Origin of the sequence: Desulfobacca acetoxidans DSM 11109 (assembly GCF_000195295.1) — a bacterium.
Classification (GTDB): Bacteria; Desulfobacterota; Desulfobaccia; order Desulfobaccales; family Desulfobaccaceae; genus Desulfobacca; species Desulfobacca acetoxidans.
The window spans coordinates 3187672-3245342 of the sequence record NC_015388.1 but is presented as its reverse complement, the minus strand read 5'-3'; the positions used below and the strand labels follow the sequence as shown (position 1 = coordinate 3245342).

Genomic DNA, 57671 nt, shown 5'->3' with positions numbered 1-57671 from the left:
GCAAAAGCAGGACTCCGGAGAATTCGGCAATGGCTGGCATCTCCTCATACCTTATCGTCTCAAACCCGTCGGTGAAACCAAAACCAACTTTAAGAATCTCAAACTCCCTGAAAAAATGGCATTGGTAAATCTAGTCTCCGGCGATCAGGAAATTCTCACCTTTTCCGATACACGCTATGCCATAGCAGGTTATGTCCCTGATAAACTGGCAGATAGTCAGATAGTCGGCCTCTTTCTCATGACCGATACTTCCTACCGGCTGGCGGATAAATTAGGGAACGAATTTTGGTTTGATCAGGCCGGCTTTCTCACCGATATGATCTTCTCTCGAGAGCATCGCTTCCACCTGGATTATGTGCGTAATACTAAGGACCTGCTAAATTACGCAGCCTATGATTTAAAGCCGGAAGGTGCGGACAAAGTGGAAATAGCCAGCCTGTATCTGCCTCGGCGGCTGCGCATCACCGACCGGCACACCGGCGACAGCGACGTCTTTACCTTTAATGATGCCCTAGGCAGAGTGGGCTATTACCCCTCCCGACCTGAGGGCAGATATCGACTCTTGGCCCTGATGAATAACGCCACCTTCCGGTTGGAACTCCAGGATGAGACGCAGATTCCCTTCGACCGGGCCGGCAGATTTAACGGACAGCTAACCCTGCCGGAACACCCGCTGGTGAAAACGATTTCGTGGGGCAACCAGAAGATCATATTTGATTATACCTTTGGACTAGACGGTCAGGCCCTGATTGCCCGTGCTCTTCTAATGCAACCCGGTGATCAGGCCCAACCGGCCTGTCTGGCCCGATACAGCTATGATGAGGCCGGCCGGTTAGCCAAAGTCTCTAGTCCGGATACCTCACGAGCGGCAAGATTCCCAGCCGATAGCCGGATCCAGAGAATTGCCCTGAACCACTATTAATCTCGATATCATCAGAGCTTAAAAAAAGGCAGACGCTACCTATCAACCAGGGGTGCCTGTCTTTTTTTGTCCTTAATGCCAATGTCGGACTGTCCTGCAACCCATTATGACCATAACAATTTAATTCTACTAGTCGGGTTTATTCATGATATTTTGAAAAAGATAGCTAACTCATTTTAATGCCATGGATTAACAGGCTTACCTGAAATACAGACTGTTTTTTTGCACAGGCTGGAAAGCCTGTGCCACCGGGTATATGGGATTTTGGTGAATTATCCGGGCTAGATGTATTTGCCAGAAAACAGAAACCGGAAACGATGTTACAGGTTTTCCAAACAGAGTTGGAGGTAAATCTCTATCATCCGGCGGGAGCTTGGAAACAAGAGGTCTCTCGGCAATTTCCTTGCCGGTATTATTAGGCATTATACATTTTTATTTGCGGAAAAAATGCCGATAAGTTTTTTAGCTGGCGCCGGGAGTTTCCAGTCGGTCAGAAAGCAACCCTGGCGCCGGCTAGCAAGCCTAGGCTATCAGTTAATGATTTTCATAGTTTGAGGGTGATTTAAAAATAATAGGGTTTAATTAGGAGGCATAACCTTGAGCGTCAAGATTTATCGTCCAGGCGGACGTGTGGACTATAGCAATCTGCCGATAAAGGTGAGAATCGAATTTCTAGATGGTACCCATATGGTCGGAACGATCAATATTCACTCGAAATATATCGGCCAGGAGGGTGAGGCAGATGACTTTGAAGGGTTTGCAAGTATGAACAGTCCAAAATATAAATTCCGCCGCACCAGCGATTATTTAAGGGACTGTAATCAAAATGAAAGTATGCTCACGGTTTACAACGCCTCGTATGGTGGATGGGACAACAAGACCTGCTTTGTGTTCCTGCATAGTGTAAAATTTATCAGTGAGGAGAAGATGCCCGAGAAGAAGGTGGAGGAGACGGACCAATACCCGGAAAACGAATCATCCCAGGAGCGGAGAAGCTTTTCTTTGCGGGAAAAATTGAAAGATTTTAACGATTAGTACCCTGTTTAAGAGAATCTCCAGGTCTCTCAGCCGTTATTAGCGGATTATGATCCGGTGGTGTAGTTCCTGGGCGATCTGCTTTTCAAAGGGGCGCTGGTAATGGAGGATGATAGTGGTAGAACCGGTTTTGAGGGGTAGGAACTCAAACATCTCTCTCCCCGGAGCGCCTGGAAGAACCTTGTCCGGTTTCTGGTACCGATGGCTCTTCAATTGCAGAAAATCCTTATCATAAGAGGCAATTTTCCAACCGTAGCCGGTCGAGGGGTTGGATGGCAGGGTGACGCAGAACTCTTTCAACAGGATAACCGTCTGGCTTGTCTGAGTCGGTTGGGGTGATTTAGCCGCCTCCGGTTCCGAGGATGGTTGGCCTTCCTCAATAAGTTCGCCGTCTAGTAAACGGGGCCTGGGTTTGTCGGCATGAACCGATGAACTCCAGCAAGATAGAATAGTAATGATGATGATGAGGACGTAGAAACTGGACGCCATAAATTTAACCTCAAAAGGCCGTTCTTTGACCTGACCACTCGACAGTGGATACTTTCTCTGCAAGCTACCAATTCCCGGTTAGCCAATCTCCGGCCAGCAATAATTTTCATTGTTCAAGGGTGACCCGCGGGTAATGGCAATTACCGTGAATATCTCCCGACTGTCGGGGCATGGGTGACCTGGCCCTTATCAGACATGCCCCTCCCGCTCCATGGTTTTTTGCAACTGTCTCAAATTATGCCGGTTCAGGCACAATTGTCAAGGACCAGAGGCTGTTTCCGATAAATATGCTCCTAAATGACCGAAGAGAATTTTTTATTGCCAATATTCTTAATTGTATGATAAAAATATTTGTTTAAATACTCACGTCCTGGTAGGCCGGGCTAGTGCTTGCCTGGCAGGTGATTCCGGTGGCAGCCGGGGCGGCGGACAAACTAGCAAAGGAGTTTAGCATGTCTTCAGTTACTATGAAGGAATTATTGGAAGCGGGCGTCCATTTCGGGCATCAGACCCGACGTTGGAACCCCAAGATGAAGCCCTATATTTTCGGGGCGCGCAACGGCATCTATATTATCGACCTGCAAAAAACCGTCCAGCTCTTCAAAGTTGCCTTTGACTTCGTTACCGAAAGGGTTGCCAGCGGCGGCAAGATGTTGTTTGTCGGGACTAAAAAACAGGCGCAGGACGCCATTTTTGAGGAGGCCAACCGCTGCGGCATGTTTTTCGTCAACCATCGTTGGTTGGGTGGGATGCTCACCAACTTTCAGACCATTAAAAAGTCCATCGACCGCCTCAAAAATTTCGAGCAGATGAAGGAAGATGGCAGCATTAAGCGATTTCCCAAGAAAGAAATCTTAACCATGGAAAAAAAGGCCGCCAAGTTGGATAAGTCTCTGGGCGGTATTAAAAATATGAACGGGTTGCCTGATGCTGTTTTTGTGGTTGATCCTCACAAAGAAAATATCGCCGTTCAGGAAGCCCGTAAAATGCAGATTCCGGTGGTTGCCATTGTCGACAGCAACTGTGATCCTACAGAGATTGACTATGTCATTCCCGGCAACGACGACGCCATCCGCGCTATCCGCTTGATCACTTCCCGAATCGCCAATGCCTGTCTTGAAGGTCAAAAACTACGAGCCGAGCGTCTGCAGGCCGAAAGTGATAAAGAGGCGGCAGCAATGGCGGCCGAGGAAGAGCCGGAGCGGGTGGCGGTTGCGGTTGCCGCCGAGGAGTTGGAGTTGCCAGGTGAACTTGCTGCCGAAGAACCTGAGTCTGCTGAGGAAGAATATACGGCTTAGGGCGTTGCATTAAGCTAAAGGGTCGCATCGGGATTATGGAAAGACCCGCGCCTGGCCTGGAAGTATTAGAGGAGGAAAGTGTTTTGGAAATATCTGCAGCAAAAGTAAAGGAACTGCGCGACAAAACCAACGCCGGTATGATGGATTGCAAAAAAGCGTTGAAAGAGACCAATGGCGATCTGGAAAAAGCCATCGTCTATCTGCGGGAAAAAGGTCTGGCCGTGGCTCGCAAGCGAGCAGATCGGGTGGCCAGTGAAGGTGTTGTCCAGGCATATATCCACACCGGGGGCAAGTTGGGGGTGATGTTGGAAGTGAACTGCGAGACCGACTTTGTCGCCAAGACTCCGGAATTCAATGAATTTGCCAAGAATCTGGCTATGCAGGTTGCCGCTGCCAATCCTTTGGCGATCGGTCGGGAAGATCTTGACGCGGAGGTTATAGCAAAAGAGAAGGCCATTCTCCTGGCTCAGGCCCGGGAATCCGGCAAGCCGGAGAATATCCTCGAAAAAATGGTGGAAGGCCGTCTCAATAAATTTTATTCCGAAACCTGCCTGCTCGAACAGCCCTATGTGAAGAATCCGGACATCCAAGTACAAGATTATCTCAATGAAATGCGGGCCAAGACCGGCGAAAACGTGATTATCCGGCGTTTTATCCGCTATCAATTAGGAGCCGCTTAAAAACGGCTGGGCATCGGACGTGGAATCGGGATCACTAAAGTATCAACGCATCCTCCTGAAGCTGAGTGGCGAGGCCATGGCTGGAGAGCAGAAGTTCGGTCTCTGTCCGAAAACCGTGCGCGCCGTGGCTCGGGAAATCAAGGATGTCTGGGAACTGCAGATTCAGATCGGCGTGGTCATCGGCGGCGGCAATATCTTCCGAGGGGTAGCAGCCAGCGCCCAGGAGATGGATCGGGCCCAGGCCGATTATATGGGCATGTTGGCCACTGTCATCAACTCCCTGGCCTTGCAGGACGCCTTAGAGAAAGAAGGGGTGCCGGCTCGAGTTATGTCGGCTATTTCTATGCGTCAGGTAGCTGAACCTTATATCCGCCGCCGGGCTATCCGGCACATGGAGAAAGGGCGGGTAGCCATCTTTGCGGCCGGCACCGGCAACCCCTTCTTTACTACTGATACTGCTGCGGCCCTGCGGGCCACCGAAATCGGCGCTCAGGCATTGCTCAAAGGCACCAAAGTGGATGGAGTATATGACCGTGATCCTTTAATGGATCCTGAGGCAGAAAAATATGAGCGTCTGGAGTATCTGGACGTCGTCCAACGCGGCCTTAAGGTCATGGACACCACGGCGGTCACCATGGCGCTGGAGCAGCATCTGCCCATTATTGTCTTCAAGCTCATGGAGCCTGGGAATATGAAACGACTAGTCCAGGGCGAGAAAATCGGTACCGTGGTGGAAGGGAGCATTCATGAAAGCTGAAATAATCAAAGAAATGCAGAGAAAAATGGACCGAGCCCTGGAGGTGTTAAGACAGGATTTTTCCCGTATACGGACTGGCAGAGCCTCCGTGGCTCTCCTGGAAGGCATCAAAATGGAGGCCTACGGCGCCACCATGCCTATCAGTCAGGTAGCTTCGCTGGCGGCGCCGGAGCCCCGCCTGCTCACCATCCAACCCTGGGACTCCTCCTTGATGAGCGATCTGGAAAAGGCGTTGCTCAAATCTGATCTAGGCCTGACGCCCAGCAACGACGGCAAGATCATTCGCATCCCGATCCCGCCCTTGACCACCGAGCGACGGAAGGAGTTGGTGAAAACCACCAAAAAAATGACCGAAGAAAGCAAAGTGGCCCTGCGCAATCTCCGTCGGGAGGCCAACGAACTGCTGAAAGAACTCAAAAAAGAGAAGCAGATTTCTGAAGACGAGGTCTTCAAGGCCCAGGAAGAAGTACAAAAAGCTACCGATGATTATATTAAGAAGGCCGACGGCTTGGCCGCCGAAAAAGAAAAGGAGATTATGTCTTTTTAATGTTATAGATCGGTAGCGCAGACCTCCAGGTCTGCGTCATGAGGAAGCCATCATGAACCCGGATTTGGAGATTTATGCTTTTTGGTGCGAGCGATAAACCGATTTCATTGTTTGCTGCCGCTTTTGACAGAATGACAATCAGTTGCAAGTAGTATAAAAAAGATCGAGCAACCTGCTTGCCGTTAATATCATTTTCGCATTTTGGTCAGTGCTCTCTAAAACTAAAGACAAAAAACCGGAAACTGAAAACTCTCCTATGATATCGCAGCTTCGCCAGCAGTTGGATAAGGCGCGGCTTCCCCGCCATGTCGCCATTATTATGGATGGCAATGGCCGTTGGGCTCAGAAACGGGGTTTTAGTCGTGTGCGCGGCCATCAAGAGGGGGCCGAATCGGTCCGGGAAATAGTGCGGATCAGCCGGAATCTAGGATTAGGCTATCTGACTCTTTATGCCTTTTCAGAGGAAAACTGGCAGCGTCCGCCGAAGGAAGTTCAGGCTTTAATGCATCTGTTGACTCACTATCTGCAGCGGGAACTGGCGGAGCTGCGCGCCCAGAATATCGCCTTTCGGGCTATCGGCGATCTCTCCCAACTACCTTCAAAGGTTAGATCGCTGCTGGATACCGCCGCCAAAAGCACTATTCATCCGGCCATGACGCTGACCTTGGCCCTGAGTTATGGCGCCCGTAGCGAGATCGTCCAGGCGGCCCGGCGGCTGAGTGAGCAGGTGCGGCGGGGCGAGATGCAGCCGGCAGATATTAACGGCGAAGTATTTGCCAGATCTCTTTATACCGGCGACATGCCCGATCCGGATCTTCTGATCCGCACCAGCGGAGAATATCGCATCAGCAATTTCCTCCTCTGGCAGCTTGCCTATACCGAATTGTATTTTACTGAGACTCTCTGGCCGGACTTTCGAGAAGAGGAGTTCCTCCAGGCGCTTCTGGACTATCAGCAGCGCCTACGCCGTTTTGGCCTGACTCAGGAGCAGATTGAGGCTCAGGAGTTGCGTGTCCCTCATTATTAAGGAGGCGGTGCAGGTCTTCGGCCACTGATCGGGGCAGGTTAGGCATATTGATCAGCTCCGCTAATGGAGCCCGGTGCAGGGAGGCTATGTCAGGGAAACGTTGCATCAAGCGTTGACGGCGTTTGGGGCCTAATCCCGGAATTTGGTCCAGCACCGAGTGCAGGGCCTGTTCCCGGGCCTTTTTACGGTGGAAGCTGATGGCAAAACGGTGGGCTTCGTCCCTCAGGCGCATGAGTAGAAACAAGGCCGGGGAATTGGGTGGCAGAAATAATGGATTTTTCCGACCCGGCAGATAGATCCGATCCCGCACGGCTCGTCCATCAGCCAGAATGCCAGCCTTCGCTAAGCCGATGACCGGCAGTCGATCGGCAATTCCGATATCCTCCAAGGTCTTTCCCACCACCGACAACTGACCCAGGCCGCCGTCAATTACCAGCAGGTCCGGCAGGGCCGAATCGCCTGCGGTAAATTGGCGGCGAACGGTCTCTGCCAGCATCGCCGGATCATCCTGGCCAACAACGTCTCTGATGCGAAAGCGGCGATAGGCCGATTTGTCCGGTTGATTATCCCAGAAAACTACCATGGCTCCCACCGGTTGGCTGCCCTGCAGATGTGAGATGTCCAAACAGGCCAGCCTTCGTGGTGGCGCCCCTAACTTAAGGCGCTCCTGTAACTCCACCGCCGGATCAATCTGAGGGCCGAGGCTGAGTTGCCGTTTTAAGGCGGCCATGGCGTTATCCTGAGCCAGGTCCAGCAACTGCCGCCGCGGACCCTGCCGAGGGAAGAGCAGGCGGACGTTGGCGCCTTTTTGCTCTTTCAGGAGGTCCTCTAGAACCTCTTTATCTTCCAGATTCAGGGGAGAGAGGACCTCGTCCGGGACGAAACGGTCGGGACTATAGTATTGTTTCAAAAAGGCCTCGAGTAGATCGGCGTCGTCTTCCTGCACTTTTTTGAAAAAATAGGGCAGGCTCCCGGTGACCATGCCGCGGCGTACAAGGAGAACCACTACCATGACGGTTTCTTCTTCTCGAGCCAATCCGAGGACGTCTTGATCCTTCGTACTCGGATTTTGTACCACCTGTTGAGCCAGGGTGCGCTCCAGCAGTGCCAGCCGGTCCCGGAGACTGGCCGCCTCTTCGTAGCGCAGTTCTGCAGCCGCCTGATGCATTTTTACCGTCAGCTCCTGACGCAGTTTCCTGCCCTGGCCTTGGAGGAATAACAAGGCTTCCTGGGCCGCCTGGTGATAATCGGCCAGGGAGACCAAGCCACAGCATGGCGCCAGACATTGCCCCATTTGGTAGTTCAGACAGGGGCGGATCCGTTTAGGAATACCCCGATCCTTGCAACTGCGCAGGCGAAAAACCTTTTTCATAAATTTGAGCAGCTCGCGCACCGCTGCGCTGGAGGTATAGGGGCCGAAATAGCGGGCTCCATCCGGCGCAAAACGTCGCACTAGCCGCAATCTTGGGACCTCTTCTCTGATATCCAGACGTAGACAGAGAAAATTTTTATCATCTCGCAGGTTGATATTGTAGCGGGGGCGGTGCTGCTTGATCAGGTTGCGCTCGAGGATAAGGGCCTCGCGCTCAGTCGCCGTTACCAAAAAATCCACCAGGACGATATGCTCCAACAAGGCGGCGGTCTTAAGGCCCGGTTGGTCACGCAGATAGGACTGGAGGCGATTTTTCAGATTGACGGCTTTGCCCACATAGAGCACCTCTTCCCGAGCGCCTTTAAAGAGATATACGCCGCAACCGGAAGGTATATGCGGTAAGGCTGCAGCCAAGGCTGGACACAGGGGATGGTGATTGGGCATGGTTCAGTTTAAAAAGTTTCCAGTTTCCAGGTTAGTGAGCTTCATGCTTATTGAAAAGTCGGTCGGCGCTCCAGTTTACCGGTGCTTGCACCAAAGCCCCCTGACGATGCTGATAGAGCAGATAACCGCGATGCGCCCCGAATTCGAAGAGGCGGGCGGTCAGTTCGACATCCCGGCGGCAGTAGGCAACAAGTTCTTCCAGACGCCCTTCTTTGAATAATTTCAGAGCCAGGAGGCCATCACCGGATTTGGCGGCGCCTAACGTCTTTTCGGCCAAATGTCCCAAGGATAATCTGTGGCCTAGGAGTGTCTGCATCTCTTCGAAGATATCTAAAGTCGGCAGGCCGAAGAGATCGATATCGGTGTATGGCTGCAGCACCCGGTAGTCAAAGCGTTTGAGGTTAAAGCCTACCACCAGCTCTGCTTCCTGCAGACGTCGGCAGAGGTTATCCACCTGCGGTTCATAGAAAATTTCATACCTTTCCTGCGACAGATCAGCCAGCACCGCTACTGACAGGCGCATCCGCGAGCACCTGGACCAGCCGCCCACTTCCTCCGCCGACAATTGGGTTTCAATGTCCAACACGGCAATCCGGCGTGCCGCTCCCCAGGGCAGGGAACAGCTAGGGCCACCGGATTCTCTCATGGGTTGTATGACTATTTCTTCAGATGGAGGTTCCGGACCTTCTGGTCTTGATTGTAAACCTAACAGCAGTTCGGCTATCTGGACAGCCGCAGCTTTGTCCAGCGGTTTGTTGCCCGCACCGCATTTAGGCGAGTGGATGCAGGAGGGGCAGCCGTCTTCACACTGGCAGGAAGCGATCATCTCCCGGGTTTTGGCCAGGAGCGGTTCAGCCATTTCATAGGCCCGGGCCGCCAGGCCGACCCCTCCTGGATAGCCGTCGTAGATAAACACAGCCGCTTTTCCCAGTTGAACATGCAAGGGATGGGAGATGCCGCCGATGTCATAGCGATCGGCCAGGGCAAAGAGCGGAAACATACTGATGAGGGCGTGTTCCAGGGCATGAATGCCCCCCATAAAATGCCGGCCGGCATCGGCGACGGCGTTCTTAATCACGTCGGAAATCTCCAGCCACATGCCGACGGTCTCGAAAATCTGGGGCGGCAACTCCAGGGGGACGATGCCGAGCAACTCTTGCCCCACCAGGCGGCGTTTTTCATAGGCCAGAATTCTTTGGGTTACCTTGAGGCGGCCTAGATGGACGGTAAAGGCGGCTGAGGAGCGGCTGCCGAATTCCTCCAGGATCTCCGTCTCCTTTTCAGTCTGAATCCGGGTGAAGTACTGCGGCTCCACCGGTTTCACCCAAACGTTGCGCCGTTCCAGATCAAGCTTCTCTACCAGGTAGGAAGTGGCTTTGTGGAGGTAGATCGCCCCCGGGTGGCACTCCGTTAAAGCCCGATGGCCATCGATGGCGCCGATGGCGCGTCGGCTCCCCACCTTAAAGATCGCCAGGCTCTGGCCTATGCCCCGAATGTTTACCTCTTTCTGGGGAAAGCGGGCGCTGGCATACCAGGCTTCGCCGTCGGCGGCCCGCAGCAGCCGTCTTTCCTGCTCCAGGGTGGCAATCAGCTCCCCGGCGGCCGCCAGATCAAAAACGCTTTCGGTGGCCCGCTTAAGTGGCAGCTCCTGGGCGGCGCACGGGAGATGGGCCCTTACCACATATGGATTATGGGGATCTAGGACCGCAGCCTCGAAATGTCGGGAAAAAAATTCCGCCGGATGTACCATGAAATACTGATCCAGGGCGTCTGGTTGGGCCACCAGGAGCACCAGTGAGTCCTGTCCCCAGCGGCCTACCCGACCGCTGCGTTGCCAGGCGGTCACCATAGTGCCGGGGTAGCCCACCAGGATACAGACGTCCAGACCGCCGATATCAATGCCCATCTCGAGAGCGCTGGTGGAAATAACGCCCAACATCTTGCCATGAGCCAGACGTTGTTCGATTTCGCGGCGCTCCTCCGGGAGAAATCCCGCCCGGTAGGAACTGATCAATTTTTTTAAATCGGGCGCCTGCCGCAAGGCCCACAGATGCATGAGTTCGGTGATCTTCCGCGCCTGGGTAAAACAGATAGTGGCCAGACCCTGTCGCAGGGAATGCACAAAAAGCCGGGCGGCCAGGGCGGCGGAACTGCTGTCGGGATTGATAAATAAAAAATGCCTCCCAGACAAGGGCGCCCCGGATTCGCTGATTACCTCCACCTCCTGGCCGGTGAGTTTGACTGCCAGTTCTTCCGGGTTGGCAATGGTGGCGGAAGCCAGGATGTACTGCGGGTTGGAGCCGTAATAGCGGCAGATTCGAGCCAGCCGCCTGAGCACTTGGGCCATGTGGCTGCCTAAGATGCCCTTATAGGTATGGACTTCATCAATGATCACAAACTTCAGGCGAGAAAAGAAACCCCGCCAGGATTCATGATAGGGCAGCAGCGCCAGGTGCAGCATATCGGGGTTGCTGATCAAGATTTGCGGAGGGTTCAGACGCAGTTGCTTCCGAACTTCCGGCGGGGTATCGCCGTCATAAATGGCGGCCGTAAAGGCTGGGGCCGGAAGAGCGGCCTTAAATTCCTCCAGGGTCTTAAGCTGGTCCTGCTCCAGGGCCTTCAGAGGAAAAAGATAAAGGGCGCAACTGTTCGGTTTTTGTAACAGCGTTGCCACTACCGGAAGATTGTAGATCAACGTCTTGCCGCTGGCAGTGGGGGTGGCTACCAGGATATGTTTGCCGATCCGCAACCGGTCCAGGGCCACACTCTGATGGTGATAGAGCTGTTCGATTCCCTGGGCGGCTAATGCCGACCGGAGCTGAGGCGAGAGATTGACCGGCGGTTCTCCATACCTGGCTGCTTGGGCGGTTAAATGATGATAATGGCTGATAAGCGGCGAAACTTCGGGAGAGGAGCGCAGTTCAGCAATAAATGCCGCAAGCTTGGGGTTGTTGTTTGCCGCCATCGGGGAAGGAGATCTGATCAGTTTTTCGTTTCCGGTTTTTGACTGCCGATAGACAATTTTCCACCCTTATCGGTCGGTTCGTCCAGGTTTTAAGAAGTTGATGGCGTGTGTGCCACTACCGCACATAGTGCGCACAAAATAAATAAATCTGGGCGGCCAGGTGTAATTTTTCCTGGCCTCCGCAGAAGAGGTCATATTTTCGAGAAAGACCGGCTTAGTTTATTTCGTGCCGCAGTCGAAGTGGGGCCAATCCTTGGTGTTGTAAACATGGGTCCATTCCTGGGGGATACGATAGCCGGCCTGTTTGGCCGCTTGAAAAACCCAGGCCGGGAGGTTGCGGGCGTCCAGGCGGTGGAGGCCATCCCGGTTGTTCTGCCGCAGAGAGCCGCTGATGGGATTGGGTATCCCGTCTACCAGGCCTTTAAAATTGAAATCATTGATGTCTAGAGCGCAGCCAAGGCGGTGGTTGGAAAATTTGGCATGGCGGCCATGGTGGATGTCGGCCATGCTGTTATACGTCAGCCGGACAACCTTACCGTTCAGATCGGCCCCGTAGGTGTCGGGATAGGTCAGCCCCTCTACCGTCACCGGTCCCGTGAAGGCGCTGGCGGCATAGGTGTCTTCTCCACCTCGAACTACCAGTATCGGTATACGCTTGGCCGGCTCGTAGGCCCCTTCCCGATAGATATATTCCAGCAGGAGAGCCGCTAACGGCGCGTGCAGGCTGTTGACCTCAAAAGATATGCTTGCCGTGCGGTATCGGTCCTTGGCGTTGATATCTTTGAGATTGCCGGCAAACAGCACCTGTCCGGACGGGCGCGGCATCGTCTGGGCTATCTCCTGCCAGGTGCTGGCAAAACCGGCAAAGGTGGCCACCGACCGGGCCTGGCTGGGTGCCCACACCGGAACTAGGAGACTGACGCCGACGGGGGTGCCGTCCGGCCATTTCTGCCGCCGCAGATACTCCCAGGAAACCTCGCCGCCATTAGTGGCTATCAGATCCAGGCTGCGCTCCCGCATCTCTATCATTCGTATCAGGTTGAGGGCTTGACGGGCCTGGGCAACCTTTTCCCGGTAATCCTGGTCTCTCTCCTCTTGGGTCATATCAGGTTCATAACGTAAAGCGAGCGTTTGCAGGAGAGCGGCCAAGGCGGGCGCCTGGGCGGGATGAACCAGACGGGGCGATGGCCCCGGCGTGATGGGTGGCGGAGGGGGCAGATGCACCACCGGCGGCGGTGGCGCCACCCGGGGTTGACATCCCCAGAAGACCAGGCAAAGACCGACCATCCAGGCCAAGCGGAGGAAAATCAGAGGTACGGGAATCAAACGAAGCATGATCTCATTGTACGGGAAGGTTGGGGGGCTGTCAACGATGGGTTTATCTGCCAATTTAATTTTCCAGGAAGTAAATCTGGTCCCCCAAAAAAATCAGGCAGGATGTTTAAAGACCATCCTGCCTCAGAGAATGCTGACGCGCCATCCGGTGAATTACTCCAGGCCGAACTTTTCCCTCAGACGTTGGAAGACCACCGGGGGTACGATATCCTGAACGACGCCACCCAGACTGACGGCTTCTTTGAGTATGGAGGAACTCAGAAAGACCCACTTAAGGCTGGTCATGAGAAACACGGTTTCGATTTCCGGGGCCAGCCGGCGGTTCATGAGGGCAAGCTGAAATTCATAATCGAAATCGCTGACGGCCCTCAGACCTCGCAAAATGACGTTGGTTCCTTGCTGTCGGACGTAATCCACTAACAGACCGGTAAAATGATCGATCTTGACTCGGGGATGCTCATTGAGCACCTCTCGGATCAATTCTACCCGTTCTTCGATAGTAAACAGAGGTTGTTTAATCGGATTAACGGCGATAGCGACGATAATTTCGTCGAAGACTTTCAGACCCCGATTGATCAGGTCCAGATGACCATTCGTGATCGGATCAAAAGAACCGGGGTAAATGGCGATTTTCCCCATTCGTTAATTATCTCCTTGCTCCTCCGGAAGGTCGGAGGATTCATTAGACCGGGATGCATAGAAGGATATCAGCGTGCCGCCGTAGCGCCGTTGATCCATATATACTAAGGATCGGTAGGTTTCCTCCAGGTCCTCCTGCCGGCTGTGTTCAACAATCACCCGGCCTGTGGGAGCGACGATGCCGGTAGTTGCCAATTGCATGAGAGTGGCCGCAGCCATTCCCCGGCCGTAAGGGGGATCAAGGAAGACAAGGTCGAAACACCTACCTTGACCTGCCAATTTCGGTAAGGCCCTGGCCACCGACAGCGGCAGGACGCTACTTACTTGGTCCAGGCCGCAGAGTATCAGATTGCGGCGCAGGATTTGCAGCGAAATACGATGATTTTCCACAAAGACGGCATCTCCGGCACCCCGACTGAGGGCCTCGATCCCCAGAGCCCCGGCGCCGGCAAACAGATCCAATACCCGGGCTCCTAAAATTACCGGCCCGAGGATATTAAAAACCGCCTCTCGGACCCGATCAGCGGTGGGCCGCATCGGGCCTCTCACGCGGGCCAGCCGGCGGCCCTTGAGCCGTCCAGCGATAATCCGCACGTTTTATCCTATCCCGGCCTGGAAAAATGGAAAGCCAACATCCCTATCCGCCTCCATCCGGGAGCAGGAGCAACTCCGCCTCTTGCTGCCTTAGATAATAAGATTCTACATCGGAGAGTATTCTGTCGGCCGCCTTTAAGGCCTGCTGCGGCTGATAGGGGGCGATAGCAAGCAGCAGACGGCAAATCTTGGCGTGGGCCGTAATTCCGCCCCGCTTAGGCTGAGGCAGAGGCATCAGTTGCACCTAAATTATTCTTAGTACGGTTATTACAGCCGTTGGGCAAGCCCCTACAGGTATTTTTCTGCCAATATTTCGGCGATCTGTACGGCATTCGTGGCCGCACCCTTGCGGATATTGTCAGCTACGATCCATAAAACGATGCCGTTCTCTACGCTGGTGTCCTGGCGGATGCGGCCCACCAACGTGAGGTCTTGTCCGGCGGCGTCCAGGGGCATAGGGTAGAGCCGGTTGGCGGGATCATCCACCACCTTGACGCCGGGCGCCTGAGCCAACAGGGCGCGGACGTCATCAGGGCTAATCTTCCTTTCGGTTTCGATATTGACGGCTTCGGAATGGCCGTAGAAGACCGGTACCCGCGCTGTGGTGGCGCAGACCCGGATGGAGTCGTCCCCCATGATCTTTTTGGTCTCGTTCACCATCTTCATCTCTTCTTTGGTAAAGCCGTTTTCTAAAAAGACGTCGATGTGAGGGAAGACATTAAAGGCAATGCGGTAAGGATATACTTTTGCCTCGGCTTCCTGACCGCTCAACAGGGCCCTGACCTGGGCGGCCAGTTCCGTAACGGCCTTCTGGCCGGTGCCGGAAACCGCCTGGTAGGTGGAGACTACCACTCGTTTGAGGCGCGCCGCATCGTGGATGGGTTTCAAGGCCACCACCATTTGAATAGTGGAACAATTCGGGTTGGCGATGATGCCGCGGTTTTTATAGAGGGCGATATCGTCGGGGTTGACCTCCGGGACCACCAACGGGATGTCCGGCTCCATCCTGAAGGCGCTGGAATTATCTACCACCACGGCACCGGAGGCAGCGGCGATAGGGCCGTATTTCAGGCTGACCGACCCGCCGGCGGAGAAGAGGGCGATGTCGATGCCGACGAAAGAATTCTCGTTCAGGACCTCGACAGGTATTTCCTGGCCGTGGAAGGAAACGGATTTGCCCAGAGACCGCTCCGAGGCCAGGGGCCGGAGCAGTTCCACTGGAAAATTCCGTTCTTCCAAACACTGCACCATTTGTGTGCCTACAGCGCCGGTGGCACCGGCAACGGCGACGTTAAATTTTCGTGCCATAACTCTTCTGCTCCAAACTCTTCAGGTTGAGAAAAGACCTATTTCAGATTATCGATGGCGTATTGCGCCACCAGGTCGCCCACTTCGCTGGTGCTGTAGCCCATTTTTCCGGCCTGGAGGCTTTTCAGGTGCTTGGCACAGACGGTTTTGATGGCCTCCTCAATGGCGGCGGCGGCCTTAACTTCGCCTAAGTGGTCTAATAACATCTGGGCGGCGGCAATGGCGGCCAGGGGGTTGATGATATTTTTACCGGTGTATTTCGGGGCCGAACCGCCGATAGGTTCAAACATGGAAACACCCTCAGGGTTGATATTGCCGCCGGCGGCGATGCCCATGCCACCTTGAATCATGGCGCCCAGGTCGGTGATGATATCGCCAAACATATTGTCGGTAACCAAAACGTCGAACCACTCCGGATTTTTTACCATCCACATGCAGGTGGCGTCCACATGAGCATAATCGGTGGCTATATCCGGGTAGGATTGGGCCATGGCATGGAAGGCCCGTTCCCAGAGATCAAAGGCGAAGGTGAGGACATTGGTCTTGCCCACCAGGGTTAGTTTCTTGTTCTTGTTGCGTTTCCGGGTCAGTTCGAAGGCGTACTTCAGGCAGCGGTCAACGCCTTTGCGGGTGTTGATGGACTCCTGTACCGCCACCTCATCCGGGGTACCGTACTTCAGGACACCGCCGGCCCCGGCATACAAACCCTCGGTGTTCTCCCGCACTACCACAAAGTTGATGTCCTCCGGGCCCTTGTCCCGCAAAGGGGTATAGACGCCGGGATAGAGGATGACCGGACGTAAATTGATATATTGATCGAGTTCGAAACGCAGGCGCAACAGCAGACCTTTTTCCAGGATGCCAGGCTTGACGTCGGGGTGGCCGATGGCGCCCAGATAGATGGAGCGGAAGCCTCGCAGTTCCTTTAGCACACTGTCGGGCAGGATCTCGCCTGTGCGTTTGTAACGTTCGCCGCCAAGATCATAGTGGATGAATTCGAATTTCAGTCCGGCGGGGCCGGCAATAGCGTTGAGCACCTTGATGCCTTCGGCAACTACTTCCGGGCCGGTGCCGTCTCCCGGAAGTACGGCGATCTTATGAGTCATGAAGCACAACCTCTCTTGGGAAATTAAATTTTATGAGATTACCGCCATTCAGCCACAATTGGGTCGCCTATAAGACCTAACACGGCGCCGCGGCAGGGGGAAAAAACTATCTGGCGGAAAGTTCATTTTTTTAACTTTTTCATGATGTGCGAGATGAGACCGCCATCGGCAATAAGCTGCTGCATAAAGGGAGGCAACGGTTGGGATGGATAGGTCTTGCCGGTAGTCAGATCGGTGATGATGCCAGAATCCAGGTCAACGCTGACGTCATGGCCCGCCTGAATTTCCTGGGCCGCGGCGGCGGATTCAAAGATGGGCAGCCCCATATTAAAGGCATTGCGGTAAAAAATCCGGGCAAAGCTGCCGGCGATAACGCCGGAGAGACCGGCAGCCTTGAGGGCAATGGGAGCATGCTCGCGGGAAGAACCGCAGCCGAAATTCTTGCCGGCAATAATAAAATCCCCCACCTGCGCCTGCTTCACGAACTCGGGGTCGGCATCTTCCATGGCATGTTTGGCCAACTCCTGGGAATCCGAGGTGTTCAGATACCGGGCGGGGATGATGGCATCAGTGTCGATATCGTTCCCGAATTTATGAGCTTTTCCTCTTAAGTGCATACCATGAACCTCTAGTGCAAAAGAGTAACCGATAGCATATAATTTATTAAAATTAGTAAATTAACCTAAACTTTGGGCTATGTCAAATGGAAAACTCTTCATGCCAGGATGCTATAAAAGTCGGTCAAACGAGAATTTTACGGATTACTAAGTTGTTTGGGGCGAATCTTGTTTTTGCTCCAAGCAACTTATTTTCTGACAGAATATGGTTTCGTTTCAGTCACCTGAAGTGTTACCATTATATTGGCGGGAGCTTTTGAGTGGCGAGCTATGAATCCGAGGAGAATTAGTCAGTTTTCAAGAAATGAGTATAGGTCTGGCATTAGGCGCAGAAGGAACTTTATGCCGCAGCAATACCCAAAGGTTGCTCCACTATGATCCGCATCGGACCGGCGGGTTGGGATTACCAGGACTGGCAGGGGGTGGTCTACCCGCCCCGGGTGCAGGGAACGGATCGGCTCGCCTTCCTGATCCGGTTATTTCCAGTAATTGAGATCAATGTCACCTTTTACCGGCCTATTTCAGCTACCCTGGCCCGCCGTTGGGCCGAGACGGTGAGTGAGCGGCCGGACTTTCGGTTTACGGCCAAGCTCTTCCGGGGGTTTACCCATGAGCGCACCGCCGCTGCCTGGAGAGAGGAGGCCTCGGTAAAGGCAGGATTGGAGCATCTGCTGGCGGCGGGGAAGTTGGGAGCTCTTCTGGCCCAGTTTCCCTATTCGTTTCATCATACCGCCAATAATCTGGCCTACCTGGTGGCGTTGCGGGAGCGGTTCGGGGAATTTCCCCTGGCGGTAGAGGTGCGGCACCGGTCCTGGCAGCAGACGGCGGTGCGGCAGTTTCTGGCAGATCTGGGATTGGCCTTCTGTAATATCGATCAGCCCCAGGTATCATATGCCTTGGGTGAGACGGACTGGGTAAGCGGGGAGTTCGCCTACCTGCGGTTGCACGGCCGCAATCGCCAGGCCTGGTTCGCCCACATGGACGACCCGACGGCCCGGTATAATTATTACTACAGTGCCCATGAGATGGATGAAGTGGCGGAGCGGGCCCGCCGGTTGGCGGAGCAGGCTGCGGAGACCTATTTGATTTTTAATAATCATCCCCAGGGTCAGGGGGTAGCCAATGCCCTCGAGCTGCAGCAGCGCCTGATAGAGGAACGGCCGGTTCTACCGGAGTGTTTGAAAAAAGCCTTTCCCCGGTTAGCGTATCTGTAGATGGGGTTCTGGTTTACGATCTAGCCGAACCCGAAAAATTTGCCTGATGACCCTTTATAACTCGGTTCATTTAACCCAGTGGAGAACATTGCGGATAATGGACCAGCGGCGGGTTTGACGTAAAGGGGTTTTTCCCAAAATCCAATAGGAAAATTGTTCCTGGGCTGCGCCGCTGGTTTTTTGAAGGCGGATCCATTGGTTGAGGTATGACAAGAACTCGTAATCACCTTTGGTGATGGCCACGGGATAGGCCAGATCGTAACGAAACATCAGGGGCTGGGGCGTAGCCACTCCGAATTTCGGGTCCAGTAAAGCCCAGGCTTTGCCGATTTTATCAGTGGTCAATAAGGCGTCGGCAACATTGGCCTGGGTGAAAAAATCTTTGATAGAAGCCAGTTCAACCAGTTGGGCCTGGGGGAAATATTTTTTTATCTTAAGTCTCTCGACTTGGGTGTTGGCCGGAGTCACAGCAATCTTCAATTGAGGAATTTTTCTGATGGTTTCTCGTTGGTGAAAATCTTTCTTGCGGTAATCCAGGACGATGAAGGCTGCGTTCATATCCATATAAGTGCACATGTTCTGCCGAACACAACGAAGCATGAAAACAGAATCGTGGCGGCTGCTCACAATAATGTTTTTGCTGCTCACGGCTCACGGCTCACGGCTCACGGCTCACTGTTTTTATACAAGGGTCTGTGAAGTCTATACTCCCCAAATTCTCTGCGGTGATAGGGACCGCGGACATGACAATATCGCATATTCCCCTTTCGAGATAGCGGCTCATGCTTTTATCATCAACTGGGATAAACTCAAGGGTGACCTTTAGATCTCGAGCTAATTGGTGGGCAAAGAAGATATCGTAGCCTACCAGTTCGCCTCTCTGGTTGAAAAACCCAAAAGGCAGAGCTTCGGCATTATAGCCCACCTTTAAGACCCCGCGTTGTTTGATGCGGGGCAAAATATCTTCGGCCTCGGTGCCGAGGGGAGGCTGCCCCGGCTCCAGGACCGGGGGAGAGCGCAAAACTGTCGCTGGAACTGCGTCGGGGATTTCCATGCTTAATAGCACTACATCCTCATGATAGACATTCCTCACGACATATCCCAAGCCCACAGTGGCCACAGCCAGGCAGATGGTTGTCAGAAGCACGTTGGCAAGCAGGGCCGTCAGGATTTTCTTGAAGTTAAAGGTAAACTTATAGGTTATCAGGGAGGTCAAAATCAAAGTCACGGTCAAAAAACTCATAGCCTGGACCAGGACTTTGAATTTCCGGGTGAAGACATCGGAAATAATATAGAGGTCAAAATAGGAGCCGGGCATTTTCAGATAATCCAATAAGAACGGCACTGCAATTTTAGGGGAGCCGAATAGGCTCAAAATGCCTGCCACGGAGAGATCAAGATGTTGCAATAAACCTATAGGTTGGTTCACTGACCAGGCTACGAAGACGATAAAGAAAAGGTCCAAAAGCCGTCCTATGCTAGGGAAACAGTATGCCAGGGGCAACACCGAATCTATGATGCTGGAGGTTTTTTGGGGCTCCTGAGAGGTCTTCTCTGTACTGTATTTTTGCAATAACTCTATTGACTTGCTCGATATCAAGGGCAGGATCACAAAATTGTTGCCGGTGGCAAAACCCAGGATAAGGGCATCTTTGGAACAATTGATGATCTCCCGGTAGGTGAAATTGGTAAAGCACATAATGATGGCAGGTAAGATGGCAAAAGTGAAGAGCAATGCCAGGAAGATATAACACACAAAATATACCTGAAGCCGCTGCAACTCTTCGATGGTTAGGGTGCCGGTCGCCACTGCGGCTAGGGCAAAGACGCCCAACGGGGCGATCTTAATGATCATTTGGGTGACCCGGGACAGGGCCTGGGCCAAGATGGAGAACACGTTTAGAAACGTCTCTTTCTTATCGATGCTATTAAGGGCAAAGCCGAGGAAGACACTGAAGACCACGATGGCCGGAATGGTTCCATGAGCCAGAGCTTCAAAGATGTTGGCAGGAATATAGATCTGGAGGAAATCTACTTTTTTGGGTGGCATGACATCCGCTTCACTGAAAAAAACGGAGGTCTCTACATGGGGAAAGGACAAGGGGAAGACAAAGATAACTACCAGACCCACCGTCCATAAGGAACAGGAACAATTTGATCCCCTTAGTGGCGATAAGCTGGGCGTCGGATTTGGTAAGTCTGCCCAACCCATGGATCAGGGAGATTACAATATAGGGCAGTACAGCCATCTGCAGCAATTGGATAAAGGCCTTGCCGATGAAGTTTAGCGGGAGGACAATTTCCCCAAAAAACAGGCCGACCACTATTCCTAGGATAAGGCTGAAAATAATGTAAGAGGACAGGCTGATTTTGGTCAAACGGAACCACAAAGCATACAACCCTACGGCTATTGGATTACTTTGCATGAGGTTCACCAGATAATGGCAGTTGCTCCAGCATTTCGGGATCTGGGGATTTTTCCACCAAAAAACCGCTCACGGACTGTAAGGTGGCGTGGTAAAAGCCGGGGGATGCTGGCGGGTAGGTTTTCTTCGCCATCCCTTGGTAATTCAGTCCGATGGGGGCTTGAAACGTCTTGGGGCCGAAGGCCACCACACAGGGCGTGGAGCCAACGAGCAGCCCCACCGGCGTGCCGGACTCCAGGATGATGGGAACGTCAATCTCCGGGGTAATGCTGCCTTCATCCACGTCGGCCTTGAAACTGACCCGCAAGCATTGCTCGTTCCAGGTAAAGGATATCCAGGCATATGGCCGCTCAGCATCCCCGGCCTTGATTTGGTAACGGTATAACAGGGAACCGGATCGCGCCGTCGTATTTATCTTCACCACGGCGTTGGGATGTTTCTTCAAGTAGCTCAGGGTTGTGAGATGATAACCAAAGCAGAAACCCCCCAGGCGTAATACTGGGACGGTCTCGTCATTGAAATTGGAAAAATCGCCCTTAATTTTGGCGTCCAAGGAGAATTGCCAGCGCGGCGCCGGGGTTTTTTTGCCGGCCGCGGGGTCAGGTAGATTTATCCTATAGACCTGTTTGAAGCTCACCTCGGCCTTATCCCGGGCGTTTGGCGCCGCCACGGACTGGTAGGAGTCGCCGAACAGCAGATATTGGGGTAGATTATGAAAGGAGAGCAATCTGCCGTTTTCTGGAGCATAAGTAAAAATATAGATGCGGTCATAGGTTTCATGAGGCCAGATGCGGGGTCTGAGGTCGGGGACCCCCAATGCCTGGGCCAATTCATCGACATCCATGTGCTGCATACAAATCAAGACGGATTTACCGTCATATTGCCGCTGTTCCTTCAGCCATTGTACCAATGTATCAGTTTGGCCGTAGGTGAATTGGGTAATCACTGGCAGGCCCAGTGCTTGGGCCAGAGGTTCAACGGTTTCTAAACAGCGCCGGGAGTGTTTTTGAGGGGTAGGACTCTGGGCAATGATTCCTGCGGGTCGGCCAAACTCCAAAACCCGGGGATCGGATTGAAAAAGTTCGACTAACGCCAAAGCTCGGGTGCGGCCCTTCGGGCTAAGATGGACCGTGTGGCGGGTTTGATACTTCTCCGCGTGGCGGATGACGATGACTTGGGCCGGCATGGCCTGAGCCCAAGTCACCCACCCGCCTATAAGGCCGAAAGCGATACTGATCCTTAAGCAACATCGCAGTAATAATCGATCTCTCCACATAGCTATGGTTTTACCTCTAACAGCCGCACCAAAAAACAGGCAAACCACTCCGTCGTTGGCCAAACCTAGCCGAGGATATTGTATCCTTGTTCTTAGTGGGGTTAAAGTTTTTTCCGCAATTTTAAAACTGCCCCGCTACAGAATCGCAAAAGACCTCTGGAGATTAAAGCTGATCTCCCCTAAGCAACGTTGAGCAGACGGCGAACCTTTTCTTGACTATTTGCCTCCACGTTTGGTTTCGATCTCATGGGCAATGAATTTTCCTTCGTAATTAATCCCATCTACCTTCACGTACGAACCAACCGCCGCGGGTCCATGCTCAAAATCCAGTTTCGTATCCTGGGTTACCTGTACGGCCTTACCGTCGACAATCCATTCGCCGATGGAACCACTGGCGGGTAACTTTTGAACTGTTCCGTAGAATTCCCGGTCGGCCCATGCCTGGGTTAGAAGGGCAAAAACCATGAGGACGGCAAATAGTAAGGTCATTGACTTCCGCATAAGTATCTCCTTTCTTTAAAGCATCTGTTCCAATTATTGAGGTGTCCTCATCCGGGAAGTTTTACTAACTAGAATAATTGAGTGAAGATCAATTATCGTATGCGCTTTGCTCCGGGACAAGTTACCCTTCTCTATTTATCGGTTATTTGATCTGAAAAGATAACCTTATTTGATCAAAAAAAGACTTTATGAGGTAAAAGATCTCAAACAGGGGCAGAATGACTGCTGGGCAGTACTAATGGGTGTGACTCATGGTCTTGGACTAACGCTCTTTTTCTGCCTGCGTCTGTCGTCGGTTGTCCAAGAAGGCCTGTAAAATCAGTCCGGCAGCCAGTTTGTCGATTACCTGACGCCGTTTGCGGCGGCTCAGGTCAGCCTGGAGCAGCACCCGTTCCGCTTGCAGGGTGGTCAGCCGCTCATCCCAGGTATGCACCGGAATGTGCAAATGCTCCCGTAGCTCCGCGGCCCAGGCCAGGGCCTCTTCGGCGCCTTCCCCCAACCTTCCGTCTAAATGACGGGGCAGGCCGATGACAATCTCCTGCACCTCATATTTCTTCACTAGCTCCAAGACCCGGGCCAGATCCCGTGCTCGACCGGCGCGATGAATCACGGTCAGACCCTGGGCCGTCCAACCCAGGGCATCGCTTAAGGCGATACCGATGCGTTTGCTCCCCAGGTCGAGGCCTAATATTCTCACCTGTTCTGCCAAGGTTCTAGGCTATATCCCCCATTAGCCAGAAGGCGGGAGGCACTTCGCTTACCCGATATAAGGTCCTACGGTTCTTAAATATTGTAATAGTCATAAGTTGTATGGCTTAGGTGTCTTTTTTGGCACGGTTCGGATAATGCAAAGCCAGCCAGACCGTAGGTTGCCGGGGATCGGTCCATTCCACCCGATGGCGGCAGTGTGCCGGAATATGAAGGTAGTCTCCCGGCTGCATATTGTATGCTTCGGTTTTATGTTCAAACAAAAGCATGGCGCCGCCGGTAAGGAGCAGCACCCATTCCTCTTCGTCCTGGTCGTACCACTCCCCTAATGGCGTCGCCTGGCCGGTGGAGACGATCCGTTCCAACCGGAAGGACTCGTTTTTTAATATCATCTCAATAATTTCATCTGGATATGAGGAGGACAAATCGGCCCAAATATTCCCCCGTTCACTACTGACAGGATTATCCGGCATGTTGTTCTCTCTTAGGTCTGCAGGTCATTGAGGTCCCAGCAGCCGCATGATATCCTGGTAAAAGACGAAGAACATGAGCATGAGAATGAAGGTAAGACCGATGGCCTGGGCTATCTCCCGGTGTTTCATGGCGATGGGCCGGCCCCGCACCGCCTCGACCATAAAAAAGATGAGGTGGCCGCCGTCCAGCATGGGTATCGGCAGGAGATTCAACAGGAATAGATTGATACTGAGAACGGCCATGAAATGCACCAGGTGAGAGACGCCCTGTTCGGCCTGTTTTCCGGCCACCTGGGCGATCATGATCGGTCCTCCCAAAGAAGTAAGGGGGGTCTTCTGGGTGATGAGTTTAACGACGCTGAGGACCGTTACTTCCAGGATGCGGTAAGAGTAAGTAACTCCATGCCACCAGGCCGACAGGGGGTCAACGCGTTCAATCTCGTACCGTTCGGGGGCTGAGACCCCGATCAACCTGGCTGAAACTTTTTCCCCGAAGATATTGGAGGTTTCCATAGTACGAGGAGTTATCGTAATCTGTTCGGTCCGATCCCCCCGGCGGAAGATTAGGGTGAGAGGGGTATCACCGCTGCCGCGAATAATGCGGGAAAGCTCTTCCCAACGCTGTACCGGTTGATCGTTGATACTCAGGATAAGATCGCCCTTTTGCAGTCCGGCCTCTTCGGCGGGTGAATTCGGCTGAATTCCCCCGATCTCGGCATTAAAGAACGGCATACCGGAAAACGTAAACACGAGAGAGAGGGCCACAATAGAGAAGAGCAGATTCGCAAACGGACCGGCGGCGACGATGGCGAAGCGTTGTTTCAGGGGGCGATGGCTGAATGATTTGGGAAGCAGTTCCGGGGGAATCTCTTCACCCGGATTTTCCCCCACCATTTTTACGTAGCCGCCCAAGGGGATGACGGAGATGCGATAATCCGTCTCACCCACTTTTTTATGGAATAATCTGGGTGGAAAACCGAGAGAAAAGGCTTCCACTCCCACGCCGTAGTATTTGGCGACTAAAAAATGGCCTAACTCGTGAACGAAGATCAAAACGCCGATGACCACCACAGTGGCCAGGATTGTTTCCATGTAGCAATTTACTCCCTTTTACTCAAGATAATCTGGCCGGCTGACTGCCTGGCCCATTGATCGACGGCTAAGGCCTGCCCGAGAGAAGTCAGCGGCTGAACTGCGTGGGCAGTCATAACCTGGAAAATAATCCGCGGAATATCTAAAAAAGAGATGGCACCGCGCAGAAACGCGGCTACTGCAATTTCATTAGCGGCATTCAGGACTGCCGGCATATCGCCTCCCGCCTTAAGAGCGTCAAAGGCCAAGCGAAGGCAGGGAAAACGTTCCAGGTCAGGAGGCTCGAAACTGAGCTGCCCGACCTGAAAAAGATCCAGGGGCGGCAGATCCAGGGGCAGACGTTCGGGGTAGGCCAGGGCGTAACTGATGGGGACCCGCATATCAGGGATACCCAATTGAGCGATGACCGAGCCGTCGATATATTCCACTAGGGAATGAATGATGCTCTGGGGATGGACGTGCACCTCGATGCGTTCCGCAGGCAGGTGAAAGAGGACGCTGGCCTCGATTACTTCCAGACCTTTATTCATTAAGGTGGCGGAGTCGATGGTTATTTTGGGGCCCATGCTCCAGTTCGGGTGTCTAAGGGCTTCTTCAAAGGTGACCGAAGCCAACTCTTCTTTGGTCTTGCATCGAAAGGGTCCGCCCGAGGCGGTCAGCCATAACCGGCGGATATCCTGTGGCTGATTGCCTTGGATGGCCTGGAAGATGGCGCTGTGTTCGCTGTCGATCGGGATAATCGGGACTTGGCGCCGCCTGGCCGCTTCCATGACCAGGGGGCCGGCGGTGACCAGCGTCTCTTTATTGGCCAGGGCTACCCCTATGCCCTGAGAGATGGCGGCCAGAGTCGGCTCCAAACCCACCGCTCCCACCATAGCCGAAACCACCAGATCGGCCTGCGTCCCGGCCGCGACTTCTTGGACGCCCTCAGGTCCGGCGACAATCCGGACATTGTTGGCGGAAGACAAGAGGAGGGATAATTCACGAGCTAATTCTCGACTTGCCACCGAAACGAGCGCCGGTTGGAAAAGGCGAACCTGTTCGGCTAACTGCGGCAGGTTACGGCCGGCGGCCAGACCGACGATCCGAAACTTGTCGGGAAATTGCCGGACCACGTCTAGGACATTGCGTCCGATGGAACCGGTGGAGCCTAATACCGCAAGTTTCTTCAAAAGCAAACCCTTTTTTTTCAGACGATGAGCTTTCGGCAGAGAAGCTGCTTCAGGATGATTGTCTGAGCTTCGCCTCCTGCCAGTTATAACTTTACCTTATTTTTCTAATAATTCAATTTCTAGAGTTTAAAGTGTGAGATTCCGAGTTTGGGGAAGAGATAATAGTATCTGTATTTATTGGATAACACAGGATATATTAACTTTTTCAATCTCTGAACTCGAAACTCAAAACTTGAAACACTGGTCAATTTTTTATGGCAGGAGTATTCTCAGATAGAACAGCACAGCCGCGGTGAAGCTCAGGCTGTCCAAACGGTCTAGCATCCCACCGTGGCCGGGGAGAATACTAGAGGCGTCTTTCACTTGGGCGCGGCGTTTCAACATAGATTCAAATAGATCACCGAACTGACCCACCAGGGCCGCCACCAGGGTCAGGCCGGTAAGCATCGGCAGAGCAACGCCGAGGGGCAGCCACAGTCCCAGACCAAGCCCAATGGTGAGGCTGGCCGCCAGTCCACCCAGGGCCCCGGCCACAGTCTTGCCGGGGCTTACCAGGGGATAGAGCTTACGTACTCCGAACCAGCGTCCGAAATAAAATGCTCCGGTATCCCCAGCGAAGATAACCGCCAGGAGCCACAACAGCCAGAGGCGGTCCGGGGGCGCCTGCCACAGCCAATAGAAATGGCCGACGAGGAAGGGGACGTAGCATAACCCGAGGCAACTCAAGGCCAATTCCGGCAGCAGGTGTGGGAACTCCTCGAATTTCAAAAGAAAAAAGAGAAAATAGACCAACATGCCAGCAGTGAGACAGAACCCGGGCAGATAAGGTTGGTCAGAGAAAAAACCAAGGAGAACTATTAGACCCAACCCCAGCCCCAATGCTCTCGCTGTGGGCGTTTGCCCCAGGCCGCAGATAGTAAGGTACTCCCAATGGGCGGCGCTGCTTATCAGGACCAACAGCAGCAGAAAGATCAACGGTGGACCCCAGAGAATGATATACAGGAGAAGAGGAAGGGCTATCAGGCTGGTCAACCAACGTTGCAGATGCATGGGCGAATTACCATTTAGCGAGGATTCTCATATTAATCGTCATGTTCTGGTGATCACAATGAAGCATGAAAACAGAACCGTGGCGGTTGCTGACAATAATGCTTTTTCTGCTCATCGCCCACTACCCACTGTTTTTATATAATGCGTGTTTCGAGTGGAACAGATTGGACCAGTATATCGTTACGGACTTATTTTCATGGTTTGTTGGTAACTTACAGGTTATGAAGATTAGTCTGCCTCATGAGGCGGCCGGTTATCGACCGTTTATTAAGGAAATGATTAGGTTGCCGTGACCTTGACAGCCCGGGAACGCCAGCCAAGGAACAGGACGGCTGCCAACATGAGCCCCAAGGCAATGACTTGGGTGCTGGGCATCCCCCATAAAAGCACCGGCCCCCGATCATCGCCGCGCCAGAACTCTACTACAAACCGCGCCGCCCCGGCCAGAAGGAGATAGACCCCGACAAGCTGACCGGGAAACTTCTGCCGATGGCGCAGCCGCAACATTACCATGAAAATGCCCAGGGTTAACAAGGACTCATAGAGCTGGGTGGGATGCAAGGGGACGCCTTGAGGGCGCGCCAGGGTATTCGGGTCATTGAAGGTAACCCCCCAGGGAAGTGAGCATGCTTTCCCGTAGCAGCAGCCGGCCATAAAGCAACCCATTCGGCCGATACATTGACCCAAGGGCGTACCCACGGCCAGGGTGTCTAATGTGCGCCAGAATGGCATTCGATGACGATAAATATAAAAAGTGGCAACCGGAACGCCTAAAATCAGACCGCCCTGAAAGGCCAGGCCGCCTTTCCACAACATGAAGATATCCAGCGGCTGGGAAGCGAAATATCGCCACTCCAGGACGACGTGCAACAGGCGGGAGCCGATTATGGCGGCTAAAACGATATAGAAACCTAAATCATAAATCTGCTCAGGACTGTCACCCAGCCTTTTGGCTTCCCTACCGGCGACATACAGGGCGGCGATGAAGGCCAGGGCCAGGAAGAAACCGTAGGTAAAGATGCGCACCGGACCGAAACTATACAGGATGGGAAACATTTATTTCTCCTTCAGACCGGCAGATGCCCAGAAAGATAAGGCCGGCGCCCAGGCAGATGAGGCTGTCGGCAACGTTGAAAGCTGGCCAATGATAACGTCCAACATAGAAATCCAAGAAATCAATCACCTCTCCCAATCGGATCCGATCCATGAGGTTGCCAACCGCCCCACTGATGAGCAGACTGTAGCCCCACAAAAAAAGCCGGTGTTGCAACGGCGTGCGCCAGAATAAATATCCCACTACAGCCAATACGACAAGCGTAGCAATGACAAAAAAGTAGCTGACCAATCCAAGGGACCAGGTGGCCAGCAGCCCGAAGGCGGCGCCGCGGTTATAGACATGCACCAAGTTAAAGAAACCTGGGATAACTGGGATGACGTCATACTTGGGCATCGTTTGAACAATCCACTGCTTGGTGAGTTGGTCCAGGATGATCCCCAGGAAGAGCACAAGTCCCAGAGTGAAGTATTTAGAAGATATTGCTTTCAGGGGTCAGTTTCCAATGTGAGTGTCAGGTTTTCAGTAGTCAGTGATTAGTGGGCAGTGACCAGGAGAACGTAGACTTGGCATTACCCACCGAGATTTCTGGTTTACAAACCTAAGTTTGGAAAACCGGATGCTTAGCACATTTGATCTAATCTCCTCCGGTCTCTGAGAGGGCGAGAATCCGGCGGCAGCGGGAACAGAGCTCAGGGCAGCGGGCATCTTCACCTACAGTGGGCGAGTAGAACCAGCAGCGTTGGCATTTATCTCCCCGGGCCCGTTCCACGAAGATGGTCAAGCCGGGGAGTTCCTGGCTCTCCAGGCCAACTCCCGGTCCGGGTTTAACTTCCAGATGGGAGACCATGGTCAGGGTGAGCAATTCCGGCTGTTGCGTTCGCAGCCGCTCGAAAAGATCCGGGGTAGCGTAGATATATACCTGGGCTTCGAGGGAATTGCCGATGAGTCTGTCGCGCCGGGATTGCTCGAGGGCGCGATTGACGTCGCTCCTGATTTTTAGCAGCAGTTCCCACTTTTCCACCAGGGCGGCGTCAGGGAAGCCGGCCGGGGGTTCTGGAAAATCAGAGAGTAAAACGCTTTCCGGCCTTGGGGCCTTGGGCAGATATCCCCAGATTTCTTCAGCCGTGAAAGAAAGCACCGGAGCCATTAACGTAGTTAGGCTGAGCAGCAGGTCATACAAAGTACTTTGAGCGCTGCGGCGTTCGCTGGAATCCGGCCGGGAGATATACAGCCGGTCTTTTAGGATATCCAGGTATAAGGTTGACAGCTCTACGGCGCAGAATTGATGCAGGCTGTGATAGACCACGTGAAATTCAAAGCGGTCGTAAGCCTCGCGTACCCGTTGGATCAATTTAGCCAGCCAGCACAAGGTTAGGCGGTCCAGCTCCTCCCGCTGCTGGGGCGACACATAATGCCGCGGCGGGTCGAAATCGAAGAGGTTGCCCAAGAGAAAGCGCGCTGTGTTGCGCAGGCGGCGGTAGGCTTCAGTTAATTGCTTCAGAATCTGGTCCGACAGCCGCACCTCATCCCGGTAATCCTCGGCAGAGACCCACAGCCTGAGAATTTCGGCGCCGTATTCCTGGATAACGTCTTGCGGGGCAATAATATTCCCTAGCGACTTGGACATCTTTTTGCCTTCCCCGTCCACTGCGAAGCCATGGGTCAGGACGCGGCGGTAGGGGGCTTGTCCCCGGGTAGCGACGGCGGTGAGCAGGGAGCTGTGAAACCAGCCCCGGTGTTGATCAGAACCTTCAAGATAGAGGTCGGCGGGGAAGCGCAGCCCTGGACGTGCCTCAAGGACACACGCATAGCTGACCCCGGAGTCGAACCAGACATCGAGGATATCGCGCTCTTTCCTCAATTCGGTGCCGCCGCACCGCGGGCAGGCCGTCCCCGGCGGTAAAAGTTCGGCGGCTTCGAGCCTGAACCAGACATCAGCGCCCTCGGCCCGCACCAGTTCGGTGATGCGGTCGATGATTGCCTGGGAGAGCACTACTTCTCCACATTTCTGACAGTGAAAGGCGACGATGGGTACACCCCAGGCCCGTTGGCGGGAGATACACCAGTCGGGGCGGTTTTCCACCATGCCATAAATCCGCTCCCGGCCCCAGCGCGGAATCCACTCGACCTGATTGATAGCCTCTAAAGCTCTGGTCCTGAGGTTGTTCGCCCCCATAGAGATAAACCACTGTTCGGTGGCCCGGAAGATGATAGGCTGCTTGCAGCGCCAGCAATGGGGGTAGCTGTGGCTGAACTCGCTGGCCCCCAAGAGCGCCCCCCGCTGTTGCAGCAGCTCGATGATGCCGGGATTGGCGTCCCAAACCCTGAGACCGGCGAATTCGGGAACTTCCGGCAGGAACCGGCCATCATCGTCTACCGGTGAATACGCCTCCAGATGGTAACGGCGGCCGCTTTCATAGTCTTCCTGACCGTGCCCAGGGGCGATATGGACCAGACCGGAGCCGGCCTCCAGCGTGACATAGTCTGCCAGGATCACCTGCGACTGTCGGTCAATCCAGGGATGGCGGCAGCGACGACCTTCCAGCTTTTGGGCGGAAATGATGGCGACCTCTTTCCCCTTGAGACCCAAGGTGCCCAATACTCCCGCCGCGAGGTCTCGGGCCAGGATGTAGATTTCCTCTCCTACCTGCACGGCGGCATAATCAAACTGGGGATTGACTGCAATAGCCAGGTTGGCGGGAAGAGTCCAGGGAGTGGTGGTCCAGATAATCAGGAAGACTGGGTAGTTGGTCAGGACCGGGTAGTCGCCGCTCAAATCGTCTAGGAGGGGGAATTTGACAAAGATCGAAATGGTACGATGGTCTTCGTACTCCACCTCCGCTTCGGCCAGGGCCGTATGACAGGAAGCGCACCAATGCACCGGTTTTTTACTGCGGTAAACTCCTCCGGCCAGAGCGATTGCGCCATATTCGGCGATGATCTGGGCGGCGTAGTCATTGGCCATGGTCAGGTACGGGTTGAACCAGTCCCCCAATACCCCTAAACGCATAAAGTCCCGGCGTTGGATGTCGATGTATTTGAGGGCATACTCCCGGCACTTTTGGCGAACCTCCAATTGGGACAGGTGCAGCCGTTTCTTCTTCAACTCTTTATCCACCTGATGTTCGATGGGCAACCCATGGCAGTCCCAACCGGGGGTATAGGGGCACTCAAACCCGCTCATCTGTTTGGATTTGATGATAATATCCTTTAAGATTTTGTTGAGTGCGTGTCCGAGATGGATGTTGCCGTTGGCATAGGGCGGTCCGTCATGCAAAATATAGCGTGGCCGTTCCTGCCCTTGGGCGCGCAGCCTGCTATACAGATTCAGATCGGCCCAGCGCTCAAGAATCTCCGGCTCGCGCCGGGCCAGATTGGCCTTCATGGGGAATGCGGTTTTCGGCAGATTAAGGGTGGCTTTAAAGTCATCAGCCATGAAAAGACTCCAGGAAAAATTTTAAAATATAAAAGTATCTCTATCTAGCGAAAAGTCAAGTTTTTTACCGGTTAGAGGCCGGGGGGGTAGACTGTCCGGTTACATGGTGCGGGGCTGACCGGTACTGGCCAGCACCTCATTCCACAATCGACCTTTGGGGTCGATGCGTTTGCGGGCGGAGACAGCCAGAGATATCGGCATATGAGTGAACTGGCCGTTCCAGTAACCCACCAACATATTTGTGCGGCCGGCCATGCCGGCGTGGGCTGCCTGATGTCCGAGAGTCAAACAGAAGTAGGAATCGTAGGGATTGGCTCGCACGCTCCGGATGGTATAGCTCGGGTCGATATATTTAAGGGTGATATCCACCCCGATTTTTTTAAAGTGCTGATTGATCTTCTCTTTGAGAAAGACGCCGATATCGCCCAAGCGGACATTACCGGAGGCGTCGGTTTCGCTGGTAGCCTGGAAGAATTCCTGGCCGGCGCCTTCGGCGACGACGATGACCGCATGGCTGCGTCTTTCTAACCGGTTTTGGATCTCGGCCATCAGACCTTCGAGCGAGAAGGGCGACTCCGGCACCAGGCAGAGATTGACATCGGCGTTGGCCAGGGTGGCGTAGGCGGCGATAAAGCCTGACTCACGGCCCATGAGTTTCACCAGGCCGATGCCGTTGCGGGCTCCCAAGGCTTCGATGTGGGCGGTATAGATGGCTGTCCGGGCCTCGGAAATCGCGGTAATAAAACCGAAGGAGTTTTGGACATAGGAAATATCATTGTCGATGGTTTTGGGTATGCCGATGACGCCGATCTTGAGATTCCGCCGCTTAATTTCCTGCGAGATGGCCTGGGCGCCTCTTAGGGTGCCGTCACCGCCGATGGCGAACAGCAGACCTAAATTCATCCGTTCCAGGGTATCCACCATTTCGGGGACGTTTTGTTCGCCTCGAGAGGAACCGAGGATGGTGCCACCCTGCAGGTAAATATCGGTGACCACATCCGGGTTGAGCTCCAGGGGTGAATGTTTATATTTGGGCGCCAGACCTTCAAATCCATAACGGAAACCGAAAATTGAGCGAACCCCGTAGTGGTAATAGAGTTCCATCACCATTGCCTGGATAACATCATTAATCCCCGGACAGAGCCCTCCGCAGGTGACAATGCCGCATTTAAGTTTGGAAGGGTCGAAATAAATATTACGGCGCGGCCCCGCCATTTCAAAATAAGGCGGCGTCTGACCAGCCTCAAAATAAGCCTGCAGGTCTTTAAGGCAGTAATGGAACATGACATGATCGTCATCTTCTACAAAACGGGCGCTTTCGATAGGGGTGTCAACGCGACACTCCCCCAAAGTCTCAACCTCAAAATCTTTTATATCAACCATCGTGGTAATACTCCCTGGAGTCTCACAACCTGGCGGAATGGCATCTAGTGGCGCAACCTGATTATTCAGGCGAAGGTTTCCCTGGAAGGTCTGGGTCACTCAGCCGTTAGGTTCCTCTGGTTTAATCAGATGTTCAACCTCACCTGCTCTAAGGTAATGTCCTGCAGTTCGATGAAGGTTGGCTTAACTTGCCAGATATGTTGGCAATATTCCTGGATAGCCCGATCGGAGGAGAATTTTCCCATGCGTGCCGTATTGAGGATGCTCATCCGGGTCCAGCGTTTTTTGTCCAGAAAGGTCATTCCTGCTTCATCCTGCCGCTCAATATAGGATTGGTAATCGGCCATGAGCAGATAATCATCCTGGTAGAGCAGTGATTCCACCAGGGGTCTGAAGAGATCACGATCGCCGTGTGCAAAGAACCCGGAGCGCAACAGATCGATAACCTCCCTAAGATGTTCATTGGATTGATAGTAGAGATATGGGTTATAGCCCTGGGCCTTGATATACTGGACCTCCTCCACGGTGTGGCCGAAGAGGAAGAAATTCTCCGGTCCCACTTCTTCACGTATTTCGACATTGGCGCCATCCAAGGTGCCGATGGTCAGGGCGCCGTTTAAGGCGAATTTCATGTTGCCGGTGCCGGAAGCCTCTTTGCCGGCGGTGGAAATCTGCTGCGAAAGATCAGCCGCCGGATAAATTTTTTGAGCATTTTTGACGTTGAAGTTTGGGAAAAATACCACTTTGAGACGGTCGTTGACGTCTGGGTCGCGGTTAACGACCTCGGCTACCGAGCTGATCAGTTTGATGATGAGTCTGGCCATGAAGTAACCCGGCGCCGCCTTGCCCCCGAAAATAATGGTGCGTGGAGTAATCTCCAGGGTTGGGTCTTTCTTCAGCCGCAGGTAGAGGGTGATGATGTGCAAGACATTGAGATGCTGGCGCTTGTATTCGTGGAGGCGTTTCACCTGGATATCAAACATGGATTGTGGATCAACGCTGATGCCGGTGCGCGCCTTGATGGCGTTCGCCAGTTGGCGTTTGTTGGCCAACTTGACCTCTCGCCAGGATTGCTGAAAATCGGGATCCTCAGCAAATTCTTCTAATTGTCTAAGTTTGTAAAGGTCTTTGATCCAATCGCTACCGATTTTTGAATTTATCAGGGCAGTTAGACGCGGGTTGCTCAAGGCCAGGAAACGCCGCGGCGTTACCCCATTGGTAATGTTGTAAAATTTCTCAGGCCAGAGCTCGAAAAAATCTTGCAGTGTGGAGCTCTTGAGCAACTCGGTATGCAGCGCCGACACCCCGTTGATGGCATGACTGCCGACACAGGCCAGATGGGCCATGCGGACGTATCTATCGCCGCTTTCATCGATGAGAGAGAGTCTGGCTGCTTTGCTGTTATCGCCGGGATATCTCAGGCGAACGCTGTCCAGGAAACGCCGATTGATCTCAAAGATAATTTCCAGATGACGGGGCAGCACCTGAGCAAAGAGAGGCAGAGGCCATTTTTCCAGGGCTTCCGGCAGTAGAGTGTGATTGGTATAACTGAAGACCTTTCTAGTTGTGTCCCAGGCCTGATCCCAAGGGATCTGCCGTTCGTCTACCAACAGGCGCATCAGTTCCACCACCGATATCGCTGGGTGGGTATCATTTAATTGCACCGCCCAGCTTTCGTGGAAATCGCCGAGATTTGGGGCGAAGTGCAGGTGGAGGCGGATCATATCCTGGAGGGCGCAGGAACAGAGAAAATATTGCTGTTCCAGACGGAGCTTCTTGCCTTCAAAAGGTTCGTCATTGGGATAGAGAACCTTGGTGAGGTTTTCGGACACCAGTTTCTCATCCACGGCGTCATAGTAATCCCCTTTATTGAAGGCTTGAAAGTCAAACGACTCAATCGCCTCGGCCTTCCACAGCCGCAAGACGTTGCAGGTATTGACGTTGTATCCCAAAATCGGTGTATCGTAGGCCACTCCTTTTACTACCCGTTCGGGGTGCCAGTGGACTACGAGGCGGCCATCGCGATCGGGGTGGGTCTGGCAACAGCCTCCCAATTTAACTTCGTAGGCGATTTCAGGGTGGTGGATTTCCCAGGGGTTATCCCACTGGAGCCATTTATCGGTGATTTCTGCCTGCCAGCCGTCCCGGATTTCCTGGTCGAAGATGCCAAACTCGTAGCGCAGCCCATATCCGATAGCGGGAATCTCCAGCGTTGCCAGGGAATCCAGGTAACAGGCCGCCAACCTGCCCAGTCCGCCATTGCCCAGGCCAGGTTCTTCTTCCTGATCCAAGAAGTAATCTAGATTGGCACCGACCCGAGCAAAGGCCTGGCTGATGGTCGGAAAGATGCCCAGGTTTAACAGATTGTTTCCCAAGTGCGGTCCCGGCAGGTATTCAGCCGAAAAGTAGCAGACCACCTTTACCTTCTGTTTGACATAAGCCATGCTGGTATTGATCCATCGCTGCAGCAGGCGTTTGCGCACCGTCAGGGCAAAAGCGTGGTAAATATCCTGGAGGGTGGCGACAAGGGGTGATTTACCCAAGTAGTAAAAGAGGTTTTCATTCAAATCCCGCCCCAGGCTTTCCATATCCAGATCGTTATCCGAGGCTTCCTTTATTATAAAAGGTGTCGTTTTCTCTTCAATTGCCATGTTTTCTATCTCGGCCGGCCGGTTATTTTAAAGGTAATACGCTAGCTTTAGGTTTGTTCAGCCAGATTCGATCTTAACTTGCCGTCATTTTCAGCAAAATTGCGCCAAAACTCAAACCGTTGTTTTCCTATTATGGCACTTCTGAGGGCCATGTGGCAAATGAATTCGCTTGCGGTTCCTTATCTTCCACCAGATTCTGAGAAATTTGATCAAGGAGCGGTGCACAGCGCCCACCCTGCAGTACTACACCACCGACAGGCCCATCCGTAGCCGCAAATCTTGTATTCGTCCCACACAACTGAAGTGTTACAATTTTCTTAAAAATGATTATAAAATTTCTTTATATCAGATATAAATTATCCTATAATTATTTTTAATTATTTCCCCCGTACTATGGTTTCACAATTGCAGGCAACCAAGAAGGAGGATGTCACATGGCACAGGAGCGAGACAATGCGTTAGAGCATCTCCATCCGCTTTTTCGGGAAAAGGTCAAGGCCTTACTGGAGAAATTGGCTGCCGAGGGACTTCCTTTCCTCGTGTTTGAGGGATTTCGCAGCCCTCAGAGGCAGCGCCGTCTCTATGCCCAAGGGCGTACAACTCCGGGGCGTATCGTGACCAAGGCCAGACCCTGGCTGTCAAATCACCAATACGGCGTGGCTGCGGATTTTGTCCTCTTTGAGCACAACGCCTGGAGTTGGGACGATTCCGGCGCTAAAGGCAAGTGGTGGGATCGACTACATGAGTTAGGTCGGGAGGTGGGTCTTGAGCCCTTGAGTTGGGAGAAACCACACCTGCAATTGCAGGGCCTACAGGTCGGCGTCCTCCACGCCGGTCAATATCCGTCTGGCGGCGATGAAACCTGGTCGGGGAATTTAGCGGCGGCGATTGATAATTGGAGTGGCGAACCCGAAGCCCCGCCGGTTCCCGGAGAGGCCCCGGAACGCCCCGGGTTGTCCGAGGTGCGCGTCGCCCAAGCGCTGCAGCTGGGGGCCAAGGGATCCGAAGTTTTAGAGCTCCAGAAGCGGCTGAAGGATTTGCGGTTTGATCCCGGGCGCCTGGATGGCGTCTTTGATTCCGGTACTGAGGCGGCCGTCGTCGCTTTTCAAAAGAGCGAAGATCTTCTGGCCGATGGCATCGTCGGCCCCAAGACCTTGGCTGCCCTGGAGCTGGCAGAAACGGAGGAAGCCGCGGGTGAGACGCTGTTGCTGCAGGTCGGCGCCAGCGGCCCGCATGTCGAGGCGCTGCAGAAACAGTTGGCCGCTTTAGGTTTTGATCCCGGACCCTTGGACGGAGTTTTTGGAGAAAAAACCGAAAGAGCCGTGCTTGCCTTTCAAGAGAGCCGGGAGTTGGATGCCGATGGCATTGCCGGGCCGCAGACCATGGCGGCCCTGAGTTTACAGGCGCCTCCGATTCAGCCCGCCAAGGCTTTAGGTCTGGCGCCGGACGTGACCGTCGACCTGGTGGCGGAGATGTTTCCCGACGCACCCATTAATAATATTAAACGGTATCTGCCTTATGTGTTGAAAGCCCTGAAGGATGCCGGTTTAGAAGATAAAAAGATGGTGTTGATGGCCCTTTCCACCATCCGGGCGGAGACTGCGGGGTTTGAACCTATCAGTGAATATAAATCAAAGTACAATACCTCTCCTGCGGGTCACCCCTATGATCTCTATGATTTCCGCCGGGATCTGGGCAATCAGGGCCAAGGCGACGGTGAGCGGTTTAAGGGGCGAGGTTTTATCCAATTGACCGGCCGCCATAATTATCAAAAATACAGCCGGGAATTAAATCTGGGGGATGAACTGGTCAACCACCCTGATAAGGCCAACGATCCTGAGATCGCTGCCCGGATTCTGGCTCTGTTCCTCAAGGATAAAGAAAGGCCTATCAAAGAGGCGTTGTTAGACGGGAGTCTGGCCACCGCCCGCCGTCTGGTCAATGGCGGTCGCCACGGACTGCAGGCCTTCACCGAGGCCTTTGAGATCGGCGAGAGTCTTTTGGCCTGAACAGACCGAGGCAATCCGCCTTCTGGTGTGGTTTCCTTAGGTCTGACGGCCCTTACTTTTCAGGCTTAATCAGGGGGACAAAGGCCACCGGGCAGAGCATTTCTTCCCGGAAGTTATGACCGTCCCTGGTGAGGCGAAGGAGGTATTGCGGGCCAAAGAGGGAGCCTAGGGGAATAATGAGGCGGCCGCCGTCTTTGAGTTGGGCTTTCAGGACGGGGGGAATTTCCCGGGTGGCGGCAGTGACGATGATAGCGTCGAAAGGGGCGGCTTCCGGCCAACCTTGGTAGCCGTCGCCGCATTTGACCTGAACCTGGTGGTAGCCCAGCTTCTGCAGACGGTCGGCCGCGCTCCGGGCCAATTCGGGCGAGATCTCGATAGTATAAACCTGATCGGTCAAGGTAGCCAGAACCGCCGCCTGGTAGCCGGAACCAGTGCCGACCTCCAGCACCCGCTGGCCGGATTGTACCGCCGCCGCCTGAGTCATCAGGGCGACGATGTAGGGTTGGGAGATGGTGGCGCCATGGCCGATGGGCAGGGGATGGTCGTTATAGGCCCATCGCTCCAGATGTTGAGGCACAAACAGATGGCGCGGGGTTTGGGCCATGGCCGCCAAAACCCGAACGTCAATGATATCCCGGCCTTTTAAATCCTTTTCCACCATGCGCGCCCTGGCTTCGGCAAAGGAGTCTGCCGCGGCGCCTTGGCCCGCCAGGACAAGGACAAAAAATATCACGATAACCCAGCACCGATAGAACCGCTTTCGGTTCCTGGTCTTCGGTTGAATATTCTCTGTGATATCAAAGAGTATTTTGTTAAGGAAATGAGCTTTCAAAACCTCATTCGATCACTAGAGGAGCTGAAGACTGGTATAAGGTTTTGCGGGTGTGGCTCCAATGTGATGTGTCTGAATTCGATTTAATAGACTGAATTAGACTAATTTAACATCAAAGTGAGAGTTTAGAACAGATGACTTAAAGGTCGATCGGATAAGGTGGAACAGGCTTTCGGCCTGTTCAATATTGCACAGGCGGGACGCCTGTGCCACCGAAAGTTTTTCAATTTCTCCATATTTGACATCAAATTAGTATTAGAACCTTTCTTGACGATCTACCGTCCGTTCGCCCTGAGCTCTGTCGACCACGGTGCGTAATCTGCTGATGGCGGCCTTATAGTCGGGTTGATTGAAGATGGCGCTGCCGGCGACGAAGATATCGGCCCCGGCCCTGGCCATGATTGCGATTGTTTCAAGGTTGGCTCCGCCATCAACCTCGATGGCCACGGGGAGGTTCAAGCGATCGATAATCTCCCGGAGCTTTTCAATCTTGGGAGAGACGGCGTTGATAAATTCCTGGCCCCCGAAGCCGGGGTTGACGGTCATCAACAGCACCATATCCACTTCTTCCAAAACGTACGTGATGGTTTCCAGAGGGGTGGCCGGATTTAGGACGACCCCAGGTTTGCAGCCTAATCGGCGAATTTCGGTTAGGGTCCGATGCAGGTGGGTGGAGGCCTCCACGTGCACCGAAATAATATTGGCACCAGCCTCGACAAAATCGGCTATATACCCCTCCGGCTGAGCAATCATCAGGTGGACGTCAAAAGGCAGGTCGGTAATCTTTCGCAAGGCCTTGATCACCGGCGGTCCGATAGTGATGTTCGGGACAAAGTGCCCATCCATAACATCAATATGAATCCAATCGGCGCCGGCCTCCACCACTGCTCGAACTTCCTTCCCAAGACAGGAAAAATCTGCGGACAGAATTGAGGGAGCAATGATAGCCATGGGTATGATCTCCTTGGATGAGTAGGCAGTAGGCGGCCGGCGGTGAGCAGCAAAGTAACGGTATTCTTTTTGATGCTTCGCAGAAGGCCAACTTTATGATAATTAAATGGCCAGGTGCTGTCAAGGCGGTCAAATTTTGCGACCCACAACACTGCAGCCCCAGAAGGCGGGAGGCGCTGCGCTTTCTCGCCCTACAACACTGCAGCAGCGGCAGGTCGATCCGATGGGGGCAAATCTTATATAAAAACAGTGAGCCGTGAGCCGTGAGCAGCAAAAACATTATTGTGAGCAGCCGCCACGATTCTGTTTTTATGCTTCGTTGTGTTCGGCAGAACATGTGCACTTGTATGAAAGAAGGTGGTGCAGGCTTTGCAGCCGGCACGCTGATGCACAGGCCAGGAGGCCTATGCCACCAATTATTCTTTCATGCTTCGTTGTGGTCTTGAAAACATGTGAACTTGTATTAGCTCCAAACAACTGAGTGTTACCAAATAGGAATTTTTATCGACTGAGGTATTATGAGGGCGGTCATACAACGGGTCAAGTCGGCGGCAGTCAGGGTGGACGGCGAGATTGTCGGTCAGATTGATCAAGGTCTCTTGGTATTGGCAGGAGTGGCCAAGGAAGACGGTCCAGACGATGTTGCCTATCTAGCCAATAAAATTGCTAATCTTCGTATATTCCCGGAACAGAACAGATTGCTGCATTTCACGACGGCGGAGGTAGGAGGAGCGGTTTTGGTAGTCCCGCAATTCACGCTGTTAGGTGACTGCCGCAAGGGTCGGCGGCCTTCTTTTGATCAATCGGCGCCGCCGGAGTTGGCGGAGAAACTTTATGAGGAGCTGGTGGCGGCGTTGGCCGGATTAGGGCTTCCCGTAGCTACCGGTCGTTTTCGGGCCATGATGGAGGTCAGCCTAATCAATGACGGGCCGGTAACGCTCCTGTTGGACAGCAAAAAGCTTTTTTAGGGGGCGCTGTAGTCTTGAAATACCCGTCCCGGATATTCCACTTTGAGTCGCTGGGTGAGGGTTTTATGCAGGAGGTTGGCTTCCTCCGGATCCTGGCAGCACTTAACCAGACAGGGGTTTTTTAATCTCAAACCTTGGGGAAGATAGAAAAAATTGGCTGCAAAGACTGCGGTTTCAAAAGTAGTGGCGTCTTTCTTAATGGTGGAAATGAGATAACGCCGACCGGTCTGCCGGTTGCGCACCCGATTAAAAAGCCCTGCCATTGATTCTAGCTCCTTGTATCGCCAACACAACGGGTGCTGGTCTTCACCTTGCTCTTGCCGATCTTCTTTTTCTGATAGCTGCCGGAGGAATACTTCTTTTTGATGCTTGTTTGAGTTCCGGTGCCAGAGACAACTCCGGCGCTTAGCACCTTCCGTTTAGGGGTTTTACCCTTTACATACTTTCGGGTCCTGCTCTTGGCCGAAGCCCTGGCGTAAGTGCCAGGCCGTCGCAGAGACTCTTCTACCGGCGGCAGTTTGGCAATCGGGGCGCCGCATTCCGCAAACCCTTTTTCGATCAGGGTCCGAAGATCGGCCCATTTTCCCTGGCTTCCCATCATCGAGACAATGATCCGCTTGTCGCCGTTCCGGAACAATCCCACATAGGTATGTTTTGAAGCCCGGGTATAGCCAGTCTTCCCTGCTACGGCGTATTCCGTAGTAAAGAGAAAGCGGTTGTGGTTGTAGACTTCCTTACCGTCCTGCAAGGTGAAGGTCTTGGTATTCATGATCCTGGCCAGGGTAGGGTTTTGCATAGCTTTCCGAAAGATAAAGGCCAGGTCATAAGCTGTGGAATACTGTCCTTCGGAGGGAAGTCCCGAGGCGGTCTCAAAATTTGTCCGATATGCCCCCATTTCCCGGAGTTGCTTGGTCATGAAGCGGGCGAAACGGTCTTCCGAGCCGCTCACCCGCTCGCCCAAGGCCCTGGCGGCGTCATTGGCCGAAGCAAGCAATATGGCATAGAGCATGTCGTTGACGTTGTAAATCTCTCCCGGCTTGAGATATATCTTTGAGGCCGGGGCTTGAGCGGCGTTTACGCTTACCGGCACTTTATCCTGCAATTGCAAGGTATTGATGGCTACGAGCGCCGTTCCGACCTTCAGGGTGCTGGCCGGCGGCAACATCATCTGATGATTCTGGGCAGAGAGTATTGTGCCCGTATCGGCATCCATAATACAATAGGCGATGGCGCGAACCGGGTTGTCAGTTTCCGCCGCTGCCCGTCCTCCCACCACAACCATCAGGCATACGACCCATATGGCCAAGCTCCTGCGGCCCATCGGCGCCTCCTTGTCTGATTGATGTCCGTACAGATGTTTGGAGGATATTATAGAGGGCAGGGGACTTTCTGTAAAGGCAGGAATGAAGGAGGTTGACGAATTATATCGTTTCCGGTTTCCGGTAAAGAGATATTGCAGGATTAAATTATTGGGGACAGAGTTAGTTGCGGGTCAGACTGCGATTGGCATTATAACAATAATCTCAGAAAAGTGTTCGTGAACAGGAAGCGCCACAAGGCAAGGAAAAGCACGGTGTGGCCACCCGTACTCCGTATTTTTTTTCCCCTGATCCCTAATCCCTTCTCCGAGGCAGGAGGTTAAGAAGCAGATTTAAGGCTGCGATGCCCGTGGCGAGAAGAAAGGCTCGCTGGAAGCAGGGTAGCCCCAGACAGAGACCTTCTTCCAAATTTGCCTGGGGTTGATCTGCTACCGCGGCTACCGTCACCATGAGGGCGATGCCCAGTAGCGAACCGATATTCTTGAGCACCGAATTGGTTCCGGCGGCCAATCCGAGCATCTCCGGTCTGATGCCTTGCAATACATCGTTTAAATTAGGGGCTTGAAACAGGCCGAACCCGGTGCCGACAATGGCCAAAACCAGTGCTACCGAAGTCAAGGGAGTCTCTGCCCGCAGCCACATAAGTGTTCCCAGACCTAAGACAATCAGTGCGGCGCCCAGTCGCAGGACAGTCAGATTGTTCCACCGGTCAGCCAGGAACCCTCCCACCGGCGATACCAGGGCGCTGGAGATGCTGATCGCTGCCAGCAGCCAGCCAACGGCCTCGATGGGTAGCAGGAATATTTCCACGAGAAAAAAAGGCAACAGGAAGAAAGTTCCCATTACCGCAGCGAAGTTCAACACCGTCACGGCTGAGCCAAGCCTGAAGGCCTGACTGCCCCAGAGCTCTCTATGCAGCAGGGGGGTTTCCTGGTGTCGTTCCACCAGCAGGAGCAGAATAAACATGCAAACGGCAGCTCCCAAAGTTGTCAGCGTCCTCCCGGCCAGCCAGCCTTGAGACCGCACCTGGGTCAAGGCCCAGGTCAGCAGGGAGATACTGATCATCAAAAGCAGACCACCGGGCCAGTCCAGGGCATGACGGCGCCATGTCGCTGCAGAGGGCAGGGCATTCAAGCGGTGGCTGCCGACCAGGAACACCGCTCCACAGATGGGCAGGTTGAGAAAAAACACATACGGCCAACCGAAAGCCGAGGTGATGAAACCTCCCAGGGGCGCACCAATGCTTATGCCGGAGGCGAAGGCGGTGGAATACAGGCCGAGGGCAAAACCTCGCTCCCCTTCATCGAATATTGTGGTGATGATCTTGGGGGCCAGTCCTAACATCAAAGCCCCGCCCATTCCCTGAATAGCTCTGAAAAACACCAGCCCGCCGGCGTTCCTGCTTATGCCGCAGGCTGCGGAAGCAAGACCAAAAATGACCACTCCCGCCAGAAATAATCGTCCCGGGGCCAACATGTCGCCCAGACGTCCGCTGATAAACAACAGAGAGGCGGTGCTGATCAAATAGGCCATCATCACCCAGGAGATCGCCGCCAGCGAGGTTTCTAGATCCTGGGTGATATGGGGGAGGGCGACGTTGACGATGCTCGTGTCCAAGGTGGCCATAAAGGCCCCCATTGAGACAGTGAACAGCATCGGACCGCGCCGCTCCGATTGGACTTCAGCCATAGTTTAGCTGATCTTGCCCAACTCCCGGAGATATTCTCCAGGATCATGGAATCCGACAAACCGATGTTTTTCCTGTCCTTGAGGTGATAGTATCAGGGTTGTGGGGGCACCTTTGACGTCGAATTTTTTCACCAGGTCCATGCGTCCCCGACCTTCATGGCGTACCGGGACAAATCCGGCGTTAACTGCGGCGACTACTTTTTCATCCACCAGAGTCTCTTTGTGCAACCTGGCGCAGTGACCGCAGCCATCCATATACAGCTCTAATAATATCGGCCTGTTTGAGGTGCTGGCTTCTTTAACGGCGGCTTCATAATCCGGTTGCCATAGAACGTCGCTCATGTCTGCTCCTTTATACGTATTTATATGCCCTTTACCGCGAATGGCCAAGGCTGATCAAAAACCGCCAACAATGTGGGTTAATCGGTTTAGCTTATAGTAATGCGTCCGCTGCTCGGCGTCAACCTTGTTATCATGAGGTGTTAAACTTGTCAGATGAGATCATCCGAAGCGGTAAGCGGCGGCACAGGCTCCCTCACTGGAAACCATACAGGGGCCGATCGGATGGGAAGGGGTGCAGGAGTCGCCGAAGAGGGGACACTGCAATGGCCGTAGGAACCCACGCAATACTTCGCCACAATGACACGGGGTAGGCAAGGGCGGGGGTACAGCCGCCAGGATCCGGGCGAATCTGTATTTGGCATCAAAATGGCGAAACCTTGGCTGGAGACTGATACCACTGCCAGGAATGAGACCCAGGCCGCGCCAGTAGGAGTCGCTGGCTAGGAAAACCTCTTGAATGACTGCCTGTGCTTTAGGATTGGCCGGGCGGGAAACGGCACGCTGGTAGACATTGGCAACGTGAGGCCGACCTCTTCGCAATTGGCTTAATATGGACTCTACTCCCAATAAAATGTCCAGGGGTTCAAAGCCGGTGACGGCACAGGGCAGACGAAAGGTAGCGGGGATAAAATCAAAAACTGCCGAGCCCGTAACGGCACTGACGTGTCCCGGCAGCAAGAGTCCGGAAATCTGGGTCTCACCGCGGCTAAGGAGGGCCTGAAGGGCAGCGGGCATGGTCTTATGGACACAGTAGACAGTAAAATTTTCCAGGTTAGCCTCTGCAGCAGTGAGAATGGCCAGGGCAGTGGCTGGCATGGTGGTCTCGAAGCCGACGCCGAAGAAGATGATCTGTTTGTCAGGTTCGAGGCGGGCGATCTCCACGGCGTCAAAGGGAGAATAGATGACCCGGACGTCGGTGCCAACGGCACGCCGCTGATCCAGGGAGGTGTGGCTGCCCGGTACCCGAACCATATCGCCAAAGGTCGCTAAAACGACGCCAGGTTGCATGCCCAGGGCCAGATAGCCGTCTAAATCGTGCTGGTCAGTAACACAGACCGGGCAGCCGGGTCCGGAAATCAGATTAATGCCATCGGGCAGGAGCATCTTCAGGCCGAAACGGGCTACTGACATAGTGTGAGTGCCGCAGACCTCCATGATAGTGGCCGGTCCGGTTTTCACAGTGTGCAGCCGGCGAATGAGCTGGCGCACCAAGTGTTGGTCACGATATTCTTCACTGTATTTCATCGATCATTTTCCGCAGCAAAGCCAAGGTTTCAGAGGCCTGTTCCGGGTCGACCCGGGCAATGGCCAGGCCGGCGTGCACCAAAACATAGTCACCCTCATGAGCCTCAGGCAATAAATCCAGCCGAGCCTCCCGGATGATGCCATCAACCTCCATAGTGGCGATGAGCCCCTGGATTTCGATAATTTTCATAGGTATGGCAAGACACATGTGAGTAAGAGTTTCGAGTTCCAAGTTTTGAGTTTGGAGTGCTGAGTGTTAGTATCGTTTAAGGTGTCTCGGCGGAATAGTTACTGCTCCCGGTCCAAAACCGCCGCTGCTACTGCTATCTGGCCCAAGGCGATACCGCCGTCATTGGCTGGCGTCTGCCGGTGAAAGATCACCTCGAAACCCGCCTTGGTGAGGAGTTCTTTCGTTCTTAAAAAGAGCCGGGCGTTCTGCCAAACCCCTCCGGAGAGGGCCACCAGGTTGAGCCGCAGGCGCCCTCGCAGGGTGAGGCAGGCGGCAACGCACCCACGGGCCAGGGATTCGTGGAAACGGGCGGAGATGACGGCCGGTACGACACCCCTTTGGCGGTCTTCCACTACCTGGCGGAAAAGGGCAATCGTGTCAATGACAAGTTGATTGTGATGATGACCGATCTTGAGAGGATAATACCCCCAATCTTGTCCTTCCGCCACCATTTCGAGCTCGAGCGCCGGCTGGCCTTCATAGGTGCGCTCCCGGCAGATGTCGAGGGCAGCGGCTACCGCGTCAAAAAGGCGGCCGGCACTGGTAGTGACCGGTGAATGCCAACCGGTGGTGATCTGTCGCAGGAGGAGGCGTTCTTGGAGGGGAGAAAACCTCAGACCCAGCCTGGCGGCTTGGGAAAGGGCGGCTTCGCCATAAACGGCGAAGAGATATGACAGGGCCATAAAATTGGGATTTTGAGCTGCGGCGTCCCCCCCAGGAAGCACAACCGGAGCAAAATGGCCGACCCGGGTATAATCGGCAAGATCAGCAGCTAAAATTTCCCCTCCCCATATGGTGCCATCAGGTCCATAACCGGCGCCGTCGAAGGCCAGGCCAAGACAGCGCTCCAGCCGGCCGTTTTCCGCCAGGCAGGCGGCGATATGGGCATGATGATGTTGGACGGCGATTAGACGGACATTATCCAGTCCCTTGGCATAGGAGGTGCTTACATATCCCGGGTGCAGATCGTGCGCCGCTACAGTGGGGCGGCGGCGGCTCAAGGTCTGGAAGTGGTCGATAGCGCAGCGGTAATAATCAATAGTCTCAACGAGGTCCAGGTTGCCAAGGTGTTGACTGAGCAGCGCCGTCCGGCGCCAGGCCAGGCCGAAGGTAGTCTTGTCCTGGGCGCCCACTCCTAACAGATCCTCCCGGCAGGGGAGGGGAAGTTGAATCGTATCTGGGACATACCCCCGGGCCCGGCGGAGAATAATGGTGGAACCGTCGTGCAGTGGCCGTACCACGGAATCGTCGCAGGGGACATGGATGTCGCGGTTATGGAAGAGAAAGGCGTCCGCCAGTTCTCCTAATGTGCGGCGCGCTTCGTCGTTGGTAAATGCCAGGGGTTCTTCGCTGCGGTTGCCGCTGGTCATAACCAGAGCGTCGGGTGAGTGCTGAAAAAGCAACAGATGTAAAGGGGTGTAGGGCAGCATGAGACCCAGATACCTGTTGCCGGGGGCGAGGCTTGCCGCGATGCCGGGGTTGGCCCGTTGGCGGGCGAGTACGATCGGGCTGGCAGGTGATCTCAGCCAGGACTTTTCGAACCTGTTGAGTTCACAGATTGCCTCGGCGGCGGCCAGGTCCCGAACCATGACGGCAAAGGGTTTGTCTCGACGTCCTTTACGCTGCCGCAGTAACTGGACGACAGGCTCCTGGCGGGCATCACAAGCCAGGTGGAAGCCGCCAAGGCTTTTGATGGCTATAATTTTCCCGTTCCAGAGCATTTCTGCTGCTCGGGTCAGGCACTCCCTGCTCCTTCGCCGGCCGCCGATCTCCAGCCACACGACCGGGCCGCAGGCCGGGCAGGCTGTGGGTTCGGCGTGGAACCGCCGATCCAGGGGGTTTTCATATTCTTGCCGGCAGGCGTCGCACATCGCAAAGCCAGCCATAGTGGTATGGGCCCGGTCATACGGGAGGTTTTTGATAATAGTGAAGCGAGGGCCACAGTTGGTGCAGTTGGTAAACGGATAGAAATACCTTCTATTCTGCTGGCTTAAAATCTCAGCGGCGCAGTCCGGGCAGAGGCCGATATCGGCGGGAATAACCGCCGCGGCCTCGCCAGAGCCGTGACTGGCGAGGATAGAAAAATTCTCTTCACCGAGGGGGGGAGCGTCTTCACTCACTACCTCCTGGAGACAGGCCAGGATGGGGGCTGAATCGGTAAGGTCGCGGCAAAACGCCTCTAAGCCCTCAGGTAGACCTTCAACCGCAATCTCGACGCAGCTAGGCGTGTTCCGAACATAGCCACCGAGGCAATGTTTCAGCGCCAACCGGTAAATAAACGGCCGGAAGCCGACTCCTTGCACGATGCCGGAAATCCTGAGATTCCTTCTGATTCGCATCTCAGACCTAAAAAGTTTAATATTCACGTTTCTTGGAGGGAAACACTTCAGTTAACCGACGCCTCAGGTAGTAGAGGATATCGTTTTTTGCTTTAAATTTATCACATCTTACCGCCTCCGTAATCTTCTTTCCGGAAGACAGGGGTTGGAGGAAAGGTGCCGGCGAGAATTTGTCCTTACTGAAAGCTGTTAAAAAATCGGTTTTTTCTATTACCCTGAGCCCAGCGAAGGGTCTCATACTTTTAGAAATTCAAGATTTTCCGCTATACTCAGAATGACACCAGAGGGAAAAGTGGATTTTGTAGGAATCTCGTTATCAACTGAATAAACGAGAGTTAGGCAGTGTTTTCCCGTAGGTGGGTAAGACAACCGGACAGTTCGGTTATCAGTGTGATCAGGTTTAAAAAAAACAGGCCGGGGTCGAATGCTCGGCCCCGGCCTGTACCTTAGGCAGTTTCTCTTTGATGTGAAATAAACTGAACCGGTGACGCGGACCTCTATGCCCGCCATCTTTGAGAATTTGCTGCTTTCCGAGGTGAATGTGGTGATACTGCAGAGACGGTCCGGTTCTACAGCCCCGAAGTGGTTACATCGCCTTACCGGGCATGATGTGGCGGCGGTCCACTCCCGGGGCCTTTGCCCATATCGGGTCCAGGAGCCATACCGAAGCCATGGCCCCTCCCCATTTCGAAATCAGGGGCAATCTGCTTGGCTTCCGACTGGAAGGCCGTCATTTTCTCCTTCATCTGGTCTCTTAGGGTGTTCAACTCCTTCTGCTTAGCCTGGATAGCATTCTGGTCAGGCTTTTCCGCCTTCCGCAAGGCCGCCAGTTCCGCATGCTTAACCATCATCTGTTTGCGCACATCGGCAGTGTTGGCATGAAACTTTTCCTGCAGGTCGAAAATCTTGCCGGCCTGCTCCGGGGTGAGATTCATCATCCCGGGGCCATGGCCCTGGCCTTTACCCATGGGCTGCGCCCAGACAGACGGCGCCAGACCAAGACTCAACGTCAGGGCCAAGACCAACAACAACGATAATTTTTCTGATTTCTGCACTTAATTTTTCTCCTCTGTCTCTTATGGGAAATCTCAGTCCGGTTCTCCGGATTTCATTAATGAAAACGCTTCCGGCATATTAATCCGGCGCGTAGGGTTTAGGTTAACGTTGCCCGCCATCTCAGTCAGGGGCGCAACTCCGAAAGGTCGGGCCTTTTTCCCGACCAAAAAAACCTGACGGCAAACGGCTCCAACTTCCGGGGTTATTGCCGTTACTGTTGCCGATCTCCTTCGGGAGGAGCAGGAGGTCTCTGGAAATCACCTTTCTGCTGGCCATTTTTGGGAGGAGCAGGAAGTCTCTGGAAATCACCTTTCTGCTGGCCATTTTTGGGAGGAGCAGGCGGTTTCTGAAAATCACCTTTCTGCTGGCTACCTTCGGGAGGAGCAGGCGGTCTCTGGAAATCACTCTGCTTTCGATCATGTCTTGATTTATGATGGTGGCTCTGCCGATATTTTTTCTCTTGACCGGGGGGTTGGTCATCACCATGCCAACCAGTCTTTTTGCCCTTGTCCCATCCGGGTGGCTGGTCTCCAGGGTGTTTATCTGTCTCATAACCCCACGTTTCCCGGTCTCTTTGGTGCGATTGTTTTCCCTGGGCCCAGCTTGGTGAACTAAAGGCCAGAAATGCCAGCACGAGGAAAATCGACCAAACCCATCTACCAGAATACATATTTTTCTCCTTTAAAAGCGATAACTTAACCGTCTTCTGAAATTATAGCCTCCTATACCTATGCCGGGGATTTTGAGTCCGCTTACCTGGACCTCATTCATATAAACCCTTCAGCCTTGTTAGTCCGGCGCCTTGGATTTGGATTAACCGTAATACTTCAGCTATCTAAAAGAATAGATCAAGGATTGGTGTGCGGTGCTCACCCTACGGTCCTATAGCACCGACAGGGCCGCCTGTAGGGGCGAATCTTGTATTCGCCCCGAACAACTTTTTGACATTCTGACCATAGGGAAGGATCTTAACCTCATAGGAAGTTGAAAAAAGTATAATCTTTTTTTATATATCTTGTGATAAAATAAATCGTTGGGAAATGTTTTGTCTATGGTTATTTCAATAACTTGGAAAACTGGAATCCGGAGCAATCTTATCTTCCGACTAATTGCCATTGCCTATCAGTCAACCGCGAACCATGAAAATCATCTGCCGGTGGCACAGGCTTCCGGTCCTTGCTGCGGTTATTTTCTTATTAACTCAAAACCCGAAACTCAAAACTTATTTTCTTGGTATTGTCTTGGAGTGGTGGTTGTTAATATTTTCCGGTTTGATGTTTTATGAAGGTGTTTTCCGAGATACTTGCCCGATTACCTGGGCTTTTTTCAGTGGAGTTGGGGATAGATGTGGCCGCCAACCCACAACAGCGACAGCGCTGGTTTTTGGCAGCCATTCTTTTTGGTGGCCGTATTTCCGGGAAATTGGCAGCCCACACCTATAAGGTCTTTGCAGAGCAGGATGCAGTCCGGCCGGAAGTTATCGTGGCCCTGGGTTGGGATCGGCTGGTAACCTTGCTTGACCGGGGCGGCTATACCCGCTGTGACTATAAAACCGCCACCAAGCTTCTCGCAGTCATGGGCGCCTTGGTGGATCAGTATGAAGCTGACCTGGAGAGACTCCATGACCGGGCTCAGAGCGCCGATGATTTGGAAGTTCGCCTACAGAACTTGGGTGCCGGGATCGGACCGGTTACGGTCAATATTTTTTTACGGGAACTTCGGGGAATCTGGTCCAAGGCGGATCCACCATTGAGTTTCCTAACCCAATTATCATCCGAGAATTTAGGTATATTACCATCAGGAATATCGCCGCGTCAAGCTCTGGAGACGTTACAGGCTGAATGGCGGTCCCAGCCGGTAGAAGGGCGGGCATTTTCTGACCTGGAGGCGGCCCTGGTCCGTCTTGGGCGGGATTTTTGCAGGAAAAAGTCGGATTCCCTTTGCCCTTTGGGAACTTGGTGTCGGAAGCGCACCTGTCCCCACAAAAGCCCACGTTCTTATACCTTAAGCTGACAATAATAGTCTCTCGTCTCTGTTTGTTTGACCGGTCTTTAGGGTTTTACCGAAAAATAAGTTTCGCGCTTCAATTTCCGAGTTTCGGGCTAAGAGAAAAAGATTCGACCCAGGCTGGAAGTTTGTGCCACGGACAGATGATTCTCATGGTTTGCGGGTGGCCGATAGGCATTGACAATCAGTCTATTTTTAGGTTTCAGGAACGAAGGCTGTGACAATTTCTTGACAGCAGCATCGTATCCGATTATGGTGTTTACATATTTACCTTTTTTCTGTGGTAAGGAAGACCGGCTATGTCCCAGGCAAGCATTCTAGTGGTTGATGACTCCAGTGCGGTGCGGGACAACCTCAGCGAACTCTTGACCGAGGAGGGCTATGAGGTAGATAGCTGTCCTGACGGCGAGGCAGCCTTGAATCTCCTGTCTCAGCGAACTTATGAAGTAGTGCTTACTGATCTCTCTATGCCTAAGTGCGATGGGATGGAGGTGCTGAAATACCTGGTCGAGCATTTCCCAGGAACAAGTTGTATTATCATTACCGGTTATGGCACCATTCAAAACGCGGTAGACGCCATGCGCTTAGGGGCTTACGATTATCTCTGCAAGCCGGTCGAATCTCAGGAACTTTTAGTGGTCGTGGCCCGGGCCCTGGAACACCAGCGCCTGCAGTGGGAAAATATCCTGCTCAAAAAGCAGCTCCGGGAAAAATTCGGTTTTGACAACATTATCGGCGTCAGCGAGCCTATGTGCCAGGTATTTGATGTTATCCGCAAGGTGGCGGATACCGACAGCACGGTGTTGATCCTGGGTGAATCGGGGACCGGCAAGGAGTTGGTGGCTCGGGCTATACATTACAACAGCTCACGGCAGGCCAACCCTCTCATTCCGGTGAATTGCGGGGCCATCCCCGAAGATTTGTTGGAGAGCGAATTGTTCGGGCACGAACGGGGTGCCTTCACTCATGCAATTCGCACCCGCATCGGACGTTTTGAGCAGGCCCATGGAGGAACTATTTTCCTTGATGAGATCGGTGATATGAGTCCCAACCTGCAGGTTAAAATCCTGAGGGTCTTGCAGGACCATCAATTTGAACGCATCGGCGGCCAGAAAACCCTAAAAGTGGATATCCGGGTCATTGCCGCTACGAACCGAGACCTTCAGGAACTGGTCCAGACCGGCAGGTTCAGAGAGGATTTGTATTACCGGTTGAACGTTATTCCCATCATTATTCCACCGCTGCGCCAGCGCCGCTCCGATATCCCCATCCTGGTGAATTACTTTATCCAGGAATTCAGTCGTAAAAGGAAGAAACCGACCATCCGGATATCGCCTGCTGCCATGCGCCTCCTCGAAGACTATGCCTGGCCGGGCAACGTGCGAGAATTGGAAAACCTTATTGAGCGTATGGTAATTCTGTCTGAGGGTGAAATAATAGATGCCCATGACCTGCCGGAACACCTGCAGCTCACCCCGCAAGAAGCGATGAGATTCAGCGCTGAAATACCCGTAGGTGGTCTGCCGCTCCAAAAAATGGTGTCAGACTTCGAACGGCAGCTGATTATCAAGGCTTTGAAACAGACCGGTTGGGTCAAAAACCAGGCGGCGCAGTTGCTTCGGCTCAATCGAACCACCCTGGTGGAGAAAATCAAGAAACAGAAAATCAGCCGTTCATCTCCTTAACCGAAAGCCTATCTTTCCAGGTTTATATAAAAACAGTGGGCAGTGGGCGGTGAGCAGAAAAAATATTATTGTGAGCAGCAGCCACGGTTCTGTTTTCATGCTTCGTTGTGTTCCTCAGAATATGAGGATTTGTATTTTTGAGGTATTCACTTAAGAGGTCAGTGTGTCCCGACAAGAAGCTCGTTTAGCCGCAGTGTATGCCATGAGTCACAACGCCCTGCAGATACTGGCGCCAAGGCAGACTTCTTCCTTTGACCAAGATTTTCGACTCTGGGCAGCCAATCCCGGCGGACTGGCAGTCAAAGAACATCTGGGAGTCCAAGAGGCTGCAATCCTGGATTTTCCGGGGCGGCGCTCTGCTGCCGCCAAGGGATATTCCTATCAGGCCGGTAATTCTCGAGGACTCGATACCACTCTGGTAGCTGGCATGTTCTTTCAGGTTATACTCGAAGCCGAACATCTGCCGGGGAATACTTTGGAACGGACCAGTTATGTCAAAAAGGCGGTAAAAAATTTTCTGGTCCAACGATTGGCCGGGCAGATCAGCCTGTCTCAATTTTTTCGTTTGGTGCAGATTATCGAACACGAGGTGGCTTATTACTTTCACCGTCTCCAAGGGGAGTGGTTGTCACCGGGAGATGCCTGCCCCCCCTTTATCTCGCCGACGGAAACGGCTTCTGTGGTTATTCCTTTTCAGCCAGTGCAGGAAAGTGTCTTGCGACGCGCCCTTGACCAACTGCCTTTACCTCATCAGGCTAATCGCAAACTTTCCCCCCCGGGATTGTTAAAGTTTTTGGTGGAAACCCAAGGACAGTGGTTTCGTCTTCTGGATTTCGAAGCTCACTTCCGCCTGAATAAGAAGACTGCGTGGACATACCTGACCTTATTGCTGCAGCACCAAATCCTGCAGCACAATGAGGAGAAGGCCAATAAGGTTCGCTATGCCCTGTCCCTTGAATTCATGGCGTCAGAGACTGCAAATCAGAAACTCGAACTGAAATAATTGCTAGATGATAATCATCAGGTGAGGATGCCATGGCATTAGAATTTAAACTTCCGGACGTGGGGGAGGGTTTGACCGAAGGGGAACTCCTGGCTTGGCTGGTTCAGGAAGGCGACCGAGTAAAGGAAGGACAGCCTTTAGCTCGCATCGAAACCGACAAAGCTATTGTTGAGATTCCTGCACCTGGGGATGGGGTGGTATCGGAGTTGAAATTTTCGGAAGGGGCGGTCATTCACGTCGGGGAAGTCTTTATTGTACTGGCAGAATTGACAGAGACCGTGATTCCGGCTTCCCCGGTGGGCGTCGGTGTGGTGGGGGTCCTGGAAGAGGCGCCTGCCGAAGAAGCGCCGGTCCGGTCTATCCTGGCGACCCCGGTGGTCAGGCAGTTGGCCAAAGAACTAGGCCTTGATCTGGCCACAGTAACCGGTAGCGGTAGGGAGGGGCGCATCCTGGAAAGCGATGTCCGTCAGGCTGCGGCTGCTGCCGGGTCCGTTGCGGTGTCAAAATCTCCCCCCGGTGAAACTACCCCCAAAGAGGTTGCGGTTTCAGAGCTCAAACCAACTGCCCGTAAGGTTAAAAAATATGATTTTTTCGGATATATTGATCATGTCCCTTTTAAGGGTTTGCGCAAGACCATAGCCCGTAATGTCAGCCGCTCCCAGCAGACTGCGGTGACCGTGACGGCCACCGATGAAGCCGATATTACAGAATTGCAGCGACTGAGAGAGCGGGCGCGGGCCTTGGTTGTAAACCAGGCAGTGCATCTGACGCTGCTTCCTTTTCTTGTCCGGGCGGTGGTAGCTGCTTTAAAAGATCACCCTTATCTCAACGCCACCCTGGATGAAGAGTCTGAAGATATCATTTTGAAAAAATACTATAATATTGGTATTGCTACCGACACTGCCGAAGGTCTGATGGTACCGGTTATCAAAAATGCCGGGGATAAGGGCATCTTGGAGCTGGCCCGGGAGATTCAGGACCTTTCTGCCAAGGCCCGGGACCGTAGTATTGATCTGGCCGACCTGCAGGGCGGCTCTTTTACCATTACCAATTACGGTGCCATTCGGGGAATTTTTGGCACCCCGGTAATTAATTATCCGGAAGTGGCTATAATTGGTCTTGGCCGGGTCCAGGAATTGCCTCGGGTGCGGGCGGGGACCATCGAAATCCGGCAGGTCTTACCCATCTCCCTAAGTTTTGACCATCGGGTAGTGGATGGTGGCCAGGCGGCCCGCTTTATCCAACAGTTTATCGGGTATGTCGAAGAGCCAGCCCTGATTATGATCTGAATAATTAAAAATTTAGATTTAAAGTTAGATAAAGGTAGGGTGGGTAGTCCCACCCTACTTGACTTTTGATCATCATACCTTAGCATTAAACCATCTTATGTCCACACAACATATTCTGATCAAAGGGGCTCGGGAACACAATCTGAAAAATATTGATCTGACCCTGCCCCGCAACAGTCTTATTGTCATTACTGGGGTGAGTGGTTCGGGGAAATCAACCCTGGCCTTCGATACCATTTATGCCGAAGGTCAGCGCCGCTATGTGGAATCCCTCTCGGCCTATGCGCGCCAGTTTCTGGAACTGATGGACAAACCGGATGTGGACTTCATCGAAGGACTCTCCCCGGCCATTGCTATCGAGCAGCGCAAGGCCAGTCAGAATCCCCGTTCTACGGTAGCCACTTCTACGGAAATTTACGATTATCTGCGGCTCCTCTTTGCCCGCCTGGGAGTACCCTATTGTCACCAATGCGGGCGGGCGATTGCCTCCCAGAGTGTGCCCCAGATGGTGGAACAGATCATGAGCCTGCCTCCCGGCTCTCGTCTGAGTGTGTTGGCTCCGGTGATCGTCGATAAGAAAGGGGAGCATCAGAAGCTGCTGCAGCGTCTGCGCTTAGAAGGCTACGGCCGCGTTCGGATAAACGGTGAACTGCTGGATCTGGACGAACCCATTATCCTGGACAAGAACAAGCGCCACACCATTGAAGTCCTCATCGATCGGCTGGTGGTGAAATCCGGGCTTGAGTCCCGGCTGACTGACTCCCTGGAGCTGGCGGTGGGGTTGTCGGATGGCGTCGTGAAAATCGCCGTGTTAGACGGCGAGGAATTACTGTTTAGTGAACGCTTTGCTTGTGAGGCCTGTGGCATTAGTTATCCCGAGCTGACGCCTCAATTGTTTTCTTTTAACAGTCCCCAGGGTGCCTGCCCGACCTGCAGCGGTTTGGGTACCCAACTGGTACTTGATCCGGAGTTGGTAGTTCCGGATCCTGATCTTAGTATTCGGGAAGGCGCCATCCTCCCCTGGGCCAATCGTCAGTCTATGTATCATCAACAGATGCTGGAGGCACTGGAACACCACTACAACTTTTCAATCCGGACCCCCTTTCAGGAGCTAAGTCCAGAGGCGCAGCACGTCCTCCTGCATGGTTCCGGGAAGGAGAAAATCGGCTTTCCAACCGAACGGAACGGCCGTCGCACCGTAGAACATCGATCATTTGAAGGGGTCCTTCCCAACCTGCAGCGGCGCTATTTGGATACGGATTCGACATTTATTCGGGAAGAGATCGAGCGTTTCATGAACAGACAGCCTTGTCCTGACTGCCAAGGCGGCCGACTCCGCCGGGAAGCACTGGCGGTCCGGTTGGGGGAACTCAACATCAGTGAGGTTACCCAATTAACGGTGGGTCAATGCCATAGCTGGTTTAAAGGTCTAATCCTGACGGACCACCAACTAACTATCGGCCGACGGGTACTCAAAGAGATTATCGAGCGCTTGGGGTTCTTATTAGATGTGGGGTTGGACTATCTGACCCTCAACCGCGCCACTGCCACCCTTTCCGGCGGCGAAGGCCAGCGCATCCGGCTGGCCACCCAGATCGGCTCCAAACTCACAGGAGTGCTGTATGTTTTGGACGAACCCAGCATCGGGTTGCATCAGCGAGACAACCTACAGCTCTTGCGCACCTTAAAAACCCTGCGTGATCTAGGTAACACGGTCATCGTGGTGGAGCATGACCCGGAAACTATCATGAGCGCCGATTATGTGGTCGATATGGGGCCTGGCGCCGGGAACCAGGGGGGCGAAGTGGTTTTCAGCGGTTCGCCCCGGCAATTGTGTCAGCACCCGGATTCAATGACCGGCACCTATCTCTCCGGCCGCCGCACTATTCCGGTTCCCAGTCCAAGGCGGACACCCAAAGGGTACCTGCTTTTAGAAGGCGCTCGAGGCCACAACCTGAAAGACGTCACCCTGCGACTGCCCCTGGGGGTGCTCACCTGTGTCACCGGAGTGTCGGGATCGGGTAAGAGCACGTTGATTATGGATACCTTGTATAAGGCTTTGTGCCAAAAGTTTTACCGGGCCAAAGACCGCCCTGAGCCTTTTAATCGCCTGCAGGGTTTGGAGCACATTGATAAAGTGATTAATATCGACCAGAGCCCTATTGGCCGGACGCCTCGTTCCAATCCGGCGACCTACACCGGATTGTTCACTCTCGTGCGCGACCTGTTCGCCCGTCTACCCGAAGCCCGCGCTCGCGGGTATAAACCGGGGCGTTTCAGTTTTAATGTGAGGGGGGGGCGCTGTGAGAATTGCGAAGGCGATGGCATCATCAAAATCGCCATGCATTTTCTTCCCGATGTCTATGTCAAGTGTGAGGTTTGCCAGGGTAAACGGTTTAATCCCAGTACCTTGGAGGTAAAGTTGAAAGGGAAAAATATTGCCGAGGTATTAGAGATGACGGTAGCTCAGGCCCAGATTTTTTTCCAGGATATCCCGGGGTTGCGCAACAAGTTTGCTACCCTGGCGGAAGTGGGTTTGGATTATATCCAATTGGGGCAGCCGGCGACCACCCTCTCCGGCGGCGAGGCCCAGCGTATCAAACTCTCCCGAGAACTAAGCAAGCGGGCCACCGGCAGAACCCTCTATATTCTGGATGAGCCCACCACCGGACTGCATTTGGCCGATATCGAAAAACTCCTGATAGTATTAAATAAATTGGTGGAGGCGGGTAACACCGTAGTAGTCATCGAACATAACCTGGAAGTGGTTAAAACGGCGGATTTTCTCTTTGACCTGGGACCGGAGGGTGGCGAACGGGGCGGCAGGCTGGTAACCTGCGGTACCCCGGAGGAAGTCGCGCGATCCAAAAACTCGTACACCGGGCAGTTTTTGCAGGAAATCTTAAATTAAACCGCCTCCATGGTCAGATGATAGGCGAGATTGTCAAGTTTTACCGTAAAATCCACATTTTCTACGATAAACCCTTCGGGTATCTGTATCTGGATGGGGGCAAAGTTGAGAATGGCTTTAACCCCGGCATCAATGAGGCGGCGGGCAGTGGCCTGGGCTTGGCTAGCCGGAGTGGCGATCACCCCTATCTCAATCTTTTTTTCCTTGATAACCTCGTCGAGCT

General features: G+C 53.5%; 51 protein-coding genes and 1 pseudogene (2 of these 52 only partly in view). 15 read left to right on the top strand and 37 right to left on the bottom strand.

The features are described from left to right. Positions 1-922, top strand: partial view of a hypothetical protein gene (locus tag DESAC_RS14675; protein WP_013707845.1) — the end only. The gene continues 2357 nt to the left of window position 1, outside the view; the window shows 922 of its 3279 coding nt (coding positions 2358-3279); its start codon lies off the left edge, out of view; it ends in the stop codon at positions 920-922. Positions 923-1519: 597 nt separating this feature from the next. After that, positions 1520-1957, top strand: coding sequence for a hypothetical protein (locus DESAC_RS14670; protein WP_013707844.1), 438 nt, complete (start codon positions 1520-1522; stop codon positions 1955-1957). Positions 1958-1996: 39 nt separating this feature from the next. On the opposite strand, the gene DESAC_RS15520 is transcribed toward DESAC_RS14670, so the two are convergent. Next, positions 1997-2446, bottom strand: coding sequence for a protease inhibitor I42 family protein (locus tag DESAC_RS15520; RefSeq protein WP_013707843.1), 450 nt, complete (start codon positions 2444-2446; stop codon positions 1997-1999). Positions 2447-2898: 452 nt separating this feature from the next. On the opposite strand from DESAC_RS15520, the gene rpsB reads away from it, so the two are divergent. The 5 genes from rpsB (at position 2899) to uppS (ending at position 6755) form a co-directional block, all read left to right on the top strand. Further along, positions 2899-3744 carry a 30S ribosomal protein S2 gene (gene rpsB / locus DESAC_RS14660; RefSeq protein ID WP_013707842.1) on the top strand — a complete coding sequence of 282 codons (846 nt, stop codon included), beginning with the start codon at positions 2899-2901 and terminating at the stop codon, positions 3742-3744. 35 nt (positions 3745-3779) lie between these two features. Next, on the top strand, positions 3780-4424 hold the full coding sequence (gene tsf, locus DESAC_RS14655; RefSeq protein WP_013707841.1) for a translation elongation factor Ts: 645 nt from the start codon (positions 3780-3782) through the stop codon (positions 4422-4424). Positions 4425-4443: 19 nt separating this feature from the next. Beyond that, positions 4444-5181 carry a UMP kinase gene (gene pyrH, locus DESAC_RS14650; protein ID WP_013707840.1) on the top strand — a complete coding sequence of 246 codons (738 nt, stop codon included), beginning with the start codon at positions 4444-4446 and terminating at the stop codon, positions 5179-5181. After that, a complete protein-coding gene (frr, locus tag DESAC_RS14645; protein WP_013707839.1) occupies positions 5171-5728 on the top strand; it encodes a ribosome recycling factor in 558 nt (185 codons plus the stop codon). Before pyrH ends, frr begins: the two co-directional genes overlap by 11 nt. A 256-nt stretch (positions 5729-5984) precedes the next feature. Continuing rightward, positions 5985-6755 carry an undecaprenyl pyrophosphate synthase gene (gene uppS / locus DESAC_RS15945; protein ID WP_013707838.1) on the top strand — a complete coding sequence of 257 codons (771 nt, stop codon included), beginning with the start codon at positions 5985-5987 and terminating at the stop codon, positions 6753-6755. Positions 6756-6834: 79 nt separating this feature from the next. Here uppS and uvrC read toward each other — a convergent pair. The 9 genes and pseudogenes from uvrC to DESAC_RS14600 form a co-directional block, all read right to left on the bottom strand. Next, positions 6835-8571, bottom strand: a pseudogene (gene uvrC, locus DESAC_RS16700) (excinuclease ABC subunit UvrC); the annotation flags it as partial. 31 nt (positions 8572-8602) lie between these two features. Beyond that, entirely contained in the window at positions 8603-11536 is a 2934-nt protein-coding gene (locus DESAC_RS14635; protein WP_013707836.1) for a DEAD/DEAH box helicase, read from the bottom strand. 219 nt (positions 11537-11755) lie between these two features. Beyond that, positions 11756-12925, bottom strand: coding sequence for a hypothetical protein (locus tag DESAC_RS14630; RefSeq protein ID WP_013707835.1), 1170 nt, complete (start codon positions 12923-12925; stop codon positions 11756-11758). Positions 12926-13024: 99 nt separating this feature from the next. Then, entirely contained in the window at positions 13025-13510 is a 486-nt protein-coding gene (coaD, locus tag DESAC_RS14625; RefSeq protein WP_013707834.1) for a pantetheine-phosphate adenylyltransferase, read from the bottom strand. A 3-nt stretch (positions 13511-13513) separates the two neighbouring features. Then, positions 13514-14104: a 16S rRNA (guanine(966)-N(2))-methyltransferase RsmD gene (rsmD, locus tag DESAC_RS14620; protein ID WP_013707833.1), complete on the bottom strand. Its 591-nt coding sequence runs from the start codon at positions 14102-14104 to the stop codon at positions 13514-13516. Positions 14105-14147: 43 nt separating this feature from the next. Then, the gene (locus DESAC_RS14615; protein WP_013707832.1) at positions 14148-14339 is read right to left on the bottom strand and encodes a hypothetical protein; all 192 of its coding nucleotides are present in this window, start codon (positions 14337-14339) and stop codon (positions 14148-14150) included. Positions 14340-14392: 53 nt separating this feature from the next. Continuing rightward, a complete protein-coding gene (locus tag DESAC_RS14610) occupies positions 14393-15412 on the bottom strand; it encodes an aspartate-semialdehyde dehydrogenase (protein WP_013707831.1) in 1020 nt (339 codons plus the stop codon). 38 nt (positions 15413-15450) lie between these two features. Further along, on the bottom strand, positions 15451-16518 hold the full coding sequence (locus DESAC_RS14605; RefSeq protein ID WP_013707830.1) for a 3-isopropylmalate dehydrogenase: 1068 nt from the start codon (positions 16516-16518) through the stop codon (positions 15451-15453). 122 nt (positions 16519-16640) lie between these two features. Next, positions 16641-17135: a 3-isopropylmalate dehydratase small subunit gene (locus DESAC_RS14600; protein ID WP_013707829.1), complete on the bottom strand. Its 495-nt coding sequence runs from the start codon at positions 17133-17135 to the stop codon at positions 16641-16643. Between the two features lie 374 nt (positions 17136-17509). Between DESAC_RS14600 and DESAC_RS14595 the strand changes: the two genes are divergently transcribed. After that, entirely contained in the window at positions 17510-18349 is an 840-nt protein-coding gene (locus DESAC_RS14595; protein ID WP_013707828.1) for a DUF72 domain-containing protein, read from the top strand. A gap of 66 nt (positions 18350-18415) precedes the next feature. Here DESAC_RS14595 and DESAC_RS16850 read toward each other — a convergent pair whose 3' ends face one another. From DESAC_RS16850 to DESAC_RS14515, 15 genes are all read right to left on the bottom strand, one after another. Beyond that, positions 18416-18913 carry a transporter substrate-binding domain-containing protein gene (locus DESAC_RS16850; protein ID WP_169311553.1) on the bottom strand — a complete coding sequence of 166 codons (498 nt, stop codon included), beginning with the start codon at positions 18911-18913 and terminating at the stop codon, positions 18416-18418. Between the two features lie 94 nt (positions 18914-19007). Beyond that, on the bottom strand, positions 19008-20480 hold the full coding sequence (locus DESAC_RS16845) for a cation:dicarboxylate symporter family transporter (RefSeq protein ID WP_169311552.1): 1473 nt from the start codon (positions 20478-20480) through the stop codon (positions 19008-19010). Further along, positions 20410-20775, bottom strand: coding sequence for a cation:dicarboxylate symporter family transporter (locus tag DESAC_RS16840; protein ID WP_041284015.1), 366 nt, complete (start codon positions 20773-20775; stop codon positions 20410-20412). The genes DESAC_RS16845 and DESAC_RS16840 overlap by 71 nt, the downstream gene beginning before the upstream one ends. Then, positions 20765-21979, bottom strand: coding sequence for a histidine phosphatase family protein (locus tag DESAC_RS15515; protein ID WP_013707827.1), 1215 nt, complete (start codon positions 21977-21979; stop codon positions 20765-20767). The genes DESAC_RS16840 and DESAC_RS15515 overlap by 11 nt, the downstream gene beginning before the upstream one ends. 288 nt (positions 21980-22267) lie before the next feature. After that, positions 22268-22552, bottom strand: coding sequence for a DUF5666 domain-containing protein (locus tag DESAC_RS14570; RefSeq protein ID WP_013707826.1), 285 nt, complete (start codon positions 22550-22552; stop codon positions 22268-22270). A 262-nt stretch (positions 22553-22814) separates the two neighbouring features. Next, a complete protein-coding gene (gene ruvX, locus DESAC_RS14565; RefSeq protein ID WP_013707825.1) occupies positions 22815-23249 on the bottom strand; it encodes a Holliday junction resolvase RuvX in 435 nt (144 codons plus the stop codon). A 118-nt stretch (positions 23250-23367) separates the two neighbouring features. Next, the gene (locus tag DESAC_RS14560) at positions 23368-23652 is read right to left on the bottom strand and encodes a cupin domain-containing protein (protein WP_237671366.1); all 285 of its coding nucleotides are present in this window, start codon (positions 23650-23652) and stop codon (positions 23368-23370) included. Between the two features lie 105 nt (positions 23653-23757). Further along, entirely contained in the window at positions 23758-24825 is a 1068-nt protein-coding gene (gene rseP / locus DESAC_RS14555; RefSeq protein WP_013707823.1) for an RIP metalloprotease RseP, read from the bottom strand. A gap of 8 nt (positions 24826-24833) precedes the next feature. Next, positions 24834-25997, bottom strand: a complete 1164-nt coding sequence (locus DESAC_RS14550) for a 1-deoxy-D-xylulose-5-phosphate reductoisomerase (RefSeq protein WP_013707822.1) — start codon at positions 25995-25997, stop codon at positions 24834-24836. Between the two features lie 252 nt (positions 25998-26249). Then, on the bottom strand, positions 26250-27047 hold the full coding sequence (locus DESAC_RS14545; protein ID WP_013707821.1) for a phosphatidate cytidylyltransferase: 798 nt from the start codon (positions 27045-27047) through the stop codon (positions 26250-26252). A 279-nt stretch (positions 27048-27326) separates the two neighbouring features. Further along, positions 27327-28103 carry a prolipoprotein diacylglyceryl transferase gene (gene lgt, locus DESAC_RS14535; RefSeq protein WP_013707819.1) on the bottom strand — a complete coding sequence of 259 codons (777 nt, stop codon included), beginning with the start codon at positions 28101-28103 and terminating at the stop codon, positions 27327-27329. Next, positions 28084-28584, bottom strand: a complete 501-nt coding sequence (gene lspA / locus DESAC_RS14530) for a signal peptidase II (RefSeq protein ID WP_041284014.1) — start codon at positions 28582-28584, stop codon at positions 28084-28086. Before lspA ends, lgt begins: the two co-directional genes overlap by 20 nt. Before the next feature lie 154 nt (positions 28585-28738). Further along, the gene (ileS, locus tag DESAC_RS14525) at positions 28739-31540 is read right to left on the bottom strand and encodes an isoleucine--tRNA ligase (protein ID WP_013707817.1); all 2802 of its coding nucleotides are present in this window, start codon (positions 31538-31540) and stop codon (positions 28739-28741) included. 99 nt (positions 31541-31639) lie between these two features. Continuing rightward, positions 31640-32923 carry an ATP-dependent 6-phosphofructokinase gene (locus DESAC_RS14520; protein WP_013707816.1) on the bottom strand — a complete coding sequence of 428 codons (1284 nt, stop codon included), beginning with the start codon at positions 32921-32923 and terminating at the stop codon, positions 31640-31642. A gap of 125 nt (positions 32924-33048) precedes the next feature. After that, positions 33049-35574 (bottom strand): glycogen/starch/alpha-glucan phosphorylase, encoded by a 2526-nt coding sequence (locus tag DESAC_RS14515; protein WP_013707815.1) that lies wholly within the window; start codon positions 35572-35574, stop codon positions 33049-33051. A 434-nt stretch (positions 35575-36008) separates the two neighbouring features. On the opposite strand from DESAC_RS14515, the gene DESAC_RS15940 reads away from it, so the two are divergent. Beyond that, entirely contained in the window at positions 36009-37583 is a 1575-nt protein-coding gene (locus DESAC_RS15940) for a peptidoglycan-binding protein (RefSeq protein WP_013707814.1), read from the top strand. A gap of 52 nt (positions 37584-37635) precedes the next feature. Here the strand turns inward: DESAC_RS15940 and DESAC_RS14505 are convergent, their stop codons facing one another. Further along, entirely contained in the window at positions 37636-38316 is a 681-nt protein-coding gene (locus tag DESAC_RS14505; protein ID WP_218915692.1) for a protein-L-isoaspartate(D-aspartate) O-methyltransferase, read from the bottom strand. 354 nt (positions 38317-38670) lie between these two features. Continuing rightward, positions 38671-39366: a ribulose-phosphate 3-epimerase gene (gene rpe / locus DESAC_RS14500; RefSeq protein WP_013707812.1), complete on the bottom strand. Its 696-nt coding sequence runs from the start codon at positions 39364-39366 to the stop codon at positions 38671-38673. A gap of 518 nt (positions 39367-39884) precedes the next feature. On the opposite strand from rpe, the gene dtd reads away from it, so the two are divergent. Further along, positions 39885-40334, top strand: a complete 450-nt coding sequence (gene dtd, locus DESAC_RS14495) for a D-aminoacyl-tRNA deacylase (RefSeq protein WP_013707811.1) — start codon at positions 39885-39887, stop codon at positions 40332-40334. On the opposite strand, the gene DESAC_RS14490 is transcribed toward dtd, so the two are convergent. From DESAC_RS14490 to DESAC_RS14445, 9 genes are all read right to left on the bottom strand, one after another. Then, positions 40331-40597, bottom strand: coding sequence for a hypothetical protein (locus DESAC_RS14490; RefSeq protein ID WP_013707810.1), 267 nt, complete (start codon positions 40595-40597; stop codon positions 40331-40333). The genes dtd and DESAC_RS14490 overlap by 4 nt on opposite strands. Positions 40598-40602: 5 nt before the next feature. Continuing rightward, complete coding sequence (locus DESAC_RS14485; protein WP_013707809.1) at positions 40603-41655, bottom strand: D-alanyl-D-alanine carboxypeptidase family protein; 1053 nt, start codon at positions 41653-41655, stop codon at positions 40603-40605. A gap of 292 nt (positions 41656-41947) precedes the next feature. After that, positions 41948-43342, bottom strand: a complete 1395-nt coding sequence (locus tag DESAC_RS14480; RefSeq protein ID WP_013707808.1) for an MFS transporter — start codon at positions 43340-43342, stop codon at positions 41948-41950. A 3-nt stretch (positions 43343-43345) separates the two neighbouring features. Next, positions 43346-43684 carry a thioredoxin family protein gene (locus DESAC_RS14475; protein WP_013707807.1) on the bottom strand — a complete coding sequence of 113 codons (339 nt, stop codon included), beginning with the start codon at positions 43682-43684 and terminating at the stop codon, positions 43346-43348. Positions 43685-43843: 159 nt separating this feature from the next. Then, a complete protein-coding gene (gene hypD / locus DESAC_RS14470; protein ID WP_013707806.1) occupies positions 43844-44929 on the bottom strand; it encodes a hydrogenase formation protein HypD in 1086 nt (361 codons plus the stop codon). Beyond that, the gene (locus tag DESAC_RS14465) at positions 44916-45137 is read right to left on the bottom strand and encodes a HypC/HybG/HupF family hydrogenase formation chaperone (RefSeq protein WP_041284013.1); all 222 of its coding nucleotides are present in this window, start codon (positions 45135-45137) and stop codon (positions 44916-44918) included. The genes hypD and DESAC_RS14465 overlap by 14 nt, the downstream gene beginning before the upstream one ends. A gap of 80 nt (positions 45138-45217) precedes the next feature. Continuing rightward, positions 45218-47497, bottom strand: coding sequence for a carbamoyltransferase HypF (gene hypF, locus DESAC_RS14460; RefSeq protein WP_013707804.1), 2280 nt, complete (start codon positions 47495-47497; stop codon positions 45218-45220). A 596-nt stretch (positions 47498-48093) separates the two neighbouring features. Further along, positions 48094-48552: a Spy/CpxP family protein refolding chaperone gene (locus DESAC_RS14450; RefSeq protein WP_013707803.1), complete on the bottom strand. Its 459-nt coding sequence runs from the start codon at positions 48550-48552 to the stop codon at positions 48094-48096. Positions 48553-48673: 121 nt separating this feature from the next. Next, positions 48674-49105, bottom strand: coding sequence for a hypothetical protein (locus tag DESAC_RS14445; protein ID WP_041284011.1), 432 nt, complete (start codon positions 49103-49105; stop codon positions 48674-48676). A 729-nt stretch (positions 49106-49834) separates the two neighbouring features. Between DESAC_RS14445 and DESAC_RS14435 the strand changes: the two genes are divergently transcribed. The 5 genes from DESAC_RS14435 to uvrA all read left to right on the top strand — a co-directional run bounded on the left by DESAC_RS14435 (position 49835) and on the right by uvrA (position 57448). Further along, positions 49835-50566 (top strand): hypothetical protein, encoded by a 732-nt coding sequence (locus DESAC_RS14435; protein ID WP_013707801.1) that lies wholly within the window; start codon positions 49835-49837, stop codon positions 50564-50566. Positions 50567-50859: 293 nt separating this feature from the next. Further along, on the top strand, positions 50860-52245 hold the full coding sequence (locus DESAC_RS14430; protein ID WP_013707800.1) for a sigma-54-dependent transcriptional regulator: 1386 nt from the start codon (positions 50860-50862) through the stop codon (positions 52243-52245). A gap of 163 nt (positions 52246-52408) precedes the next feature. Continuing rightward, a complete protein-coding gene (locus DESAC_RS14425) occupies positions 52409-53248 on the top strand; it encodes a hypothetical protein (protein WP_013707799.1) in 840 nt (279 codons plus the stop codon). A gap of 32 nt (positions 53249-53280) precedes the next feature. Beyond that, positions 53281-54537 carry a dihydrolipoamide acetyltransferase family protein gene (locus DESAC_RS14420; protein WP_013707798.1) on the top strand — a complete coding sequence of 419 codons (1257 nt, stop codon included), beginning with the start codon at positions 53281-53283 and terminating at the stop codon, positions 54535-54537. A gap of 97 nt (positions 54538-54634) precedes the next feature. Further along, positions 54635-57448 (top strand): excinuclease ABC subunit UvrA, encoded by a 2814-nt coding sequence (uvrA, locus tag DESAC_RS14415; protein ID WP_013707797.1) that lies wholly within the window; start codon positions 54635-54637, stop codon positions 57446-57448. Here the strand turns inward: uvrA and DESAC_RS14410 are convergent. Then, positions 57445-57671 carry the 3' end of a redox-sensing transcriptional repressor Rex gene (locus tag DESAC_RS14410; protein ID WP_013707796.1) on the bottom strand. Its footprint extends 409 nt past the window's final position, so 227 of the gene's 636 nt are visible here — the last part of the coding sequence; the start codon falls outside the window, past its right edge; it ends in the stop codon at positions 57445-57447. The two genes, uvrA and DESAC_RS14410, sit on opposite strands and share 4 nt — an antisense overlap.

Excerpts from the sequence above, each read along its gene's own strand:
- DESAC_RS15520 (WP_013707843.1), bottom strand. The coding sequence starts at position 2,446 with ATGGCGTCCAGTTTCTACGTCCTCATCATCATCATTACTATTCTATCT.
- rpsB (WP_013707842.1), top strand. The coding sequence starts at position 2,899 with ATGTCTTCAGTTACTATGAAGGAATTATTGGAAGCGGGCGTCCATTTC.
- tsf (WP_013707841.1), top strand. The coding sequence starts at position 3,780 with ATGGAAAGACCCGCGCCTGGCCTGGAAGTATTAGAGGAGGAAAGTGTT.
- frr (WP_013707839.1), top strand. The coding sequence starts at position 5,171 with ATGAAAGCTGAAATAATCAAAGAAATGCAGAGAAAAATGGACCGAGCC.
- uppS (WP_013707838.1), top strand. The coding sequence starts at position 5,985 with ATGATATCGCAGCTTCGCCAGCAGTTGGATAAGGCGCGGCTTCCCCGC.
- DESAC_RS14635 (WP_013707836.1), bottom strand. The coding sequence starts at position 11,536 with ATGGCGGCAAACAACAACCCCAAGCTTGCGGCATTTATTGCTGAACTG.
- coaD (WP_013707834.1), bottom strand. The coding sequence starts at position 13,510 with ATGGGGAAAATCGCCATTTACCCCGGTTCTTTTGATCCGATCACGAAT.
- DESAC_RS14615 (WP_013707832.1), bottom strand. The coding sequence starts at position 14,339 with ATGCCTCTGCCTCAGCCTAAGCGGGGCGGAATTACGGCCCACGCCAAG.
- DESAC_RS14610 (WP_013707831.1), bottom strand. The coding sequence starts at position 15,412 with ATGGCACGAAAATTTAACGTCGCCGTTGCCGGTGCCACCGGCGCTGTA.
- DESAC_RS14605 (WP_013707830.1), bottom strand. The coding sequence starts at position 16,518 with ATGACTCATAAGATCGCCGTACTTCCGGGAGACGGCACCGGCCCGGAA.
- DESAC_RS14600 (WP_013707829.1), bottom strand. The coding sequence starts at position 17,135 with ATGCACTTAAGAGGAAAAGCTCATAAATTCGGGAACGATATCGACACT.
- DESAC_RS14595 (WP_013707828.1), top strand. The coding sequence starts at position 17,510 with ATGATCCGCATCGGACCGGCGGGTTGGGATTACCAGGACTGGCAGGGG.
- DESAC_RS16850 (WP_169311553.1), bottom strand. The coding sequence starts at position 18,913 with ATGGATATGAACGCAGCCTTCATCGTCCTGGATTACCGCAAGAAAGAT.
- DESAC_RS16840 (WP_041284015.1), bottom strand. The coding sequence starts at position 20,775 with ATGCAAAGTAATCCAATAGCCGTAGGGTTGTATGCTTTGTGGTTCCGT.
- DESAC_RS14570 (WP_013707826.1), bottom strand. The coding sequence starts at position 22,552 with ATGCGGAAGTCAATGACCTTACTATTTGCCGTCCTCATGGTTTTTGCC.
- DESAC_RS14560 (WP_237671366.1), bottom strand. The coding sequence starts at position 23,652 with ATGATATTAAAAAACGAGTCCTTCCGGTTGGAACGGATCGTCTCCACC.
- rseP (WP_013707823.1), bottom strand. The coding sequence starts at position 24,825 with ATGGAAACAATCCTGGCCACTGTGGTGGTCATCGGCGTTTTGATCTTC.
- DESAC_RS14545 (WP_013707821.1), bottom strand. The coding sequence starts at position 27,047 with ATGCATCTGCAACGTTGGTTGACCAGCCTGATAGCCCTTCCTCTTCTC.
- lgt (WP_013707819.1), bottom strand. The coding sequence starts at position 28,103 with ATGTTTCCCATCCTGTATAGTTTCGGTCCGGTGCGCATCTTTACCTAC.
- ileS (WP_013707817.1), bottom strand. The coding sequence starts at position 31,540 with ATGGCTGATGACTTTAAAGCCACCCTTAATCTGCCGAAAACCGCATTC.
- DESAC_RS14520 (WP_013707816.1), bottom strand. The coding sequence starts at position 32,923 with ATGGTTGATATAAAAGATTTTGAGGTTGAGACTTTGGGGGAGTGTCGC.
- DESAC_RS14515 (WP_013707815.1), bottom strand. The coding sequence starts at position 35,574 with ATGGCAATTGAAGAGAAAACGACACCTTTTATAATAAAGGAAGCCTCG.
- DESAC_RS15940 (WP_013707814.1), top strand. The coding sequence starts at position 36,009 with ATGGCACAGGAGCGAGACAATGCGTTAGAGCATCTCCATCCGCTTTTT.
- rpe (WP_013707812.1), bottom strand. The coding sequence starts at position 39,366 with ATGGCTATCATTGCTCCCTCAATTCTGTCCGCAGATTTTTCCTGTCTT.
- dtd (WP_013707811.1), top strand. The coding sequence starts at position 39,885 with ATGAGGGCGGTCATACAACGGGTCAAGTCGGCGGCAGTCAGGGTGGAC.
- DESAC_RS14490 (WP_013707810.1), bottom strand. The coding sequence starts at position 40,597 with ATGGCAGGGCTTTTTAATCGGGTGCGCAACCGGCAGACCGGTCGGCGT.
- DESAC_RS14485 (WP_013707809.1), bottom strand. The coding sequence starts at position 41,655 with ATGGGCCGCAGGAGCTTGGCCATATGGGTCGTATGCCTGATGGTTGTG.
- DESAC_RS14480 (WP_013707808.1), bottom strand. The coding sequence starts at position 43,342 with ATGGCTGAAGTCCAATCGGAGCGGCGCGGTCCGATGCTGTTCACTGTC.
- DESAC_RS14475 (WP_013707807.1), bottom strand. The coding sequence starts at position 43,684 with ATGAGCGACGTTCTATGGCAACCGGATTATGAAGCCGCCGTTAAAGAA.
- hypD (WP_013707806.1), bottom strand. The coding sequence starts at position 44,929 with ATGAAATACAGTGAAGAATATCGTGACCAACACTTGGTGCGCCAGCTC.
- DESAC_RS14465 (WP_041284013.1), bottom strand. The coding sequence starts at position 45,137 with ATGTGTCTTGCCATACCTATGAAAATTATCGAAATCCAGGGGCTCATC.
- hypF (WP_013707804.1), bottom strand. The coding sequence starts at position 47,497 with ATGCGAATCAGAAGGAATCTCAGGATTTCCGGCATCGTGCAAGGAGTC.
- DESAC_RS14445 (WP_041284011.1), bottom strand. The coding sequence starts at position 49,105 with ATGAGACAGATAAACACCCTGGAGACCAGCCACCCGGATGGGACAAGG.
- DESAC_RS14435 (WP_013707801.1), top strand. The coding sequence starts at position 49,835 with ATGAAGGTGTTTTCCGAGATACTTGCCCGATTACCTGGGCTTTTTTCA.
- DESAC_RS14430 (WP_013707800.1), top strand. The coding sequence starts at position 50,860 with ATGTCCCAGGCAAGCATTCTAGTGGTTGATGACTCCAGTGCGGTGCGG.
- DESAC_RS14420 (WP_013707798.1), top strand. The coding sequence starts at position 53,281 with ATGGCATTAGAATTTAAACTTCCGGACGTGGGGGAGGGTTTGACCGAA.
- uvrA (WP_013707797.1), top strand. The coding sequence starts at position 54,635 with ATGTCCACACAACATATTCTGATCAAAGGGGCTCGGGAACACAATCTG.